63 protein-coding genes (1 of these 63 running past the window's edge) are annotated in these 55,388 nt (G+C 48.3%); 40 read left to right on the top strand and 23 right to left on the bottom strand.

The window, feature by feature from the left end:
- A protein-coding gene (locus tag AC5JLB_RS23205; protein WP_495876196.1) for an aminotransferase class IV crosses the window boundary here: on the bottom strand, positions 1-772 show its 5' portion. The gene continues 41 nt to the left of window position 1, outside the view; 772 of the gene's 813 nt are visible here — the first part of the coding sequence; its start codon is at positions 770-772; the stop codon falls past the left edge of the window.
- A 64-nt stretch (positions 773-836) separates the two neighbouring features.
- Between AC5JLB_RS23205 and AC5JLB_RS23200 the strand changes: the two genes are divergently transcribed.
- The 3 genes from AC5JLB_RS23200 (at position 837) to AC5JLB_RS23190 (ending at position 2,552) form a co-directional block, all read left to right on the top strand.
- The gene (locus AC5JLB_RS23200) at positions 837-1,841 is read left to right on the top strand and encodes a tetratricopeptide repeat protein (protein WP_495876195.1); all 1,005 of its coding nucleotides are present in this window, start codon (positions 837-839) and stop codon (positions 1,839-1,841) included.
- Between the two features lie 223 nt (positions 1,842-2,064).
- Positions 2,065-2,289, top strand: coding sequence for a hypothetical protein (locus AC5JLB_RS23195; protein ID WP_495876194.1), 225 nt, complete (start codon positions 2,065-2,067; stop codon positions 2,287-2,289).
- Positions 2,286-2,552, top strand: coding sequence for a Txe/YoeB family addiction module toxin (locus AC5JLB_RS23190; RefSeq protein ID WP_495876193.1), 267 nt, complete (start codon positions 2,286-2,288; stop codon positions 2,550-2,552). The genes AC5JLB_RS23195 and AC5JLB_RS23190 overlap by 4 nt, the downstream gene beginning before the upstream one ends.
- A 188-nt stretch (positions 2,553-2,740) precedes the next feature.
- Here AC5JLB_RS23190 and AC5JLB_RS23185 read toward each other — a convergent pair whose 3' ends face one another.
- The 3 genes from AC5JLB_RS23185 to AC5JLB_RS23175 all read right to left on the bottom strand — a co-directional run bounded on the left by AC5JLB_RS23185 (position 2,741) and on the right by AC5JLB_RS23175 (position 5,075).
- Entirely contained in the window at positions 2,741-3,328 is a 588-nt protein-coding gene (locus tag AC5JLB_RS23185) for an HdeD family acid-resistance protein (protein ID WP_495876192.1), read from the bottom strand.
- A 120-nt stretch (positions 3,329-3,448) separates the two neighbouring features.
- Entirely contained in the window at positions 3,449-4,537 is a 1,089-nt protein-coding gene (locus AC5JLB_RS23180) for a SpoIID/LytB domain-containing protein (RefSeq protein WP_495876191.1), read from the bottom strand.
- A 55-nt stretch (positions 4,538-4,592) separates the two neighbouring features.
- Positions 4,593-5,075 carry a hypothetical protein gene (locus tag AC5JLB_RS23175; RefSeq protein ID WP_495876190.1) on the bottom strand — a complete coding sequence of 161 codons (483 nt, stop codon included), beginning with the start codon at positions 5,073-5,075 and terminating at the stop codon, positions 4,593-4,595.
- Positions 5,076-5,243: 168 nt separating this feature from the next.
- On the opposite strand from AC5JLB_RS23175, the gene AC5JLB_RS23170 reads away from it, so the two are divergent.
- Complete coding sequence (locus AC5JLB_RS23170) at positions 5,244-5,663, top strand: BlaI/MecI/CopY family transcriptional regulator (protein ID WP_495876189.1); 420 nt, start codon at positions 5,244-5,246, stop codon at positions 5,661-5,663.
- Complete coding sequence (locus AC5JLB_RS23165; RefSeq protein ID WP_495876188.1) at positions 5,663-6,505, top strand: M56 family metallopeptidase; 843 nt, start codon at positions 5,663-5,665, stop codon at positions 6,503-6,505. Before AC5JLB_RS23170 ends, AC5JLB_RS23165 begins: the two co-directional genes overlap by 1 nt.
- Before the next feature lie 114 nt (positions 6,506-6,619).
- Here AC5JLB_RS23165 and AC5JLB_RS23160 read toward each other — a convergent pair whose 3' ends face one another.
- The gene (locus tag AC5JLB_RS23160) at positions 6,620-6,883 is read right to left on the bottom strand and encodes a GlsB/YeaQ/YmgE family stress response membrane protein (RefSeq protein WP_495876187.1); all 264 of its coding nucleotides are present in this window, start codon (positions 6,881-6,883) and stop codon (positions 6,620-6,622) included.
- Between the two features lie 441 nt (positions 6,884-7,324).
- On the opposite strand from AC5JLB_RS23160, the gene AC5JLB_RS23155 reads away from it, so the two are divergent.
- Complete coding sequence (locus AC5JLB_RS23155) at positions 7,325-9,778, top strand: ATP-dependent Clp protease ATP-binding subunit (RefSeq protein WP_495876186.1); 2,454 nt, start codon at positions 7,325-7,327, stop codon at positions 9,776-9,778.
- Positions 9,779-9,880: 102 nt separating this feature from the next.
- Here the strand turns inward: AC5JLB_RS23155 and AC5JLB_RS23150 are convergent, their stop codons facing one another.
- The 6 genes from AC5JLB_RS23150 to cpdA form a co-directional block, all read right to left on the bottom strand.
- Positions 9,881-10,396: a hypothetical protein gene (locus tag AC5JLB_RS23150; RefSeq protein ID WP_495876185.1), complete on the bottom strand. Its 516-nt coding sequence runs from the start codon at positions 10,394-10,396 to the stop codon at positions 9,881-9,883.
- A gap of 43 nt (positions 10,397-10,439) precedes the next feature.
- Complete coding sequence (locus AC5JLB_RS23145; protein ID WP_495876184.1) at positions 10,440-10,877, bottom strand: hypothetical protein; 438 nt, start codon at positions 10,875-10,877, stop codon at positions 10,440-10,442.
- A gap of 340 nt (positions 10,878-11,217) precedes the next feature.
- The gene (locus AC5JLB_RS23140; protein WP_495876183.1) at positions 11,218-11,706 is read right to left on the bottom strand and encodes a thiol-disulfide oxidoreductase DCC family protein; all 489 of its coding nucleotides are present in this window, start codon (positions 11,704-11,706) and stop codon (positions 11,218-11,220) included.
- Between the two features lie 111 nt (positions 11,707-11,817).
- Positions 11,818-12,687, bottom strand: a complete 870-nt coding sequence (locus tag AC5JLB_RS23135; RefSeq protein WP_495876182.1) for a class I SAM-dependent methyltransferase — start codon at positions 12,685-12,687, stop codon at positions 11,818-11,820.
- Positions 12,688-12,802: 115 nt separating this feature from the next.
- On the bottom strand, positions 12,803-13,900 hold the full coding sequence (locus tag AC5JLB_RS23130) for a T6SS phospholipase effector Tle1-like catalytic domain-containing protein (protein ID WP_495876181.1): 1,098 nt from the start codon (positions 13,898-13,900) through the stop codon (positions 12,803-12,805).
- Between the two features lie 307 nt (positions 13,901-14,207).
- Positions 14,208-15,005 (bottom strand): 3',5'-cyclic-AMP phosphodiesterase, encoded by a 798-nt coding sequence (cpdA, locus tag AC5JLB_RS23125; protein WP_495876180.1) that lies wholly within the window; start codon positions 15,003-15,005, stop codon positions 14,208-14,210.
- Positions 15,006-16,005: 1,000 nt separating this feature from the next.
- On the opposite strand from cpdA, the gene AC5JLB_RS23120 reads away from it, so the two are divergent.
- From AC5JLB_RS23120 to AC5JLB_RS23070, 11 genes are all read left to right on the top strand, one after another.
- Positions 16,006-16,317, top strand: a complete 312-nt coding sequence (locus tag AC5JLB_RS23120; RefSeq protein WP_495876179.1) for a hypothetical protein — start codon at positions 16,006-16,008, stop codon at positions 16,315-16,317.
- A 60-nt stretch (positions 16,318-16,377) separates the two neighbouring features.
- A complete protein-coding gene (thiD, locus tag AC5JLB_RS23115) occupies positions 16,378-17,202 on the top strand; it encodes a bifunctional hydroxymethylpyrimidine kinase/phosphomethylpyrimidine kinase (protein ID WP_495876178.1) in 825 nt (274 codons plus the stop codon).
- Between the two features lie 425 nt (positions 17,203-17,627).
- A complete protein-coding gene (metK, locus tag AC5JLB_RS23110; protein ID WP_495876177.1) occupies positions 17,628-18,884 on the top strand; it encodes a methionine adenosyltransferase in 1,257 nt (418 codons plus the stop codon).
- 250 nt (positions 18,885-19,134) lie between these two features.
- Positions 19,135-20,214 (top strand): glycosyltransferase family 9 protein, encoded by a 1,080-nt coding sequence (locus AC5JLB_RS23105; protein WP_495876176.1) that lies wholly within the window; start codon positions 19,135-19,137, stop codon positions 20,212-20,214.
- Positions 20,204-20,692: a glycosyltransferase family 9 protein gene (locus AC5JLB_RS23100; RefSeq protein WP_495876175.1), complete on the top strand. Its 489-nt coding sequence runs from the start codon at positions 20,204-20,206 to the stop codon at positions 20,690-20,692. The genes AC5JLB_RS23105 and AC5JLB_RS23100 overlap by 11 nt, the downstream gene beginning before the upstream one ends.
- Positions 20,689-21,933 carry a PucR family transcriptional regulator gene (locus AC5JLB_RS23095; RefSeq protein WP_495876174.1) on the top strand — a complete coding sequence of 415 codons (1,245 nt, stop codon included), beginning with the start codon at positions 20,689-20,691 and terminating at the stop codon, positions 21,931-21,933. Before AC5JLB_RS23100 ends, AC5JLB_RS23095 begins: the two co-directional genes overlap by 4 nt.
- Positions 21,934-22,084: 151 nt before the next feature.
- Positions 22,085-23,071 (top strand): glycosyltransferase, encoded by a 987-nt coding sequence (locus AC5JLB_RS23090; RefSeq protein ID WP_495876173.1) that lies wholly within the window; start codon positions 22,085-22,087, stop codon positions 23,069-23,071.
- Entirely contained in the window at positions 23,071-24,987 is a 1,917-nt protein-coding gene (locus AC5JLB_RS23085; RefSeq protein ID WP_495876172.1) for a glycosyltransferase, read from the top strand. Before AC5JLB_RS23090 ends, AC5JLB_RS23085 begins: the two co-directional genes overlap by 1 nt.
- Positions 24,988-24,999: 12 nt before the next feature.
- Positions 25,000-25,725 (top strand): SDR family oxidoreductase, encoded by a 726-nt coding sequence (locus tag AC5JLB_RS23080; protein WP_495876171.1) that lies wholly within the window; start codon positions 25,000-25,002, stop codon positions 25,723-25,725.
- A gap of 203 nt (positions 25,726-25,928) precedes the next feature.
- A complete protein-coding gene (locus AC5JLB_RS23075; protein WP_495876170.1) occupies positions 25,929-26,201 on the top strand; it encodes a hypothetical protein in 273 nt (90 codons plus the stop codon).
- Between the two features lie 21 nt (positions 26,202-26,222).
- Positions 26,223-26,786 (top strand): GNAT family N-acetyltransferase, encoded by a 564-nt coding sequence (locus AC5JLB_RS23070; RefSeq protein WP_495876169.1) that lies wholly within the window; start codon positions 26,223-26,225, stop codon positions 26,784-26,786.
- Between the two features lie 45 nt (positions 26,787-26,831).
- Here AC5JLB_RS23070 and metH read toward each other — a convergent pair whose 3' ends face one another.
- The 3 genes from metH to AC5JLB_RS23055 form a co-directional block, all read right to left on the bottom strand.
- Entirely contained in the window at positions 26,832-30,440 is a 3,609-nt protein-coding gene (gene metH / locus AC5JLB_RS23065; protein WP_495876168.1) for a methionine synthase, read from the bottom strand.
- Between the two features lie 252 nt (positions 30,441-30,692).
- On the bottom strand, positions 30,693-31,133 hold the full coding sequence (locus AC5JLB_RS23060) for a GNAT family N-acetyltransferase (protein WP_495876167.1): 441 nt from the start codon (positions 31,131-31,133) through the stop codon (positions 30,693-30,695).
- Between the two features lie 88 nt (positions 31,134-31,221).
- Positions 31,222-31,344 carry a hypothetical protein gene (locus AC5JLB_RS23055; protein ID WP_495876166.1) on the bottom strand — a complete coding sequence of 41 codons (123 nt, stop codon included), beginning with the start codon at positions 31,342-31,344 and terminating at the stop codon, positions 31,222-31,224.
- Between the two features lie 205 nt (positions 31,345-31,549).
- Between AC5JLB_RS23055 and AC5JLB_RS23050 the strand changes: the two genes are divergently transcribed.
- From AC5JLB_RS23050 to AC5JLB_RS23040, 3 genes are read left to right on the top strand one after another with little or no spacing between them, the layout of a single operon-like run.
- Positions 31,550-31,762, top strand: a complete 213-nt coding sequence (locus tag AC5JLB_RS23050; RefSeq protein ID WP_495876165.1) for a helix-turn-helix domain-containing protein — start codon at positions 31,550-31,552, stop codon at positions 31,760-31,762.
- Positions 31,763-31,797: 35 nt separating this feature from the next.
- On the top strand, positions 31,798-32,100 hold the full coding sequence (locus AC5JLB_RS23045; RefSeq protein WP_495876164.1) for a hypothetical protein: 303 nt from the start codon (positions 31,798-31,800) through the stop codon (positions 32,098-32,100).
- Positions 32,097-32,312, top strand: a complete 216-nt coding sequence (locus AC5JLB_RS23040; RefSeq protein ID WP_495876163.1) for a DUF2283 domain-containing protein — start codon at positions 32,097-32,099, stop codon at positions 32,310-32,312. Before AC5JLB_RS23045 ends, AC5JLB_RS23040 begins: the two co-directional genes overlap by 4 nt.
- Before the next feature lie 44 nt (positions 32,313-32,356).
- Here the strand turns inward: AC5JLB_RS23040 and AC5JLB_RS23035 are convergent, their stop codons facing one another.
- Positions 32,357-32,548, bottom strand: a complete 192-nt coding sequence (locus tag AC5JLB_RS23035; RefSeq protein WP_495876162.1) for a PIN domain-containing protein — start codon at positions 32,546-32,548, stop codon at positions 32,357-32,359.
- Positions 32,545-32,784: an antitoxin family protein gene (locus AC5JLB_RS23030; RefSeq protein WP_495876161.1), complete on the bottom strand. Its 240-nt coding sequence runs from the start codon at positions 32,782-32,784 to the stop codon at positions 32,545-32,547. Before AC5JLB_RS23030 ends, AC5JLB_RS23035 begins: the two co-directional genes overlap by 4 nt.
- A gap of 502 nt (positions 32,785-33,286) precedes the next feature.
- On the opposite strand from AC5JLB_RS23030, the gene AC5JLB_RS23025 reads away from it, so the two are divergent.
- On the top strand, positions 33,287-33,460 hold the full coding sequence (locus AC5JLB_RS23025) for a PCP reductase family protein (RefSeq protein WP_495696891.1): 174 nt from the start codon (positions 33,287-33,289) through the stop codon (positions 33,458-33,460).
- A 16-nt stretch (positions 33,461-33,476) separates the two neighbouring features.
- Here AC5JLB_RS23025 and AC5JLB_RS23020 read toward each other — a convergent pair whose 3' ends face one another.
- Positions 33,477-33,872, bottom strand: coding sequence for a hypothetical protein (locus AC5JLB_RS23020; protein WP_495876160.1), 396 nt, complete (start codon positions 33,870-33,872; stop codon positions 33,477-33,479).
- A gap of 186 nt (positions 33,873-34,058) precedes the next feature.
- Between AC5JLB_RS23020 and AC5JLB_RS23015 the strand changes: the two genes are divergently transcribed.
- From AC5JLB_RS23015 to AC5JLB_RS23005, 3 genes are all read left to right on the top strand, one after another.
- Positions 34,059-34,550 (top strand): hypothetical protein, encoded by a 492-nt coding sequence (locus AC5JLB_RS23015; RefSeq protein ID WP_495876159.1) that lies wholly within the window; start codon positions 34,059-34,061, stop codon positions 34,548-34,550.
- 134 nt (positions 34,551-34,684) lie between these two features.
- A complete protein-coding gene (trxB, locus tag AC5JLB_RS23010; RefSeq protein WP_495876158.1) occupies positions 34,685-36,049 on the top strand; it encodes a thioredoxin-disulfide reductase in 1,365 nt (454 codons plus the stop codon).
- 118 nt (positions 36,050-36,167) lie between these two features.
- The gene (locus tag AC5JLB_RS23005) at positions 36,168-37,040 is read left to right on the top strand and encodes an ABC transporter permease (protein ID WP_495876157.1); all 873 of its coding nucleotides are present in this window, start codon (positions 36,168-36,170) and stop codon (positions 37,038-37,040) included.
- Here the strand turns inward: AC5JLB_RS23005 and AC5JLB_RS23000 are convergent.
- On the bottom strand, positions 37,037-37,354 hold the full coding sequence (locus AC5JLB_RS23000; protein WP_495876156.1) for a DUF3067 family protein: 318 nt from the start codon (positions 37,352-37,354) through the stop codon (positions 37,037-37,039). The genes AC5JLB_RS23005 and AC5JLB_RS23000 overlap by 4 nt on opposite strands.
- Positions 37,355-37,622: 268 nt before the next feature.
- Here AC5JLB_RS23000 and petC point away from each other — a divergent pair, with 268 nt between their 5' ends.
- The 6 genes from petC (at position 37,623) to AC5JLB_RS22970 (ending at position 41,651) form a co-directional block, all read left to right on the top strand.
- Positions 37,623-38,165, top strand: coding sequence for a cytochrome b6-f complex iron-sulfur subunit (gene petC, locus AC5JLB_RS22995; RefSeq protein ID WP_495876155.1), 543 nt, complete (start codon positions 37,623-37,625; stop codon positions 38,163-38,165).
- Positions 38,166-38,223: 58 nt separating this feature from the next.
- Entirely contained in the window at positions 38,224-39,180 is a 957-nt protein-coding gene (gene petA / locus AC5JLB_RS22990; protein ID WP_495876154.1) for a cytochrome f, read from the top strand.
- 105 nt (positions 39,181-39,285) lie between these two features.
- The gene (locus tag AC5JLB_RS22985) at positions 39,286-39,477 is read left to right on the top strand and encodes a DUF433 domain-containing protein (protein WP_495876153.1); all 192 of its coding nucleotides are present in this window, start codon (positions 39,286-39,288) and stop codon (positions 39,475-39,477) included.
- A 128-nt stretch (positions 39,478-39,605) separates the two neighbouring features.
- Complete coding sequence (locus AC5JLB_RS22980) at positions 39,606-40,808, top strand: hypothetical protein (protein WP_495876152.1); 1,203 nt, start codon at positions 39,606-39,608, stop codon at positions 40,806-40,808.
- 199 nt (positions 40,809-41,007) lie between these two features.
- A complete protein-coding gene (locus AC5JLB_RS22975) occupies positions 41,008-41,226 on the top strand; it encodes a hypothetical protein (protein ID WP_495876151.1) in 219 nt (72 codons plus the stop codon).
- Between the two features lie 200 nt (positions 41,227-41,426).
- Positions 41,427-41,651 (top strand): type II toxin-antitoxin system VapC family toxin, encoded by a 225-nt coding sequence (locus tag AC5JLB_RS22970; RefSeq protein WP_495876150.1) that lies wholly within the window; start codon positions 41,427-41,429, stop codon positions 41,649-41,651.
- Here AC5JLB_RS22970 and AC5JLB_RS22965 read toward each other — a convergent pair.
- On the bottom strand, positions 41,648-42,082 hold the full coding sequence (locus AC5JLB_RS22965; protein WP_495876149.1) for an SRPBCC family protein: 435 nt from the start codon (positions 42,080-42,082) through the stop codon (positions 41,648-41,650). The two genes, AC5JLB_RS22970 and AC5JLB_RS22965, sit on opposite strands and share 4 nt — an antisense overlap.
- 198 nt (positions 42,083-42,280) lie before the next feature.
- On the opposite strand from AC5JLB_RS22965, the gene AC5JLB_RS22960 reads away from it, so the two are divergent.
- Positions 42,281-43,672 carry a malic enzyme-like NAD(P)-binding protein gene (locus AC5JLB_RS22960; protein WP_495876148.1) on the top strand — a complete coding sequence of 464 codons (1,392 nt, stop codon included), beginning with the start codon at positions 42,281-42,283 and terminating at the stop codon, positions 43,670-43,672.
- Positions 43,673-43,745: 73 nt separating this feature from the next.
- Here AC5JLB_RS22960 and AC5JLB_RS22955 read toward each other — a convergent pair whose 3' ends face one another.
- Positions 43,746-44,687, bottom strand: coding sequence for a peptidoglycan-binding domain-containing protein (locus AC5JLB_RS22955; RefSeq protein WP_495876147.1), 942 nt, complete (start codon positions 44,685-44,687; stop codon positions 43,746-43,748).
- Positions 44,688-44,781: 94 nt separating this feature from the next.
- On the opposite strand from AC5JLB_RS22955, the gene radC reads away from it, so the two are divergent.
- Positions 44,782-45,513, top strand: coding sequence for a RadC family protein (gene radC / locus AC5JLB_RS22950; RefSeq protein WP_495876146.1), 732 nt, complete (start codon positions 44,782-44,784; stop codon positions 45,511-45,513).
- Here radC and AC5JLB_RS22945 read toward each other — a convergent pair whose 3' ends face one another.
- A complete protein-coding gene (locus AC5JLB_RS22945) occupies positions 45,514-46,170 on the bottom strand; it encodes a hypothetical protein (protein ID WP_495876145.1) in 657 nt (218 codons plus the stop codon). It lies immediately after the preceding gene.
- Between the two features lie 76 nt (positions 46,171-46,246).
- Entirely contained in the window at positions 46,247-47,176 is a 930-nt protein-coding gene (locus AC5JLB_RS22940) for a class I SAM-dependent methyltransferase (protein ID WP_495876144.1), read from the bottom strand.
- Between the two features lie 206 nt (positions 47,177-47,382).
- Between AC5JLB_RS22940 and lexA the strand changes: the two genes are divergently transcribed.
- From lexA to AC5JLB_RS22900, 8 genes are all read left to right on the top strand, one after another.
- Positions 47,383-48,003, top strand: a complete 621-nt coding sequence (lexA, locus tag AC5JLB_RS22935) for a transcriptional repressor LexA (protein ID WP_495876143.1) — start codon at positions 47,383-47,385, stop codon at positions 48,001-48,003.
- A gap of 239 nt (positions 48,004-48,242) precedes the next feature.
- Positions 48,243-48,884: an SAM-dependent methyltransferase gene (locus tag AC5JLB_RS22930; RefSeq protein WP_495876142.1), complete on the top strand. Its 642-nt coding sequence runs from the start codon at positions 48,243-48,245 to the stop codon at positions 48,882-48,884.
- Positions 48,885-49,088: 204 nt separating this feature from the next.
- Positions 49,089-49,745 (top strand): fasciclin domain-containing protein, encoded by a 657-nt coding sequence (locus tag AC5JLB_RS22925; RefSeq protein WP_495876141.1) that lies wholly within the window; start codon positions 49,089-49,091, stop codon positions 49,743-49,745.
- Positions 49,746-49,931: 186 nt separating this feature from the next.
- Entirely contained in the window at positions 49,932-51,305 is a 1,374-nt protein-coding gene (locus AC5JLB_RS22920; RefSeq protein WP_495876140.1) for an APC family permease, read from the top strand.
- A 188-nt stretch (positions 51,306-51,493) separates the two neighbouring features.
- On the top strand, positions 51,494-52,747 hold the full coding sequence (locus AC5JLB_RS22915; RefSeq protein ID WP_495876139.1) for an AmpG family muropeptide MFS transporter: 1,254 nt from the start codon (positions 51,494-51,496) through the stop codon (positions 52,745-52,747).
- A gap of 98 nt (positions 52,748-52,845) precedes the next feature.
- Positions 52,846-53,085 (top strand): DUF8624 family small hydrophobic protein, encoded by a 240-nt coding sequence (locus AC5JLB_RS22910; RefSeq protein WP_495876138.1) that lies wholly within the window; start codon positions 52,846-52,848, stop codon positions 53,083-53,085.
- 106 nt (positions 53,086-53,191) lie between these two features.
- Complete coding sequence (locus AC5JLB_RS22905; protein WP_495876137.1) at positions 53,192-53,611, top strand: GNAT family N-acetyltransferase; 420 nt, start codon at positions 53,192-53,194, stop codon at positions 53,609-53,611.
- A gap of 128 nt (positions 53,612-53,739) precedes the next feature.
- Positions 53,740-54,498 carry a HEAT repeat domain-containing protein gene (locus tag AC5JLB_RS22900; RefSeq protein WP_495876136.1) on the top strand — a complete coding sequence of 253 codons (759 nt, stop codon included), beginning with the start codon at positions 53,740-53,742 and terminating at the stop codon, positions 54,496-54,498.
- On the opposite strand, the gene AC5JLB_RS22895 is transcribed toward AC5JLB_RS22900, so the two are convergent.
- Entirely contained in the window at positions 54,495-55,049 is a 555-nt protein-coding gene (locus tag AC5JLB_RS22895) for a hypothetical protein (protein WP_495876135.1), read from the bottom strand. The two genes, AC5JLB_RS22900 and AC5JLB_RS22895, sit on opposite strands and share 4 nt — an antisense overlap.
- Positions 55,050-55,388 lie beyond the last annotated feature (339 nt).

The raw sequence follows: 55,388 nt of genomic DNA, 5'->3' as shown, positions 1-55,388 counted from the left end.
ATTTCTGAATTCCAAAGTGTCTTGCATCGTAGGACAGAGTAGTATCGTGGCTCAGAACAGTGTGAATTGGAATGACTTCCACCACGCAGTTCGTGTAGGCGATCGCATCAAATTGTTCTACAAGCGCGGCATTCCAACGGAGTTCAGTGACTTCTTCATTGTGCCATCTCAGCTCAGCGATGAGCCGCGATCGCAGTAATCCGGGCAAAATCTCGCTCTCTAGAGGTGGTGTCCACCAGTGCCCGTCTTTCCAACCCCAAAGACTGCCTGTACTGGTTTCTAGCCACTCGCCTGCAAGATTGGTGAGAATGGCTTCTTGAGCGTTCGATCGCTCAGCTGCTTGCTTGACAAGCCACGGCGCGAGGTAGTTTCCGGTTTTATGAGAGGGCAGCGTGCGCCCGAGATTTTGAGTCACTAAAGCTGTGATGCCATTTTCTTGTCGCTGCATCAGATCGGGCGGCAAAGGTCGCCCAGTAATCCATTCTCGCCCGTCTGGAAACACTGTGATTCGGAGGACGGGATAGCGCTGCATTATCCACTCGACGCCGTGGCGTAGTCGGCTCCAATCGGGTTGCTGCCAATAGAAGGTTTCAATTGATGTTTTGAGGCGATCGCAGTGTCCCGTCCAATGCGTCAAGGGATGATCTAACGTGCCATACACTCGCATCGTGGTAAACACCGTCGCCCCGTAGAGCAGTCCCGGATCGGTGATTGAAAGTTCTATCGTGTCTTTGGCAATTGCCTTTCCGTCGTACCAAAATTCAATTTCCATCGAGATTTGTTGTGAATTCTCAAGGCTGTAGACTAAACCATACGTCGTTCATTCCCATTTGAGTATGAGCAAGTCAGGTCAGCACCTCGGCTGGGTCAAAAAAGCTGAAACCTTTGCCGAGTGGAAGCAGTATAAGCAGGCGATCGCAGCGTTTGACAAGGCTATCAAGCTAAAGCCCAACTATGTGGAAGCTTGGATGGGCAAGGGTCGAGCGTTGATGGATTTGGAGGATCTGGATGCGGCGATCGCGGTGTTCAAAAAAGTGATCAAACTAGAACCCAAAAATTTCGATGCGTGGCTGATGATCTCGATGGCGCTCGAAGATTCTGAGCGTCCCGCAGAAGCGCTGGCGTGGTTTGATGAAATGGTAGAGCAACTGCCAGACAATCCCGGAAGCTGGTTCTTTCGGGGAATGCACCTGACGCGACAAAATCGCCACGAAGAATCGCTGGAATCGTTGGGCAAATCAGTTGAGATGAACCCGAATCCAATGGTATTGATGGCGCGGAGTATTACCTTGCAGCGACTGGAGCGCTATGAAGAGGCACTATCCGATGTCGATCGAGTGCTGACGATGGGCGATGCCTTTGTTGCGTGGCTCGATCGGGCAAAGCTGTTAGAAAAACTAGGGCGTAATGATGAAGCGCTGGAATCCTATGATGAGGCAATTCGCAGCGATCGCGGCAACCTGGAACTGTGGCAAGAGAAGATCTTGTTTATGGAAAAGATCGATCGCCAAGACGACGCATTGGAGTTAGTCAATAAGCTGGCAGAAATCCTACCAGAACGATGGAATATGTGGTGGATGTTGGCAGAAGCCCTGAAGCGACGAGCACGATACGACGATGCGATCGCAGCTTACAGTCGTGCCCTCGAACTTGAACCCGAAGAGGCAGAAATTTTCTACGGATTGGCAACCTGTTATGCCGCGCAAGGAAATAGCGAACAGGCAATGGGCAATTTACAGAGCGCGATTTCAATAGATTCCGATTACCAAGAAACTGCTAAAACAGAGCCAGCTTTTGACTCGTTAAGAGATTTAGAAGAGTTCAAGGCACTGGCTCATTGATATTTCAGTTGCTGTATGTAGTCGCTATTGTCGATCGCGATTAATCAGACCCAACCCGCGATCGCGCTTTCTTTAGAGTTGCGCTCTGCGCTAATCACACGTGAGGGATGAACGCGATCGTTGAAGTTTCTGGGAAAGTGAAAAGCAATGAGGGCGCAGTCTTCGGAAAACGTCTAACATTGGATTAGCAAACCCAGGATTTTCACTGACGACAAAAGGAGCTATGCAAACCGTTTATCGTTTGAACGCCAACGAACTCGACGAAAATTTTTTAGCAGGGCTGAAAGCAACCTTTAAGGATCAGGAGATCGAGATTGTTGTGTACGGCGTAGATGAAACGGCTCATCTCATGGGTTCGGCTCCGAACCGTACTCGACTGCTGCAAGCGGTTGAAAATGTTAAGCAGCGATCCAACCTGATCGAAGTCAATCTAGATGAACTGGAGTGAAACGTAGAGTTGTTTTTGAAACAAGCGCTTTTGAAGACTTCACTGAATGGGCGCAACTCGACAAAAAGCTTCATAAGAAAATTGTGGAACTGCTGAAAGACATCGATCGCTCTCCATTTGCAGGTTTAGGAAAGCCAGAACCCCTCAAGCACAACTTAAGCGGCTTCTGGTCACGGCGGATTAGCGATGAGCATCGTTTGATATACACCGTAACAGACGATGAAATTATCGTCGCTGCCTGCAAATATCACTATGAAGCCTAGCGCGATCGCCTGACCTTGTAGGTTAGTTAAGGTCGTCGATCTGTCGCCTCAATCAACCCTAAACCGAAAGCGCGATCGCAATTGCGATCGCGGGTTCATTAGAGTTGCGCTCTGCGCTAATCACACATGAAGGAGGAACGCGATCACGAGATATATCTGCTAAAGCAGATCGCGTTCTGTCTACCCTGTTATGAAGCTGAAGGGGCTTGATCCGGTTGATTTGACTGATTTGACGCCGTAGTAGCCGTTGGTGGCTTGAGGGCAAGAAGCGATCGCGAGATGCCAGAGAATAAAATACTTGCGCCGACTAAGGTTCCAAGTAGCCAAGGGGCATCGGACGGAAACTGAAGCCAAACCAGCGCACCGAGGCCTAGCGTCACGAGGCCATCGACGAGAATCCACGTCCAGTTAGGCTGCGATTTTAGGCGGAATGCCAAGATGATATTGAATACTCCTTCTGTCAGAAGGAAGCTACCAAGTAATAGCGTCAGCGTTAGAACGCCAGTCAGCGGTTGGAAGAACAGCGATGCACCAGTTGCGATATAGAGCGCACCAATCAAAAGCTTCCAAACAAAACCCTCTTCACGGGTCTGGAATGCATAAACAATCTTTGTTACACCTGAAGAAAACAGAATCAAAGAAATCCAGGTTTCAACAACTAGCGAAGAAAAAGTAGGGGCAGCAATTCCTATTACACCAAACACAATTAAAAGCAGGCCTGACCAAAATGACGCATGAAATTTATTTGAACCTTTTGGTTCCGTAGCAGCTGTCATAAACGTTTCCTTCTTAAACCAGTACGATATAAGACTAGAAAATCGCTTTAGACCTGAGCAGTTCCTTAGGGTAGAACCTTTTAGGGCTGATAGCCCCGTCATGAGAAGGAGATGCTGATGCTACTCGTAATCTTGCTCGATTTTGGCAACTCCAGTTTTAGGATAATAAGTCGCCAAAATTTGCAGATAGCTGTATCCCTGCTCTGCCAGATTTAACGCTCCTAATTGGCTCATGCCTCTGCCTTTGAATGCCTCGACCACAATACTGTCGGAGGCCGCATAGAGAGACTCGACAATTCCGCCTTTATAGCTGACAAATTCCCCTGAGGTTTCGTCAACGGCTCGACTCGTGCGATCGTCCTCTCGCTCTGTGCCGCTATAGACCTGGTAGTACTCATCAGATCCCATCTGATAGAGGCTATTCACAGGTTTAAAGTAATAGGTCAAGGCATACGATCGCGCGGCGACTGCTTGGGCTTTCAGGGCTTGAGCATTCCAACTCGGTGACACTTCACTCGCGACAACACTATGGAGATAGCGCCGCAAATCAATGTAGTTGACCACCCAAACGCGGCTACTTTGAACAGCAAGAACAAACCGTCCTCGATAGGGTTTATCACCCAAATAGAGGAGACCGCCAGAGGCAGGCTCAACGACTACAATGCTGGGTAATTGAGTGCTTCCTACGGTTAGCGTATCGCCGTTAGCTCCAACCGGATAAGCAGTATTCGCGGCGAGTTGCTGGAGCTTTTTGCCTTGCGAATTAGTAATCGTTGCCCCGTTAGACGCCGCGATCGCGGCAGAAGGAACCCCCATTGCGATCGCAACATGCATCTGAATCAAACTATCTATAGTTCCAGCCGATGCAGCATATGCCACCTTTGACCGCGCATTGATTGCAGCTTGCTCCTTGGTGTATTTAGACGGATCAACAGGTGTTGGCGATGCTTTTTTAGACGGCTGAGGAGACGTTTTGGCTTGAGGCGATGCTTGAGGCGTCGGAGGAAGTGGCAGCGGAGATGGCGATGTGACGGGTGAGGGCGAGAGCGCAGCAGGAGACGAGACGGGCGTAGGTGGAACTGTTTCAGGGAAGCGATGATTGACGTAGGCACCCGTTAGCGGAATCAAGCCCAACACTGGCAATAAAAGCCAGGGGCGTTGCTGCAACCATTTGACAATATCTTTTTTGACAATTTTTTTGAGGCTCATTCTATCGTCCGTCACTCACCTTTAACGGATTTTACCTATCATGACATGCTATTCGCTAGTGTCCTGCACCAGCCGGAAAAACAATAAATCGCTGTGTCGCTTCGATGCGCTTACCGTTGTGAAATAGCTCCTCGTGACGGTTGGTGTTGAGCACCACAGTCACGCTGTGAGGACCTGTCGGTAGTTTGTCTAAGTAGTACCAAGCCCCATACAGCCGAGTTAGTTTTTTACCATCCACGTAGAGGTGAGCGTGACCTTCATTCACGGTGTTGGTCTGGTTGACCTGCTCTGGAGCAAACCTGAAATTTTCTGCCTTGACCTGCACATTCCAGCCTCCCATTGGGTCGGGAGCAACCTCCAAATCAACGGCTGGAAGCGCTGTTCCAGCTGGAATTTCTAGCTTACCGTGGGCATGAGTAGGGGTCGAATGTTGAGGGTGAGAGGGGTTTTGGGAATGCATCTCGTCGGCTTTGACTCCGCTAGAAATCAGGATGCTAAGAACTGCGCTAATCGCACTGCCAAAAATTCTGTGGTTCATTACTTGAGTTAAATCGACGGATGACTTCTCTATACTGTCGCTCCTGAATTTTGTTCGTCAAACGACACTCTGTAGAACTTCTCAAGACGTGTTTATGGCGATCCTTTGGAGCTTGGCAACGCCAATCGCTTTCCTCTACTCTAGAAACAGCTTGTTTTTATCATTGCTATGGCTCCTCTCCCCGAACACCGCCCAAAACATCTCTCCCTCGGCCCGCTTGAGGCTGAAATTCTGAACATTGTTTGGGAACTCGAAGCGGTCACTGTGAAAGATGTCCACGATCGCATCTTGAATGATCCCGATCGCGAGTTGGCCTATACGTCAGTAACAACCGTTCTGAATCGCTTGACGGCGAAGGGTTGGCTACTGTGCGACAAACAAAATCGCTCCTTTACCTGGAAAGCTCGAATTTCTCAGGCAGAAGCAAGAGCCTTGCACGCCTATGAACAGCTAAACCAGTTTCTCGCGGTGGGCAATGCCGATGTTGTAGCAGCCTTTGCCGATAGTTTGGATCAAGCCAGCGTCGAACAACTCGACGCGATCGCGCAACGCCTTAAAGCCGTCCGCCAAGCCAGAGAGGAGAAGTAATGCATCTAGTCTTATTGATCGTGACGTTAAGTGTTGCCCTCTCCGTTCGCCTGACGTGGAATCCTACCGCTGACGGCTGGAGCCAGCGATGGAATCGGACGCTGGGAGCGTTTTTGTTTTCGCCGTTGCTGGTTGGAGTCAGCGCGATCGCCATTCTGTGGATGGGACCGAAAGGACAGATGGTGCGCTGGTGGGAAGGCTGGGGCAGCTATGGCGTCGCGATCGGCTTTTTGGGACTTGGTTTGGTGTTGGCGATCCAATTAGGCAGTGACGCCCTGCGATCGACTCGTCGCGTCCAACAGTTGCCCCGGCAAGACATCGGTGGAACTGCCGCTCGATTGCTGGATCAGTCCGCGCCTTTTGTCGCTCAAATCGGCTTTTGGAACCCAGAGTTAGTGATTAGCCAGGGACTACTAGAAACGCTTGAGCCACACCATTTAGAAGTTGTCTTGAGACATGAAGAAGCCCACGCCTATTACCGAGATACGTTCTGGTTCTTTTGGTTAGGCTGGTTGCGTCGGTTAACCGCTTGGTTGCCACAGACCAATGCGCTGTGGCAAGAATTATTGATGCTGAGAGAATTGCGTGCAGATCGGTGGGCAGCACAGCAGGGTGATCCATTACTGTTGGCAGAAGCGCTGCTGTCTGTTGTGAGTGCCTCTCAAATGGAGTCTGATCAATTATGTGCGGCGTTTAGCAGTGCGGTTGTCAAGAACCGTTTAGCTGAGCGAATCGATGCCTTGCTTGATCCCTTAGAACCGCTTCCTGAAACCAATCCAAGAGCTTGGTTGTGGTTGTTGCTTGTGGTCTTGCCTCTCGCGGTCGTGCCCTTTCATGTGTGATACGATTTGCCTCAATAACTCGTACTGAGCCGCACAGACACGATCGAAAATTATAGAATCAAACTTTTTTAGGGATTGGCTTTCGCCAATCCGTATCCAATTTAATGGCATTAATTAAACGGAGCGCGTGACCAAGCCCCATAGGAAAATTGCGACCATTGCACCCAAAATGGCAACAACCAGACCGGGCACACCGGGTAACGTGTTCAGCGCGATCGTGCCTGTAACCAAAAGCGTGACAATGCTTCCGCCCAAGAATGCACCCACGATACCAAGCAGCATGGTGTTAACGATTCCGCCGCCTTGGTCTCCAGGATAAAGTAGCTTCGCGATCGCGCCTGCTACGATGCCTAAAATTGCCCAAGCAATAATATTCATAGTTCAGTCTCCCAGTTTAGTTAGCGATTTGCTCAACTGTGGATAACCTGATCGATCAGCCATACAATCTGTGAGCAAGCCTGATTGTCGGTCGTAGTATATAATGTGGTCTTATTATTTTCAAGCAATCATCAAACTACTGTAATGATTCCGTCTTCTACGCGATAAATTCAGGGATTCGAGTAGCATTCTTTACACGAATGCGGTGACGTTAAACCTAATTTGTTCTCTGCTTCGGCTTTCTCTACCTTCCACCCCATCCCGCTTCTCGGTTACGTTTCCCGCCTTTTCTCAGACGGTTTTCCTCCCTAGTTGCTCCCGCTTCCACTCATTAAAGTGAATACATAACTACAAAAAAGTTTACGAGTGAGACTCACTCTAGACTCCTTCGTCTGACTCGGCAATTTGCTCAGCAGACATAGCATAGTGGAGAACGTCCCAATGTTTGAATACTTCACAGACCAAGCGATCGCTACCGTCATGTACGCCCAAGAAGAAGCACGCCGACTGCGGCAAAATTCTGTGGGTACAGAAGCGGTCTTGCTTGGATTACTGAAACAAACGGATACGGTTGCGGCGTCGATTCTGAAAGAATTTGGTGTAACGCTCGACATTGCCCGTGCCGAAGTTGAAAAAATTGTAGGTCGAGGGACCGGATCGACACTGGCCGAACTTCCCTTCACGCCGAAAGGCAAGCAAGTTCTCGAACAGGCGCTTCAAGCGGCTCGCCTTTCAGGAGAGCGATATGTACGTCCGCGTCATCTATTAGCGGCATTAGCGCAAGACAATCAAGGGGTTGCAGCCAAGGTGTTGACGACGCTAGGGGTAGATCTAGCTGCCCTGCACACTCAAATGATGCAGTCTGCTTCAGAGCCAGAACCTGCTGTGGTTGGTGGTGGTAGTGCTGCTCAGCGCTCTCAACGGATGCCCACGCTAGACGAGTTTGGTACAGATTTAACTCGAATGGCATCAGAGGGCAAGCTTGACCCAGTCGTCGGTCGCGCTAAGGAAATCGAGCGAGTGGTGCAAATTCTAGGTCGCCGCTCGAAGAATAATCCGGTGTTAGTCGGTGAACCAGGAGTTGGTAAAACCGCGATCGCAGAAGGATTAGCTCAGCGCATTTACGCTCAGGATGTGCCCGATTTGCTCTATGACAAGCAAGTGATTCAGCTTGATATGGGTAGTTTGCTGGCAGGCACTCGCTTCCGGGGCGACTTTGAGGAGCGCATGAAGAACATCCTTGAAGAAGTGCAGCAGTCCGGTAATGTGATTCTGGTGATCGACGAGATTCATACCCTTGTTGGTGCAGGCGGCAATGAAGGCGGCATGGATGCAGCAAACTTGCTTAAACCTGCGTTGGCACGTGGAGCGCTTCAGTGCCTTGGTGCGACCACGCTCGATGAGTATCGTCAGCACATTGAGCGCGACGCGGCTCTAGAGCGACGCTTCCAGCCAGTAATGGTGGGTGAACCGACCGTTGAAGAGACGATCGAGATTCTGAAAGGACTGCGCGATCGCTACGAGCAACATCACCAACTCACAATTAGCAATGCAGCGGTTGAGGCAGCGGCCATTCTTGCCGATCGCTACATTACCGACCGATTTATGCCTGACAAAGCGATTGACCTGATCGACGAAGCAGGCTCTATGGTTCGGTTAAGAAACACCAATCCTGCAATTAAGGTCTTGAAGAAGCAGTTGCAGCAAGTCACGAAAGACAAGCAAGCGGCGGTGACGGCTCAAGACTTTGACAAAGCAGGGCAACTCCGCGATCAAGAACTGGCATTAGAAGCTCAGCTTTCGAGTGGTCAAACTCCATCCACCGCATCTGGCATAACGCCAGTTGTGAGCGAAGAAGACATCGCGCAAGTGGTTGCGGCTTGGACAGGAGTTCCGGTGAGCAAGCTGACCGAGTCTGAGTCTGCAATGTTGCTGCACTTAGATCAGCGCTTGCATCAGCGCGTGATCGGACAGGATGAAGCCGTGGTTGCGGTGGCACGCTCGATCAAGCGATCGCGAGTGGGCTTAAGCAATCCAAATCGCCCGATCGCCAGCTTTATCTTCTCTGGCCCGACTGGAGTGGGTAAGACCGAGCTTGCCAAAGCTTTGGCTGAAGCGGTGTTTGGTTCCGACTCGGCTATGATTCGTCTTGACATGTCTGAGTTTATGGAGTCGCACACCGTTTCCAAGCTGATCGGTTCGCCTCCTGGCTACATCGGCTATGACGAAGGCGGTCAGCTAACCGAAGCCGTTCGTCGCAATCCCTACACAGTGCTGCTCTTCGACGAAATCGAGAAGGCTCACCCTGATGTGTTTAACATGTTGCTGCAATTGCTTGAAGACGGGCGTTTGACCGATTCCAAAGGTCGAACTGTTAGCTTCAAGAATACCTTACTGATCATGACCTCGAACTTAGGCTCGAAGGTGATTGAGAAGGGAGGCGCAGGTTTGGGCTTCGAGATGTCGTCCGAGTCGTCTGAAGCGGCAGCATACGGTCGGATTCGCAATCAGGTGAACGATGAACTGAAGAATTACTTCCGTCCAGAGTTTCTCAACCGGATTGACGAGACTATCGTTTTCCATCAGTTGAACCGCGATGAAGTGACGCAGATTGCAGATCTCATGATTGCAGAAGCTGCCCAACGGATTGCAGAGCAAGGCATTACCTTACAAGTGAGCGATCGCTTCAAAGAGCGGGTCGCATCCGAAGGGTACAATCCGAGTTATGGAGCGCGTCCGTTGCGTCGTGCGATCGCTCGTCTACTCGAAGATAGCCTGGCAGAAGCCTTCCTCGCAGGTCGCATTCAAGCTGGAGACACGGCGATCGTTGAGGTGGATGAGGATGGTCAAATCCAAGTCAGACGCGAGCAGCCCAAAGTTGCAATGGCAGTTTAAGTGGCTATTCGATACGACAGGTGAGTAAGACAAAGCCGCCCTCTTGAATATCAAGAGGGCGGCTTTGCTGTTTAGACAATCATTAGATTGGCGCTTGTGATTTTATTTGTGACCTAACCACTTTGCGGCAACCGCGCCCATCGCGGCACCAACAACAGGATTGCTCAGAAACTTCACAAGGGCAGGCTGATCCGCTAAGACCTCATGGAAGATATCAGGATGATTGTGATAAGCAAAGCCCGCTAACTTGCCGACATCATCTGCTGACATCCGACTGCCGTGATGCGTGGATAGCCCTAGCTGTTTTGCTAGATCTTGCTCACTCAAGCCCCGCTTTTTGAACTGCTTGAGAAATTCGTGGGCAACATCACCTCGCTCATTTGGTTTGATTTGAGCGATCGCACGCTGCAGTTCAGGTTCCATCTCCGCAGAAGAGACGCGATCGTGGTGGAACGCTCGGCTAAACAAGTTCCGCCGCTCATCTCGCGAAGACCGTTGAGCAAAGTCATCAAAGTTATCATAATTTTCTAAAGAACCAGATTCATCTGGCAGAGATTCTGTATTCCCGCCAGCCAGATCGTTCATGATCTGATGCTTGTACTGATCACTACTAGCCATTGTTTTATTCTCCTAATTTTTACAAATGCTTTAAAGCTTATTACTAGCTAGGTTGCTGATACTGAATTTGCTTAGATTGAGTATCATACCGAGCCGTCAGAATCAATTTTTTATCAGGTGCATATACTAATACCGACAAATCTTGATTCGGAAAGTTCTTATGAAATCCCTGCATCAAAGATTGAGTCAAAGGCTTAACATCGCTAGGGCGAACTTGAGGTGAAATAACAACTCCTAACTTGTTGTTATCGCGCACATAAGCATCTTTTAATAATCCTTTAGACGTTTGCACAGCCCAGCTTCCAAAGTCTTGACCTGTGGCAGTATTTCCTCTTGCAATCGAACCATAATCGCTGCTAGCAACTGGAGATTTCGTTTGAGGTTCACGAGCAACCGCAGAACTGCACGCTGTCGTAACGGTGAGAATTAGAACTAATGCCAAAGCCGCTAGAATCTTTCGGCTTCGCTGAAAAAAGCTCATAAGCTACCTCCTAAAGACAATGAGTTAAAGAACAAATTTTCAACCAGAAAGGAAACGTCGATTCGGCGCAATTAATGTTGAGTATAGAATTGCAGCAATTGATACAACTTTGCTTTCTGTTCGAGCATAGGAAAGCACAGTTTTGTGATCATCCCTCACTAGGAATAAATAATTCTGTTTATTTCTTTTTGAGTAGTTCGATCCAATCAAAAGAGAGACCAAGTTTTGGCATCCGAAGCGTTAAACAAAGAAGCGACTTTTTGAACACTAAAAACACAATACTTAATCTACTTTTGTTAAACGCTTTAAACGTTAGAGAGGCAAACTCACAACGTTTAGATTATTCAATTCGACAGCGCCCTTCTTGCTTACATTCAAGCCGCTGCTGCCGATCAGCAACAACGATCTCAAGACTCGGACGACACGTGAGCGGAAGTCGCCAATCTGCCCAAAGCTCGTAGAGTTTATCCACAATTAAACCAATTACGGGCAATTTAGTAGCTGCATAGATCCAGCCCATTCCTAAAATGTCATAAACGCGGCGAAAAACTTCTACATTTTTGACTACTGTTCCGTCTGCAAGCACAGCATGGATTCTTCCCATCGCTGTTTCAAAATCGATTCCACCATTTGCTTCAGGAGTGTAATCATCGTCTGCAATATCAACAAATTCTACTCGCCCTCGACCCGCATCTCGTTTTCTTAGAAAATTGACTTCTCGCATACATAAGGGGCACTGTCCGTCATACAGAAGTTTAATTTGCCAAGATGGAGCATTGAGCGACTGCCCAGTAGCAGAATTGGAAGGCTGAGAAGTTGGTAGCGTCATATTGGCAGGTAGGGTTGGGATTCTTCTATTGTAAGAAAAGGTTAAGTAATAGGTAGAACCGTGAAGACGCACTTAGGGCTAGTCGCAGATCCGAAGGAATCACACCCATACCTAAATTTTCTTCATCACCTGAACCGCCGAAAAATACTTGGTCTGAACAGCTTCGCCGCATTCTCGCTCTAGCACACTCCTCAGTCCCGCAAATAAATCTGCTCGGTTCTGTGGCTCCAGCGCGATGTAAGGCGACAACGTACTCAAAAGCGCTAAATAATCGTCAACCTCATAAGCGATCTCACAGGGCATCAATTCAACGATTGACTCACCGAACAAACTAGATGAAATTGCAGCCTCTCCAAACGCGCTAATATTCGATTCGTGCGTTTTTTTGTCCTCATACTTGGCAAGCGACGGAGCGTGAAGCTGATATACCTCTTCTAAGGCTTGGTAAACGTCATAGCTGGGTTGGGGTGGAAAATTCCACAGCAAGATTAGGGACCCATTGTTTTGCAGGGCTGCTGCGGTTTTGGAGTAGCGAGTTTCAGCCGAAACCCAATGCAGCGACGACGCAGCGAGGATAGCGTTAAATCGCTCAGGCTCTAACGTCCATTCCTCAAACATACAGTTCTGAATCTCGACTTGTGGATACGCTGCACAATTCTGCCGAGCAAATTGACAAGCCTCTTTGCTTGGTTCGAGGCAAAGCATTGAGAAGCCCAATTGAGCAAATTCGACTGTTGCAATTCCAGGACCGCAGCCGATCTCAAGCAGGGCTGCTGCGGAAGGAAGTTGAGCCAGCTCGACAGCGCGATCGATAATTTCTCTTGGATAACGGGGTCGCGTTCGATTGTAAGCTTCTGCCGCACCACTGTACCAATCTTTTCGTCGCTCTACTGGGTACTCAGTCGACCAAGGATGAACGTCTTCAAGCTTTTTCATGCCTAACCTATAGGAGATTTGAGCCGATCGTAAGAGATCGGCCACGATTCGGCATCCATCTCAAATTTGCATAACCGTTAATCCAAATCTTGTACCCGTCTTAATTGACAACCCATTGAATTGACAACACATAAGAGTTGAAGTTGACGCAAGATTGAGGTTAGCCCTTGGCTGAAGCGACCTCAACCGCTTCAACAAATCCATCAAACCACTGCTGATGCGGTATCAATGGTTCTGGACGGTAAAGCGGTTTCGCCGCCAGCTTCCAGCGTCGCTTTGCGCTGAGGTGAATGTTGTTGTCAAAGAAGTGTTGATCGAACTTCGTGAGGGGATCACCTGGATCAAGCAACTGGCGATGGAGTGTGCCAGCCAGCTTGAAAATGCCACTAATCTCAGAGTCAAACGCGATCGCATAATTAGGCTTTATGCCTCCTTTTACCAACGTCGGGTTAAACTCTAGTCCTAACCCGACCCGATTGGTTTCTTCCATCATCCACTGCAACGCTCCGTCTGATAATCCGTGATTGGCGTCGCTACCTCCTCCGACGCAGCCATGAACGCCCGGAAACCAAACCTGCCGTATGTTGGTAGTCGCACCCTCACTAAGCTGCATTCGAGTCACGTCAAACACCTTCCGACGCTCATCAATCGCGACAGCGTGAAATGCATTTTGAATGCGTCGATTCAGGCGCGTGTCGTGAAACTTATACTTTGCATTGAGCCAATTATCAATCGGGAGGAACGGGATCTGATCCGGAACGCCGAGTTCACCGACGGTATCCCAACAGCCCAGAAGCGTGATCGGGACATTCTCGCCGTAGTCGCTACGGAACTGTTTAGCGATCTGATCGTTTGGAGCAATCTCGCGATCGCGGTATATCTCGTATGCTCGCGGAATGTGACATATGTTCTGGCGTTTGGGCAACCCAGAGCAGTAGATTAACCCTGCTAAACTCCGAACCGTATAAGCTCCTCGGCTATACCCAAACAGATAGATCTCGTCGCCCTCCATGTAGTTGAGAGAGAGAAATCGGTAGGCTTTTTGAATGGTTTGATCAATTCCCCAACCAAATGCACCGCCTGTTAGCTTCTCAAAGGGTGAGTCTCCCGTCCCCAAGCCTTCGCTGTAGTAGACCACTTGAGGGACTCCATCTTGAGCAATAGACTTGATGGCTTGAGCGATTTTAACAACATTGGTTGGATAGGGACTAGAGAGTTGCTGCCAAGTTCCATCACAACAAACAACTAGACGTTTCATACACGATTCTCCTCATAGAGCACGACTAGAGGTATCTTTTAAGACTTGTAAAAGCACCTTGCAGATTTTAGACGAGAATGACAAGGCTGAGCCAAAATTTGTACCAAAGTTAGCTGAACGTTCATTAATAATCTCTAATTCGTTTCTAGCACAGTCTATCTTTGGTTCACGTTTTGTTCTCATTTCTATACTTGCTCTCATTTCTGCAACTTTTGCAGTTCTTAACCTAGATTCATTACTTGTCTAAATCTACTGCTCACATTGGGGCGCAATCAATTTCACTAAACTTCGAGTCTTAATCGCTAAATCAGTATCCTGTTGCCGCTAAATCGAGCGTATGAGCATAATGAATGCGCTGCACTCTAGTTGTCCAGATTCCATTCGGATATAAATTGAACACTCGAAACCCCGGATCCTGATGCCCTAAGGCAAACTCTACGCTTTTGGGTTCAAACTGAATGCAGGTTGAAGGCGTTCCCAAATAAAACACTGATCCACGTTGACGCTGAACCTCTTGATGAACGTGTCCAAATACCACGAGTTTTACTTGGGGATAGCGATCGATGAGGTCAAAAAAATCTGAAGCGTTTTGCAACCGGCTGCCATCGATCCAGCTAGACTCTACTTCTAGTGGCGGATGATGCATCGAAATTAAGGTTGGAACGTTGGAGCATTGCTGCAACTGCTGCTCTAACCAATCCAAACTGTTAGGTGACAGCACTCCATGAACACAGCCCGGATCTTGAGAATTGAGCAAAATGAACTGCCATCCGCCCGCTTGAAACGATTTTTCTGGACGGAATACAGGATGCGTTAGCGATCGCTCCATGTTCTCCAGACAGTCATGATTTCCAGGCAACCAGTAGAGCGGAATTTGCAGCGAACTAAAGTGTTTTTGAAGATGCTGATACGACGCGGCCGTACCGTCTTGCGATAAATCGCCTGTCAGCAGAAATAGATCAGGCAACGGACTAAGCTGACGCAAGTGCTGAAGTAATGCTTCTAGCGATCGCAGGGTTGAGAAACCGAGGAGATGCTGATTTGTCTCGGCAAACAGGTGTGTGTCGCTAATTTGGACGATTTTCAAGGAAGGGGCATTAGTCATACGATCTGACCTAGAGCGTAGTACAAGGTGGGGTTCTATCCGATAGGTTATTAATGGGCAAACTGTTCTGAAACTAGCTGAAGATACACTTCATTCCTTGGACTTCATCACTCCGAGTGGTAAAACGTGCATCGGAATCAATACTACTAATCTATAAGATTCAGTCAAAAGAGATCAGCGATCTACTCGCTATGTTGCTGTGATCTTGGTCACGTTTTAGAAATGATTAGTGCTTCGCTAAACTAGGGATGAGAGCAAGTGTTGATACAGAAATGCGAGTTCGATAGTTCCAGGTAATGGTAGTAGAAGTCAATTTAGCGATCTCTGTTGTATGCTCTTCCATAGATCAAACATGTATAGCTTACATTATCTTTAGTGGGAAAATTGGGAGTACTTAGTGGTTCCTTGGCCCATCCACTAAGACTAATAGGTGACAGCACCAGCTGACAGATGATGAACTAACGGTAGGGGCAGAAAGCTTTAGCTTTTAGACAGATTTGATCAATATCTTGGTGAGTATCATTGCTTCTATAGCTAAAAACCAGCGAGGAAGTTGCCTTAGCTACCGTTTGGTCAGCAATAAAGGTTAAATTAGTCCACCAACTTGTACTAAGTAGATAGACTTCTCAACTTGTTGTAGATAGATTATGAGTTGTAGATAGACCTTGACGATTTGACACGCATTAAACATCGGTTAGAGATGCTAATTTCGCTAGGGCTGTTGCATGAGTAACATGAAACGAGTTGACTAAAATTTCGTAAGTTAAATGTGGAAATTCAACTTTCTATAGCTTTCTTCATCTCCGTAATATTGTTAAGTTTTTCTGAAAATCAAATCGTAAAAGGGCACTAAAACGGGGATTTCAACCATTCGTTCTGTAAAGTGCCCGTAGATTTGCTTATTTAATTTTATCAGAATAAATAAAGATACCGAATTCTACAGTGTGGATTGCTTAGGAGATCTAGTTCAATCTGTGCAACACACGGTGAGTTTAATCCTATGAAAATTCAACTAACAACTCAAGACTTAGCCTTGCTTGAAGACCTCCGACTTTACCGTTTGCGCCACCGCTTCACCAAAAGCCTAGGACTTTGTAACCTGCATCTCAAAAGCGATACCCTCATCGTTCACTGTCCAGAACCCTGGGTCGTCGATCGCTTGCTTAGTGACTTGGAGCGACTCCTTAAAGCCATTTGGATTATTGCTGGCATCAAGTATGTCTCCATTTGCTACGCCGAGGAAGAAATTCATCGTGCCAAAACCCGTTCAATTCGCCAACGCAACCTTTCCCAATCAGTCAAGAGTCGCTAACTCACAGGAATGGGCATAGCAGCCTAGGATGGGAATAGACCACCTTTGAACCGCGATGCTATGACTTCGACTAGTCTTTCTTCAATTCCGGTTGCCCTCACGATCGCAGGGTCTGATAGCGGTGGAGGTGCAGGAATTCAGGCAGATCTACGCACATTCGCCTTTCATTTAGTCCATGGAACCAGTGCAATCACTTGCATTACGGCTCAAAATACGGTGAGCGTGACCCGCGTTGATGCGATACCCGCTGCTTCTGTTGTAGCGCAGATGCAGGCAGTGACCGACGACATCGGTGTGCAGGCAGCGAAAACAGGAATGCTGCTGAATGAAGAAATTATTGCCGTGGTCGCTCAGCAACTCTCCTCTCACCCGATTCCAAACTTAGTCGTCGATCCGGTTATGGTATCGCGAACAGGCGCACTGTTAATTGATGACGCCGCGATCGCAGCCCTAAAAGCACAACTGCTTCCCCTAGCGACGATTTTGACCCCCAACCGCTACGAAGCTCAAATTCTATCGGGTCTGGACATTTCAACATTAGACGATATGCGTCTCGCCGCAGAGTGCATCCACCAGCTAGGCAGCAAAGCCGTTTTAATCAAAGGTGGCGGCATGAGTGGTGCACTGCGCGGGGTAGATGTTTGGTTTGACGGGGTTCATATGCACACCATAGCAACACAAACCGTAGACACAACGAACACTCACGGAACGGGTTGCACACTAGCAGCTGCGATCGCGGCAAATCTTGCACTCGGAAAGGATTTGCTGAGCGCAACCAAACAGGCAAAAGACTACGTGACGACTGCCCTTCGCTATTCTCTCTCCATTGGCAAGGGTCAAGGTCCTGTCGGACATTTCTTTCCGCTTTTACAGAACCAGAGTTAACTCTACTTTTCTGGTGCGTATTTTTTGGCTCAACAATCAAAGCGTGAGCGGGAATTAGCTTTCAAGAGCTTCGTAGAAAAAGCGTGAGCGGGAATTAGCTTTCAAGAGCTTCGTAGAAAACGACTCGGATTAAAGAGTATATAAAGATAAAGCTCATCAAATAGTCAGTTCCTCCGTGTAATTGCTAGGATTCCACACATAGATGGATTCTCTATACAACGCCTGCTTGAACCGATACTCTCAGGTTTCGGAATTTTTTCGACAGGCGTAAACTCCTGCTGACTTAGCTACATGTACCTCAAGGGGCATAAATTGACGGCGAGCCGTCGATCTCGCCTCTCCACAGAAGCTGAGTGATATAATTTCCGCAACTATACCGATTCAGACTGTCCCACAAACCCTTAGCGAGAAAGAGGAGACTGCTCTTGTCCCGTCGATATTTCTTCACTTCCGAATCTGTCACTGAAGGTCATCCTGATAAGATTTGCGATCAGATCTCTGACACCATTTTAGATGCCCTCCTTACCCAAGATCCCGCTAGTCGGGTTGCGGCTGAAGTGGTTGTCAACACTGGTTTAGTGCTGATTACAGGCGAAATTACCTCAAATGCACAGGTTAACTACATTGAGTTAGCACGTCAAAAGATTGCAGAAATTGGCTACACTGGCGCAGAAAATGGGTTTTCATCCAATAGCTGCGCGGTTTTGGTGGCGCTAGATGCTCAATCGCCTGACATTGCTCAAGGAGTAGACACCGCTCAAGAAAGCCGCGAACAGCTCAGCCAAGAAGCGTTAGATGCGATCGGAGCGGGCGATCAAGGCATCATGTTTGGATTTGCGTGCAACGAGACGCCTGAATTCATGCCGTTGCCGATTTGCCTAGCACACCGCGTTTCTCGCAAGCTAGCCGCTGTGCGCAAGACAGGTCAATTGCCTTATCTGCGTCCCGATGGCAAAACTCAAGTAACGATCGCTTACGAAGACGATCGCCCCGTGGGAATCGACACGATCCTAATCTCGACGCAGCACACAGCCACGATCGGAGACATTTCTGATGAAGCGGCTGTGCAAGCCAAGATTCAGGAAGACCTGTGGGAACTAGTCGTTCAACCTTGCTTTGCTGATCTTGACATCCACCCTGATGAGAACACACGCTTTTTGGTTAATCCAACGGGCAAGTTCGTGATCGGCGGACCTCAAGGCGATTCAGGTTTAACGGGTCGAAAGATCATTGTTGATACTTACGGCGGCTACTCTCGTCATGGAGGCGGCGCGTTTTCAGGCAAAGACCCCACAAAAGTTGATCGCAGTGCAGCTTATGCCGCCCGGCATGTGGCAAAGAACATTGTAGCGGCTGGCTTGGCGGATAAGTGCGAAGTGCAGTTGAGCTACGCGATCGGGGTCGCGCGTCCAGTCAGCATCATGATCGAAACCTTTGGCACAGGCAAGATCAGTGATGAGCGCTTGCTTGAATTGGTCAAAGAACATTTCGAGTTGCGCCCTGCTGGGATCATTCAGACCTTTGGGTTGAGAAAAGTGCCCAGTGAGCGAGGCGGACGTTTCTATCAGGATGTCGCGGCCTACGGTCACTTCGGACGCCCAGATCTAGAACTCCCTTGGGAACTGACAGACAAAGCAGATACGCTCAAGCAAGCGGCGCTCTCGGTGTCAGCAGTGGGTTAAGTCTCCGACTTCACGCGGATGAGACTGCTGAAGCAAGCCATTTTGCGCTAGTTGTGGACATCTAATCGGACTGGAAATCCCTTGCAAGAAGAAATTTTTCTTGCAAGGGATTTCTGTTTCTACACTCGAAAGCAATCTCTCTCTTAAAGGGGACGAAAGCGATTGCACAGACCTTTTACTCTGTGATGCAATGAAAAACTGCACAGAGAGGATTCTCATTGAGCGCATTGCACTCAAGGATAAAAGCAGCGTGACCGACAATCAACTTCTTTTGGCTCAGCAGAATGGTTCTGCTTTGAAGCGCTGTAATCTACAATTACGGCGGATAGCTGTTGTTAGAGCATTACCAGGACTAGGAGATTTCTTGTGTGCGATCCCTGCTCTAAGGGCATTGCGGACAGCGTTTCCTCAGGCCTACATTACCCTGATTGGACTACCTGTAGCGCGGAGTTGGGCAGAGCGGTTTGAAGCGTATATTGATGAGTTTGTTGAGCTTCCAGGGTATCCTGGCCTACCAGAGCAAGAGGTGGATGCTGAACGGCTAGAGAAATTTTTAGCAGAGATGCGCTGCGGCGGAGCGTCGCAAGGCGAATCACAACCGTTCGATCTAGCCCTCCAGATGCACGGAAGCGGCGTAATCACAAATTCACTCACTTTAGAGTTAGGAGCCGCACAATCCGCCGGATTTTACTTAATGGGGCACTCGTGTCCTGATCCAGCGTTCTTTTTGCCTTACGAAGAATCTGAGTCAGAAATTCGCCGATATTTGCGACTTCTCGAATTCTTAGGCATTCCTGCCCTAGATGAGAGGCTAGAATTTCCACTCAAGCCCTGCGATCGCGAGGCGCTCACCCAGATCGAAGCAAAGTACGAGTTGGGCGACAATTATGTCTGTATCCATGCAGGCGCGAGTGTGCCGTCTCGATGCTGGCAGGGATCGCAGTTTGCGGCAGTGGGGGATGCCATCGCACAACTGGGATATTCAGTCGTGTTGACAGGATCAGCGGCGGAGCGAGAATTAGCGAGTGCGATCGCCCAAACAATGCAGGCTCCAGCCTTGAATTTAGCTGGGCAAACAAGTTTAGGCGCGTTAGCAGCACTGTTGAGCCAGGCAAAACTGCTGATTTGTAACGATACAGGTGTTTCTCATTTAGGAGCCGCTGTTAGCGTTCCTAGTGCGGTGATCTTTAGCGCGTCTGATCCTCGGCGCTGGGCACCACTCGATCAAACGCGGCATCGATCGCTGTCGCATTCGTCCGGCGTGCGTGTGGCGTGCGTGTTAGAGCAAGTTCGCGATCTGCTACATCAGGAGTCGATTTATGCTGCATGAAGAGTGGACGACCGTAAAAAGAATTCTGGTGATTCAAGCAGGGGCAAGGGGTGACGTAGCAGCAGGCGCGGCGATCGAGAGCTTGGCAGAGCCAATCGCGCGGCTACAGCACGCTGCTCCCCAAGCAGATATTGTGCTACTCTGTGCGCCTACAGTAAGTCAGACAGCGTTGGCTTTACCAGATGTTGCTGAGATTCTCATTCATCCTGCGGCGTCAGAGCAGGAGTTGTCTGATTCGACTAAAGCATTGGACTTAACGAACGTGCTGCGATCGGAGAACTTTGATGTTGCCATTGTTTTTTCTGATGGTCAAACGTCTCCCCATCCGTTCGCTTACATGTGTTACCTCGCAGGAATTCCGATCCGAATTGGGCAGTCGCAAGAGTTTGGAGGAGGAGTCTTAACCGATTGGGTGAAGCAAAGAGACGCGGCTGATCATCCTATTGAATTGCTCAATGCGATTGGAATAGGAGCATGAGTAAGGAGGCGGCATCGGGAGAATTTAAGCGAGTTGCAAAAGCCGTGACGCAACGTGTGCAGGAATTGTTGGGTGTGCAAGCATTTGTCATTGATGATCCGGCAATTTTGACCTGCTCCGATCGTGAGTGTGCCAATGTACCCTTGTATCATTCTGCCTTGCGAATTCCTTTTCATGTCGATCAGCAACCGGGAGAAATTGTCATTCCCGATTTGGTCACGTCCGAGTTGATTTCGCCTCGTCTAGCACGGGTGTTAGTGGAGCTAGTGATTGGTCAAGCAACTGCGATCGCACGATTGCCTAATCAGCATGATCTCAAAAACAAATTTATTCATGATTTGCTGAGAAGCTCCTGTCAGGAAGAAACGGAAGTTCTGCGAGAGGCACAGATTTTAGGACTCGACTTTTCGCGTCCGCGAGCAGTGATTCTGATCGATGCTGCCGATTATCTTCTACCCTCTCCGTCCGATGCTCCGCAAACATTAGATTTTCAGGCTCAACAGCGTGTTCAATTCATTATCGGTAGCATTGTGAATTTCTTTCACCTACCGAGCGATACCATTTGTGCTTACATTGGCGGTAGTGAAATAGCCGTCTTGAAAGCAAGTAGCACTCAGGATTTAGAGGCGTGGACAGATCAGAAAGATTTGACCGGCAACCCGTCTTGGGCAAACCTTGCGGCTCTGAAGCGGGCTAGTTCGGCGCTGTTAGAGCGGCTCCGCTCTGACACAAGTGCCAATTTAAGTGTTGGCATCGGGCGATATCATCCCGGTATTCGGGGATTGGCGCGATCGTATCAGGATGCGCGGGCGGCGTTATCACTGGGGCATCATTTTTCGGGCCAAAATCAGGTTTATTGTTTAGATGATTTGGGCGTTGCTGCGTTTGTTGGAATTGCCGACGAAGCTACAAAAATTGATTTGGCAAAACATCTTTTAAGTCCCTTAGATCAAGATCCTGAATTGATCGATACGCTACGCATCTTTTTCGATGAAAACTGTTATCCATCTTTCACCGCCAATCGACTTTCAATTCATCGCAATACCCTAAGTTATCGACTTGATAAAATTACATCCCTCACAGGGCTGAATCCTCGCCAGTTTGATGCCGCGATTCAAATTCGCTTGGCATTGTTGCTGCGATCGCTCTCGCCTGATTATGATTCGTTGGGCAAATGCACAAACCTAGAATCCATAAAATCGCGACATGTTAGGCAAATGCCCAATGCAATTTGTAGCTGAATTTTGCACGATAAATATAGATCAAAGTTACTTATCAACGCACTTGATCTGAGACGATTCATTTCTCTGCAATAGAGGAATTTTTCAATAGAGAACGTTCTCAACCTTCAATCTAGTTGTGCAAACTCGCTACTACAGGAATTCTTAATTCATGAAGCCCCTGAGGATTCTGACTTGGCATGTTCATGGGAGTTATCTCTACTATTTGGTGCAGTCGCCCCATCAGTTTTTCTTGCCCGTTAAGCCTGGTTATCCTGAGGGTTATGGTGGGAAATTAGGCGGCTTTGCTTGGGGCGATAATGTGCATAACGTATCTGCTGAAGACGTTCAAAATTTGGAGTTTGACTGCATTCTATTTCAGTCACAAAAGAACTATCTCACGGATCAATACGAGATTCTTTCAGAACAGCAGCGTCAGCTACCATGCATCTATTTAGAACACGATCCGCCTCGCGATCGCCCGACCGACACAGATCACATCGTGAATGATCCTAATGTTCTATTAGTCCATGTGACTCACTTTAATCAATTGATGTGGAATAGTGGACGCACGCCAACCTCTGTGATCGAGCATGGTGTAATTGTTCCAGAGCAGGTTCATTATTCGGGCGATCTGGATCGCGGTGTTGTTGTGGTAAATGGGCTAAAATCTCGTGGGCGGCGATTAGGAGCGGATGTGTTTGAGCAGGCGCGATCGCACGTCCCGTTAGATTTAGTTGGAATGCAGTCGGAAACGCTGAATGGATTGGGTGAGATCTCGCACGAAGCATTACCCCAATTTATGGTGCAGTATCGATTCTTTTTCAATCCAATTCGCTATACCAGTTTAGGACTTGCCATTTGTGAAGCGATGATGCTCGGAATGCCAATTGTGGGATTGGCGACAACAGAATTAGCAACAGTGATTGAAAATGGAGTGTCAGGCTACGTTGATACGAATGTCGATCGTTTAATTGAAGCCATGCGATCGCTGATCAACAATCCGAAAGAAGCCGCGCATCTCAGTCAAGGCGCTCGTCGCGTTGCCCAAGAACGGTTTCATATCGAGCGCTTTACCCGCGATTGGAATACGGCGTTTGCTTACGTTACGGATACGCCGAGTCCTTATTCTCCCGCTCTCGTAGGAGGCAAGATCTGATGAAACGCATTGCTCTCATTAGTGAACACGCATCGCCGTTTGGTGTGCTTGGCGGCGTCGATAGCGGCGGACAAAATGTATACGTGGGTCAAATTGCTAAGCATTTAGCCCAACGAGGGTACGAAGTTGATATTTTTACACGCTGCGATCGCGCCCTGCTGCCAGAGGTAGCGCAGTGGATTGAAGGCGTTCGACTGATTCATGTCCCGGTAGGCCCTGCGACCGAAGTTCGCAAAGAAGATTTGTTGCCCTACATGGCAGCTTTTACGAAGTACGTGCTTAACGTTTGCCAAACCGTTCAGTACGATCTAATTCACGCAAATTTTTGGATGTCGGGATTGGTTGCCGCCGAGATTAAGCGCAAATTAAACATTCCTTTTGTCATTACCTTTCATGCGTTGGGGCGAGTCCGCCGGTTTCATCAAGGAACTGCCGATGACTTTCCAGATGAGCGATTTGAGATTGAAGATCAACTCGTGCAAGCTGCCGATCGCATTATTGCCGAATGCCCACAAGATGAAGCGGATTTGATTCAGCTTTACAATGCTGATCCCCGCAAAATCACGATTATTCCTTGTGGTTTCGATCCGACGGAGTTTTGGTGTCTCAATAAAGCCTTAGCTCGCGTGGCGTTGGGCATACTGCCCGATGAACGAATTGTGCTGCAACTGGGTCGGATGGTTCCTCGAAAAGGGGTTGATACGGCGATCGAGGGGTTTGCTCGATTTTGTCAAACATCATCGACTCCAGCCCGATTAATCGTGGTTGGCGGCGAAGAACATGATGCTGATTCAAGAATTGCGAAAGAGGTCAACCGCTTAGCGGAAATCGCGGATCACCGTGGAATTCGCGATCGCGTTCAGTTTGTGGGACGAAAAGGGCGAGAAGTCCTCCGCTATTACTACAGCGCGGCAGATGTATTCATTACAACACCTTGGTACGAGCCGTTTGGGATTACGCCCCTCGAAGCGATGGCGTGTGGAACGCCTGTGATCGGCTCGAACGTCGGTGGAATCAAGTTCTCAGTGGTGGATGGTGAAACCGGATATTTAGTGCCGCCCAATCAACCCGACGCGATCGCACACCGTCTCACCCATCTCTACGATCATCCGAACCTGTTAGCCACGTTAAGTCGTCAAGCTATTGCACGAGCAAAGGAGCATTTCACTTGGCAACGTGTGACGGATGCTGTTGCAACGCTATATCAATCTGTTTTAATCAGTAGCGCACCCACACAAGATGCCTTTGCGGTGATCGAACAGGGATTCACTAAGGCGATAGACTCATTGCACATCGCACGACACTCACTACAATCTGAGATTATTGAAGCGGCAACGCTAGTGAAAGATTGTTTTGCTCAAGGCGGCAAGGTTTTAATTTGCGGTAATGGAGGCAGTGCGGCAGATGCTCAACACTGCGCGGCTGAGTTTGTCGGGCGATTCAAGCTCGAAAATCGTCCGGGACTCCCTGCGATCGCGCTCACCGCAGATAGCGCTATCCTCACGGCTTGGTCAAACGATGTCGGGTTTGGCCAAGTGTTTGCCCGTCAAGTCGAAGCCTTAGCCCAACCGCCCGATGTGCTGATTGGGATTAGCACTAGCGGACGATCGAAGAATTTGATCCGAGCTTTTGAGGTAGCGCGCGATCGCAACATTCGCTGTATCGGCATTTTAGGCGGCGATGGCGGTACGGCGCGATCGCGCTGCGATCTGTCGATTGTTGTTCCGGCCACCGATGCCCAACACGTCCAAGAAGTGCAGATGGTTGTCATTCATTTGCTCTGTGAACTGGTTGAGGCGTGGATCATGGCAGGACAAACAGAACCCTTGACCCAACGTCAAGAGACGAAAGGACAGCGCTTAACTGGAGACCGCAGAATGCAGAAGGTTAACCTTCCGCTTACCGTGAATTATTAATAGGAGTGAGTTATGACTGATTTAGCTGGAAAAGTTGCGTTGGTGACAGGAGGCGCTCAGGGCCTAGGTGAAGCGATTTGTCGTGCTTTGGCAGCCGCTGGAGTCGTTGTTTTAGTGGCAGATGTGCGCGAAGAAATCGCGGAGAAAGTTGCCTCAGAAATTGGGTCTGAAGGGGGTAAAGCGATCGCGCTTCGCTTAGATGTTAGAGATGAAGACCAAATTTCATCCAGCGTTGCACAAGCCATTGAACAACACGGTCATCTAGACATTCTCATTAACAATGCTGGAACTGATCTCACGGTTCCGATTGAAGAACTTGGTATTGATGACTGGGATCGTGTTTTATCGGTCAACTTACGTGCGCCATTTATTTTGTCAAAAGCAGTCATTCCTCACATGAAGGAACGGCAAACCGGGCACATTGTGAATGTGGCTTCGACGGCTTCAAAACGGACGTGGGCAAATGCTAGCGCCTATCACGCCAGTAAATGGGGACTGGTTGGATTTAGCCACGCTCTGCACGTCGAGGCGCGTCCTCACAAGGTTAAGGTAACGGCTGTGATTGCAGGCGGTATGCAAACGCCGTTTATTTTAGATCGCTTTCCCGATACCCCGTTAGAGAAACTTCAAGATCCTAAAAATGTTGCAGACACCATTCGCTACATTTTGACTCAACCTCCTGAAACGGTAATTCCTGAAGTGATGGTGATTCCAATGCAAGAGTCATCTTGGCCTTAATCACTTGGCCTCAATCCCTGTGTCGGCAACGGATTTGATAATGGATGCAGCGGATGAATTGAACTGTCTGTTACATCTGCTACCGAATCCGCTGCGAATTTGGTTATTACGATGGGTGCAATCTTTGAACGATCAGTGCCAAGCGCCATTCAGACGGAACTGCATCTCGCTATTCTAGAAAGGTGAACTGATAGAAAAATGACATGTTTCAAGTGATCACCCGCGACGTTTGCAAAGAGTTTGAGCGGTGGACTGACGCCCTCGATGCTGCAAAAGCACTAATTCCCAACTGCAAATGGTTTCAGGAAATTCGCATTGTTGAAGACCAGAATGTAGTTTGGGTGTACACGCGATCACACAAATACCCGCAATTTGTGGGAGCCGGAACCTACAATCGTTTAGCCCGCCGATTTGTGCTGGAGACGCTCGAAGAAGATCCGACTGAAGCGCCGGAGCCTGAGGAACCTTCTAGTTAAGATACGTCAGTCAGGATTATTATGCTCAGTTGCCCAGTCGATCAAGACGTTGTTCTAAAGCTGCTTCAGCCTCATCATAGCAAAGCGATATTTGCAGTCATCGATCAAAATCGCCAACATCTCCAAACGTGGATGCCTTGGGTTGATAATAGTCAATCTTCAGAGGATACGCGCAAGTTTATTGAATCATCCCTTCAGCGTTTAGCTGAAGCAAAGGGACTTGTGTGTGGAATTTGGTTTCATGATACTGTAATCGGCAGCATTGACTTAACCATTAACAAAATGAATCGCTGGGGCGAAATTGGTTACTGGCTGTCGCCAGATCATCAGGGTAGGGGAGTAATGACGAAATCCTGTCGCTGCATGATGGCGTATGCGTTTGAGGAGTTGAAGCTAAACCGTGTGGTGATTCAGGCGGCAGTCGAAAATCATCGAAGTCGCGCGATCGCAGAACGGCTAGATTTTGTGCAAGAGGGAATTGCACGACAATTGGTTTGGGCACGCGATCGCTATCTCGATCTCGTTACCTACAGTCTGCTTGCTGACGAGTGGAAATTGGCGGCTGAGCACAAAGAAGCCCAGTAAAACGCTAACGTCTTTCCCTGAGCTTGCTGGCATGTTCATGATCGTTTAGGCACTGAAGTATTTGGCAACGGGATGATAGACGATCAGTGCCGTCGTTGATTGTTCTGGATGAAGCTGTTCACTCTCGTCCATCGTCATCCCAATTCGCTCTGTTCCAAGCAACTCCAGCTGCTTGAACTGATCGCTAACCGTCGGACACGCCGGATAGCCAAAGCTATAGCGCGACCCTTGATAGCGCTGCGCCAGCATATCGCGAATGTTATCAGGCTCTTGGTCACCAAAGCCCAACTCGCGACGAATCCGAGCGTGAGACCACTCGGCCAGGGCTTCCGCCATTTGTACCGCCATCCCGTGGAAGTAGAGGTACTCCGTATAGTTATTCGCTTTAAATAACTCTTGAGCCACTTCCGTCGCAATGTGTCCCATCGTCACCGCTTGCAGGGGAAACACATCAAATTGGTTTTGCTCAATCGGGCGGAAGAAGTCGGCAATGCACAAGCGACGCATCGATTTCTGACGTGGGAAGTTCCATGTGACAACTGGAGTAGCCGTTTTGGGCGTCAGTCCGTTCTCGATTACAACCGGATCGTAAACGTGAACGGAGTTGCCTTCTGCAACGCAAGGGAAATAGCCATAAATGAGCTGCGGATGTAATAGCGCTTCAGATTGAATGCGGGTCTTCCAACGCTCCAGAACGGGATAGACCTTTTCAGCAAGGAACGCATCGTAGTCTTCGCGAGATTGCTCTTTTGGTTTGCGGAACTGCCACTGTCCAGCAATTAGAGCTTGCAGATCGAGATACCAGAAGAGTTCTTCCAGAGAAAGGTCTTCGGGGTTGAGAATTTTGGTTCCCCAAAAGGGCGGAGTAGGACGCTCGATGTTGACCTCAACTGCTTCCGAACGACGTCTGTCAATCACTTCCGGTTCAAACGGTTTTTCTTGAGAATCGCCATTTAATTCGCGTTCCGCTTCTGCGATCGCGTTCCGTCCTTTCTGGTTATACTTCGCGTAGTCTTCCAAAAATCCTTCTTGATCTTTCCACTTGCCGTCCGATTTTGCGGGCATGAGGCGATCCATAAAGGTCAAATCTGCAAACGCATCTCTGCCATAAATCACTTGCCCTTCGTAAGCATTCTGGCAATCTTCGTAAACAAATTTAGGAGTAAGCGCTGCGCCTCCTAAAATCACCGGAACCGAAATTCCACGCTCGTTAAAAATCTCCAGGTTCTCTTTCATGAATGCTGTAGATTTCACGAGTAATCCACTCATGGCAATGCAATCAGGCTGATGCTCGTTGTAAGCGTCAATGATTTTATCAACAGGTTGTTTGATGCCTAAGTTAATAACTTTGTATCCATTATTGGTCAGAATAATGTCAACCAAATTCTTACCAATATCGTGAACATCGCCTTTAACAGTCGCGATCAAAAACTTACCTTTACCGCTATCACTCCCTTCTGTCTTCTCCATCAACGGTTCGAGAAAGGCAACCGCAGACTTCATGGTTTCTGCTGACTGCAACACAAACGGCAATTGCATTTGTCCTGAACCGAAGAGTTCGCCCACAACCTTCATGCCGTCGAGCAAGAACGTATTGATGATGGTTAGGGGTGGATGTTGTTCTAACGCCAGCTTCAACGCATCTTCTAGACCAATGCGTTCACCATCGATAATGTGTTGCTTCAGGCGTTCTTCAACTGGTAAATCAGCGAGAGAACTGCTGGAGCGAGCATCTTTGGCACTAACCCCCTCAAACAGCTTTGTCAGTTCTGTGAGCGGATCGTAAACGCAAATATCGCCGTCAAATTCGCGACGATCGTAGATCAAGTCCGTACACACTTTTTGGTGCTGCGGATCGATTTTTGAGAGCGGCAAAATCTTAGCGGCAGATACGATCGCGCCATCCATTCCGACTAACGTTGCTTCGTGGAGGAACATCGAATTCAGCGTAATGCGGGCGGCGGGACTCAGACCAAAAGAAACGTTGGAGACGCCCAACATAAAATGCACTCCGGGCAAGCTTTCATGAATCATTTTGATCGATTCGATCGTTGCCTTAGCGTTCTCGCGGTCTTCCTCAATTCCCGTAGAAATCGGCAGTGCTAACGTGTCAAAGAAAATTTCGTGAGGCGGAATGCCATACTCTAGAGCATCGCGATAGGCTCGTTGGGCAATTTGGAATTTTCTCTGAGCCGTTCGCGCCATGCCCTCTTCATCGATTGTCCCAACAACGATTCCAGCTCCATATTCTTTTGCCAGTTCCAACACTTTGAAGAAACGCTCGTCGCCGTCTTCGTAGTTCGTCGAGTTAAGGATGCATTTGCCGCCTGCGACTTTCAAACCCGCTTCCATCTTTGTCCACTCGGTCGAGTCGAGCATGAGCGGCAGCGTAATGTTGGTGACAAGCCGCGACACGAGTTCTTTCATATCGCGTTCGCCGTCACGCCCAACATAATCGACGTTGACATCGAGCACGTGAGCGCCTTCTTTGACCTGAGACTTTGCGATCGCAATCAGCCCATCCCAATCATCCACGTTCAGAAGCTCTCTCACTTTCTTGGAGCCACTCGCATTCAGCCGCTCGCCCACGATTAGAAACGAGTTATCTTGCTCGTAGGGTTGAGCAGTGTAAATTGAGGCGGCAGAAGGCGTATAGCTTAGGGCTGGACGGGGATCTTCTGTAACAACTTTCGCGCGAATCGGTCGCTCTTTCGGGGTCATCGTGCTGGCAAGCTCTGCCAAGGCTTGAATGTGCGATGGACGAGTGCCGCAGCAGCCGCCGATCACTTGCACGCCCCAATCTTCGACAAATTTATGTAATGCCATTTGAAGCTCGGTGGCGGTGAGCTTGTAGTGAGCATGACCGCCAACGTTTTCGGGCAAGCCTGCGTTAGGAATGCAGGAAACCACAAATGGCGCGTTTTCGGTCAGATATTTGATGTGTTCTGCCATGCGATCGGGGCCTGTCGCACAGTTTAAGCCCAAAATATCGATCGGGTATGGCTCCAGAATCGCTAGTACGCCACTAATATCCGTTCCGACTAGCATCGTGCCCTGGACTTCCATTGTCACTGATACCATGAGCGGACGCCGCTCACCCTTCTTTTCGAATACCGCTTCCACCGCATTCAGCGCAGCTTTGATTTGCAGCACATCCTGACAGGTTTCAATGATGAAGAGATCGACGCCGCCATCAAATAAGCCTTCTGCCTGAATGGTGAAAGCGTCTTTGAGGCTGTCATAGGTGATGTGTCCTAGGGTCGGAAGCTTAGTTCCAGGACCGATGGAACCTGCGACAAATCGGGGCTTCTCTGGCGTTGAAAATTCAGCCGTACATTTCTTGGCAAGTTCGGCGGCCTGTTTGCTGAGGTCATAGGCCATGTCCTGCAAGCCGTATTCTGCTAAGACCAACGGACTGCTGCCAAACGTATCGGTTTCGATGACATCTGCGCCTGCGGCTAAAAAGTCCCGGTGAACTTTTGCGATCGCGTCCGGTTTGGTATGAATCAAATATTCATTACAGCCTTCGTACTCTGCGCCGCCAAAGTCATCCGCCGTTAGGTTTTGTGACTGAATGTTAGTTCCCATTGCGCCATCGAACACGATGACGGGACGATCGGGACTGTGGAGACGTTGTAAGAAGGAACTGTTCATAGGGCGTTTGGCGATAGGGAGGTTACGGATCTTCTAATAAAGGTTAGATTAATTTTTATTGTGCTGAATCCGCGAAAGTACGAAAAGCAGCCACTGTGACAATTCACAGTAGCTACATACAACTTTTGCACATCTAATTTTTTTTTGCAGGTGATGTCTTCCAAACAGTACTATTCACTCGGCGCAAATAAACTCTCTAACTTAACTAACTATCCCTGTAAATCGACGTGCAACGGGATTATTATGCCACCGCTACAACGGTAACGAATAGTGATAAAACTCCTCATCCTTGCAATATCCAAGCGATTCATAAAGAGATTGAGCAGTAATGTTGGAAATTTGCGTTGCTAAAATGATTCGGATGGCTTCTGTTTCTCTTGCAAAGTCCTCTGCTGCACTCAATAACAGCTTTGCAACGCCCTTCTTTCGCCAAGCTCGCTCCACAAATAAATCGTTCAGAATCCAAATACGCTTCATCGACACTGAGGAAAAACTGGGGTAAAGCTGCGTAAACCCAATCGTGCGCCCGTCATTGGTTACCACAAATATAGTCGAGTCGCCTTTTTGGAAACGCTCTTGAATAAATTCTCTAGCAGCTTCAAGATCTGAAGATGACTTGTAGAAAACGCGATATTGGTCAAACAACTTCGACACTTCTTCAAGATGCTCAAAACGAGCTTGAAAGACTTCCATCCGTTATCCTCAAAGGCCACCATTCAAATTTAACGTTGATTGCACTGCTCTAACGGATTGCCCACCCACGACTCGTGGCATAACTCGGTTACTCGTGGGATGGATCAAAGACGATCGTGTAGGTGTGGTCAGTCACCAAACGGTTGAGGACTTTGAGATGTTCTTCGGCATAGGTACGACGACGGCATCTAGCAACGACGGTTCGTTGCATATTTGGCAGTAGACAAACAATTCACCACGGATGCAGATGAGCGCCATAACTGGTTCCGCCCGCTTCATTCGGCAGATCTCTTGATATCATGTTGCTTGTTCCTTTGATGAGAAGGGATAGCGTCGCGCTTCGAGTGTTCCAGGCTAAAGCGCGATCGCTTTTAAGGACATTTCTATTAAATGACTAGTATTAGTCATTGTCAAGCATGGGATTGGTGAGGCTGCGAATTCGGGAGCTTGCCGATGCGCGAGGATGGACAATTAAAGACGTTTCTGAGCACTCAGGCGTGGTTTACAGCACTCTGAGAACTTATGCACGATCAACAGGAATGGCAACTGTGGATGTAACAGCGTTAATTAAGTTGGCGAGGGTGTTTGATGTCGCGATCGAAGACTTGATCGAAGTAGTCGAAGAATGAAGCGATGAGGATTCTAAAGCCTGACAAGCAAAGTAATGCAAACACTACTAGACTTTCAAAATCGGGCAATTCGATTAAGCGACGAACGACAGCAGCATATTTTAGAACATCCAGAAATGGAGGGGTTGGAAGCTGAGATCAGACGAACTCTCAGCAAACCTGAAATCGTAAGACGATCCAAAAGTGATGTGACTGTCATTCTGTACTATCGCTACTACACAGATACCCTGGTCGGAGAGAAATGGCTCTGTGTAGTCGTTAAACTTTTATTAGATGATGCCTTCGTCTTAACTGCCTATCTAACGGATAAACCCAAGCAAGGAGAATCATTACTATGAGCCAACACATCAAAATCTGGTTTGATCCAGAGGGCGACTTTTTAGAGGTTGTATTTTATGATAGACCCGGCTATATGCAGGAAACCAACAATGATGCTGTTATGGAGCGCGTAGATGAAGACGGCAACCTTCTAGGATTTTCGATTCTTGGTGTAAGTCAATTAGATAAAGCAACACCTCTCATCGCTGAACTCACTGCTAAAGCATCCTGAGTTCCTCGGTTAGTGCCAGAATGGAACTGCTTACACACAATCGCTCAAATGCGGTTAATCTGAGCCGTTGCTGCTTTCGACTTCAAACCTCTCAAGATTTCGTAGCGAGTAATAATTGAAAACGTAAACTTCCTATTTTCAACCAGGTACTGTCGAGCGTTGAGAAGAACATTAGGATTTTGACGTAGAATCGCGGACAGCGTATCCGTATCCAAAACAGCCTGCCCAGTCGTCATTCAGATCGCTCGTCAAAACTTTTTTGGCGATCATGAGCAATTTGTTCAATCTCATCGACCTCCTCAGTGGACAGCCCTTGGTAAACTTGAGCGGACAACTGAAGTATGTCATCCGGAGCAAGGGTTGCATTGACTTCGATCACAATCCGCACCTGTTGTCCTTCTTCAATTTGAGGACGTTTTAGAGGGCGAAACACACCATTTTCATAAATTGCGTCTAGTATCTGTTGCGTCATGTTCTTCGTAGAGAAGTTCTTATTTGATACTATGCGATCGCACTTCTGCTGAACGGGAATTACACCGTACCTGCGCCATGATTGCATTAACGTCAATTGAAGACCTCGTAACAAAATCTATAACCGCTTACCCGAAATCCATAAATGCTTATCCATTCATAATCTTTGTTTAAAGAGAATTTATAGATGCTTAAACAAAAATTATGAATGGATACTCAAAATCTACAACTGAGTACTCGAAATTAATAAACGAGTACTCGAAATCTATAAGTGAGTACCCAAAATCTATAAATAAGAAGTCATTTGTTAGAAACGCTTACCCGAAACTTACTAACGTTGGAACGTTTGCAGATTTTGCTCAAACATTTGCTTTCACTGCTTAAATAGTTAGTGATCACGATTTTTCCAATAGTCACCATATCGCTACAGTCTGCGATATGGTGACTATCCCACTCACGGATCTACGCTGGTAAACTAAACCTAACAAGGAATGAGAATACTTATGAGCGGATCAATCGAGTGGACACCCGAAGCAGAAGCAAAACTAAAAGAAATCCCGTTTTTTGTTCGTCCGGCGGCGCGTAAAAAAATTGAGAAGTTTGCTCAAGAAACCGGAGCTAGCCAAATCACGGTCGAGATTTACGACCAGGCAAAACAAAAGTTTGGCAACTCGTAAATCTCTCCGTTAAGCGCTATCTGAACCAGCAAACTGAATTGCCATATTTGTAAGTTTGCCAGCACGACAAAGCAGGCGCTCCATTGTCTCGAAGTCGCTTTGCTTCATCCAATGGCAATCGCTTCAGTGTTTTACGATCGCGGGTATAGTTAAAGGCTTTGTTGCCATCTAGCGAAAGCTTATCGTTCTCCCAAGCTAGATTCGTCACGACCTTATCTTGCCAGGTGAGCACTGCCCGTCCTGTACCCCCCGTTCCCCAGCCCGCGACATGAGAACAGGTCTGCTTAAGTTCTACTCGGTCACCTCTGAAGAAATAACACGGCACAGATTTTTCAGGAAGTGATCCTGCGATCGCAGGCAATGTAGCTAGAAATGAAAAGCCAAGAGGCAACAAAACTAGAAGATTTTTCACGGCGGTTGACGAAATTCAGGATGGTCTAATGAGTGCTACTTCGCCCCCAAAGCAACTTCCGGATTGGCGCGATCATTCAGAAATAGGATCTACTTCATCTCGTTAAATTACTTTTGTTTCATTTGGGACTCTCATTCACCTCAGATTTAGCATAGAAATCTAAAGTGATTCTGGGCGAATGGATTTATGAATCAACTAGATAATCTTTCACAAGGCTTACAAACCCTTCGAGGAGAAGCCATCAATGCGCTTGGCATTCCTAGCCAAGCTGTAGAACAACTGAGTAATGCGGTTGTCACTCGCTCTCAGGTTGCTGCTACCTCTGCCCTCCAAAATTGGTTAGACGTTCATCCGATCGCAGCTTGGATGCTACACCATCCGGTCTGGACACTAGGACTCGTGGGATTAGTCATTGTGCTGATGTTTGGATTGCTGGGTGCGATCGCGCGTCTGACCGAAAATCTGTGGCTCTCGCTCTTACAAACCCCAATCAAATTGAGTCAGTGGATCTTAAGAAAAAGCCCACGGATGGTTAAATCCGTGTTTGCAGGACAACGCCAACAGCCCGACCCGCAGCAGCAGCTTCTAGAAGCGGTTGAGCAGCTAGAGAACCTCAGAAAAGAACAAGACAAAGTGCTAGAGCAGATTAAAAGCTTGCTTCCTAAATCAGTCTCCTAATTAAAATCGGCATTCTCATTCATTGTGACTCGCCCCGTGTAGCCTCAAGTCGAATGGTCAAGTCTTAACATTTTGCATCAATCGCGCTTCTTGCGCTATACTACTCGTAGTCGTTATGAGTTCATATAAGTCTTATGGAGAATTCAACCGTAGAAAATTTAGTAATCATTGGTTCTGGTCCGGCGGGCTACACGGCAGCAATTTATGCCGCACGTGCAAATCTGAAGCCTGTAGTATTTGAAGGCTTTCAGGCAGGAGGGCTTCCGGGCGGTCAGCTAATGACAACAACTGAGGTTGAGAACTTTCCAGGCTTTCCTCAAGGCATCACTGGACCGCAACTGATGGATCAAATGAAGGCTCAGGCAGAACGGTGGGGAGCCGAGCTTCATACCGAAGATGTGACCTTTGTCGATTTTAGCCAACGTCCGTTTACGATTCGGTCTGACGATCGCGAAGTCAAGGCACACAGCGTTGTGATTGCCACAGGTGCAACCGCCAAGCGACTCGGATTGCCCGATGAAGCCAACTTCTGGAGCCGAGGCATTTCTGCTTGCGCAATTTGCGACGGTGCGACGCCACTCTTCCGGGGTGCGCCGTTGGTCATTATTGGCGGCGGTGACACAGCAGCAGAAGAAGCGCTGTATCTTACCAAGTACGGCGATCGCGTCAATATGCTCGTCCGAGGTGACAAGCTGCGCGCGAGTAAAGCGATGCAAGATCGCGTCTTAAACAATCCAAAGATCACGGTTCACTGGAATACCGAAGCCGTTGATGTGGTGGGTGGAACTCAACACATGACAGGTGTGAAAGTTAAAAATCGTCAGACTGGCGAAGAGAGCGTGATCGAGGCGAAAGGATTGTTCTATGCGATCGGGCACACGCCAAATACGTCTCTGTTCAAAGGTCAGCTTGAGCTAGACGACGTAGGTTATATCGTCACGAAGCCCGGATCGGTTGAGACCAATATTGAAGGCGTCTTCGCGGCAGGCGACGTACAGGATCACGAATTCCGTCAAGCGATTACGGCGGCTGGCACAGGATGCATGTCTGCGATGTTGGCAGAACGCTGGTTGTCGTTCAACGGCTTAGCGCAAGAGTTCCACCAAACTCAAGCGGAAGCGGCGAACGAAGAGAAGACGGCTCACAAGGCAGAAGAGTTTTCTACAGAAGTCGATCCAGCACAAACGAAGCATGTAGGCAGTTACGCCTTGCGCAAACTCTACCATGACAGCGATCGCTTGATCATGGTTAAGTATGTCTCTCCGAGTTGCGGCCCCTGCCATACGCTGAAGCCAATTCTTAATAAAGTGGTGGATGAGTTTGACGGCAAGATTTACTTTATCGAGATCGACATTGAGGAAGATCCAGATATTGCAGAATCAGCAGGCATTTCGGGAACTCCGACGATCCAGTTCTTTAAGCACAAAGATAAGGTTGCGGAAGTCAAAGGCGTGAAGCAGAAGAGTCAGTATCGCGAGTTGATCGAAAGCCATCTGTAATGGCAATAGATTAAATAACGGATATAGCGGATGAGTACCTCAAGGTTACTCATCCGCTATTTTTTGATGGGTTGCGAACCAGGATTTATGATGATGAGCGAACTGTTTGCCTCGTCTTATGACTTCGATTCGTCTGCCCCGGTTGTCTCGTGCTGTCGAACGCCCGTCGCTCTCTCGCCAAATGATGCGAATTGGCGCGGCGATCACGATCGCGTTTATTGCGATCGCGCTTCTCGCTCCCCTGTTTCAAGCGATCGGATGGCTGCAAAATCCTACCGAATTTCTTGATAACCCGCCTCACCAAGCGCCCTCTCTAGCTCATTGGTTTGGCACAAGCAGTCTCGGTTACGATGTCTTCTCTCGCACGCTGTTTGGCACGCAGGCAGCGCTTCAGGTCGTCTTGTTGGCAACAGGTCTCAGTCTCATCATTGGCGTTCCGCTAGGGATGCTCAGCGGCTATTTGGGCGGCAGGCTCGACCGCATTCTAATTTTCTTTATGGATACGATTTACACGCTACCGGGACTCCTGCTGTCGGTGACGCTGGCATTTGTGGTTGGACGAGGAGTTTTTAATGCCGCGATCGCGCTCAGCATTGCCTATGTTCCTCAGTACTATCGGGTCGTTCGGAATCAAACGGTCAGCGTTAAAACAGAACTGTTTATTGAAGCGGCTCAAGCGATGGGAGCGTCTACTTGGCGCGTTCTTTCTCGCTATTTGTTTTTAAATGTGATTCAAAGTGTTCCGGTGTTGTTCACGCTCAATGCAGCAGATGCTGTGCTGACTCTAGGCGGACTTGGATTTCTCGGATTGGGATTGCCAGATGAAGTACCGGAATGGGGACATGACCTCAATCAAGCCTTGGACGCGCTCTCCACGGGCGGAATTTGGTGGACAGCCGTTTTTCCAGGACTAGCCATGACCCTGATGGTGATCGGACTCTCCTTGTTTGGCGAAGGATTGAATGAACTGACCGAGCGAAAAATTCGTTAAAACTCCTCTAATAGCCATTCAGACGCGCGATCGCCGAGATCAATCGGAATATTCACTGCTTTTCCGAGCCGAGGCTTTTCGCGCGTTGTTTCAATGAAGGTTTGCACTTGCGCGATCGCATTCCAAGCCGCTAAATAGCTTGTCACTTGATCAAGATGCTCTAGATATTCCGATTCAGTCAGCGGAAACGAGCGTTGCTCCTGATAGCGCCACATTACTTGCACAAACAGTTTGCCCATCGCACGGCGCACCTGAATATCGTAGGAAAACCCCCACTTGTTAATCAAAAGTTGGCGTAGGTCTTGTCCGGTCATGGCACGTTAGCCCGTAAAAATCTTTAACATTTCGTATTAAATTTCGGCTCCGCCGCTTAGCTATGATGCTAGTGTCAAGAAATGTAATAATACATCTAAGAAAAACTACAAATTGGCTGTTCTAAAGGCTTTTCAGCGCTTTGCTTTAGATAAAAAGTTTAGAGATCGCCGTTGTAGTACCCCGTACTAGATCTAAACACAGAGCTTTGACAAAAGTTCTGCGCTTAAATCTTTTTTCACTTCGTTCCGCAATCCCTAGAGAGTAGTCATGGCTCAACTTACTGGACCCGCAGATGATGTACCCAACATGGGTCGTCGCCAATTCATGAACTTCCTGATGTTCGGCTCCGAGGCACTAGTAGCGGCTGGAGCCTTGTATCCGGTAATCAAATATTTTATTCCGCCTTCGTCAGGTGGAGGTTCCGCAGGCGTCACAGCAAAAGATGCCCTCGGTAATGATATTTTAGTCAGCGAGTATCTCACCAGCCACCCCGCCGGAGATCGTTCGCTCGCGCAAGGGCTAAAGGGCGACCCGACCTACATTGTGGTGGAAGGAGATCAGGCGATCGCGAGCTATGGCATCAACGCGGTGTGTACTCACCTCGGTTGTGTTGTGCCCTGGAACGCCAGCGAAAACAAATTCATGTGCCCTTGCCACGGCTCCCAGTACGACAACACCGGAAAAGTGGTGCGCGGTCCGGCTCCGCTCTCGCTGGCGCTTGCTCACGCTGAGGTTGCTGACAACAAAATCAGCTTTACCCCTTGGGAAGAAACGGACTTCCGCACAGGCGAAGATCCGTGGTGGACTTAATCACACCCTTTCGACCGTTCTGCCTTTATTTATTCCGAGCGAGAGTAATTTGCTAGAGATGAGAACAAACCTGATTAAATTGACAAAGCGGGTCGGAATTGCCTTGGCAACCGTCGCGATCTTACTGTCGGGGAGCTTGGTTTTGCCGCGATCGGCAGCCGCTTATCCGATTTTTGCTCAACAGCAGTACGAAAATCCCCGTGAGGCCACGGGTCGGATTGCTTGTGCGAACTGTCACTTAGGCGCAAAGCCTACCGAGGTCGAAGTGCCTCAGTCGGTTCTACCTGACACCGTGTTTGAAGCGGTTGTTAAGATTCCCTATGACACCAGCGTTCAGCAAGTTCAGGGAGATGGCAGTACAGGTCCGCTCAACGTTGGCGCACTGCTGATGTTACCGGAGGGATTCCAGTTAGCGCCCGAAGAGCGCTTGCCTGAGGAAATGCGAGAGAAACTAGCTGAGCTATTTATTCAGCCCTACAGCGAAGCGCATCCGAACTGGCTCGTGGTCGGTCCGGTTCCAGGCGAGCAGTATCAAGAGATTGGCTTCCCGATTCTGTCTCCTGATCCAAACACCGATCGCTCATTACACTTTGGGAAGTACTCGGTTCACGTCGGTGGAAACCGGGGTCGTGGACAGGTCTATCCGACTGGTGACAAGAGCAATAACGCGGTATTCAATGCGTCCGCTGCTGGAACAATCTCGGCGATCGCGAAAGGCGACGATGGCGGTTATACGGTCAGCATCAATACTGACAAGGGCGTTGTCGAAGACACGATTCCGCCTGGTCCTGAGCTGATCGTGGCTCAAGGCGATGAAGTCAAGGCAGGTGATGCGTTGACTAGTAACCCCAACGTAGGTGGTTTCGGTCAAATCGATGCTGAAATTGTGTTGCAAAATCCGAGCCGCATTAAGGGTCTGCTGGCGTTCTTTGCGATCGTCACCATCACCCAAATCATGTTGGTATTGAAGAAGAAGCAAGTCGAGCGCGTCCAAGCCGCCGAAATGAATTTCTAAACCTTCTTAAGTCTCTTTTGTGTAGGGTTGGGCGAACGTCCAGCCCTTTTTTGTGGCATAAAATAATGGTACATATAACTGGCTTCGACTAAGGAGTAGTAATTTATGGATCGAGAACAGATTGTTTCGTGCAACCCGCATGTGATGAATGGGGAATTAGTTTTTTCGGGAACGCGGGTTCCTGCGAAGATTCTCATCCAACATTTAACAGCAGGAGATTCTCTAGATATTTTTCTAGATGACTTTCCTAGTGTTACTCGTGATCAGGCAGTAGCTTTTTTAGAAGTGGCTTTTTAAGAGACGGACATTCAAAGTTTTGACTGTAATTAAGATCTCAGGCAAGTGCTGATGAACTTACGTAGTTGAGTATCTACAAATTTTTGGGAAATCTCATGAGGTAGGTTCTAACTGTTGAGGCAGTGGGTATGGCATTTGCAGATGACATCGCTAAAGTTGCAGAACAAGTCCGAAAAAGAGCTGAAGCTGTCTCAGGCGAAGAAGCAACTAAATGGGGACTGATTGCGCCGTTCTTCGGTACACTCGGCTATGATGTCTTTGATCCTACTGAAGTCATCCCTGAGTATGTAGCAGATTTTGCCATTAGAAAGTCAGGACAGTTTGAGAAAGTAGACTACGCCATATCCATTAGTAATGCAATTGTCATGCTGGTTGAGGCGAAAGCCCGTGACAAGAAACCCGAAGCTCATGATGGTCAGTTAAAGAGATATTTCAATGGATTGCGCTCAGCAAAAGTTGCCATTGTTACAAATGGCATTGAGTACCTTTTCTTCACAGATTTACGTCATGAGAACATGATGGATGAAGAACCTTTCTTCAGATTCAACGTTCTTGATTATGACCAGAAGCAAATTGAAAACCTGAAGTTTTTCCACCGAGATAACTTCGATTCCCTCGTCATTAAACGACATGCTGAAGAGATGGTTTATCTCAGCGGAATGGCACAACTAGTAGACAGTCTTCTTCGCTCTCCATCTGATGAATTCATTCGCTTTTTAGTTTCTCAACTTGGCAACATTGGCTCTAGGTACGCAATAGAAAGTAGAATTTCCAGTAAAGTAATCGAAAAGTTTCGACCGATTGTAAAGAAGTCTCTTCAGGGAAGTCTAGTTGACCTGATGACGCAATCCATTAGTAAAGAAATGGGTCAGTCTAGTGAAGTTTCCTCATCGGTTAACTTAGAAGCAATTGAAGAAATTCAGGATGAGCCGGAACAAGACTCAGAAGACATTAAAGTGGAAACAACTGCTGAAGAACTTGAAGCGTTTGAAAAAGTCAGGTCTATTGCAGCACAGTCTAAAACCTATAGCTTAGAAGTCAAGTACAAAGATGTCTTATCATATTTTGGACTAAATATCGGTAAGACAAATTGGTGGTTCTTGAGGCTATATCTGTCGCCTAAGAAAAAGAGTTTTGTAACTCGGTTGTCTATCAATGAAGTTAGAGAACTCGCGCCAGGTTTTGAAGTTCAAGAAATGTCAGCTTCGTTTGGAGATGCAGCATCAAGGGTAGTAATTTCCTCAGTTAGTGACTTAGACAAGCTCAGTAACTTAATCTTGAAGTGCTATGAAGCCGAAGCATCTAAGCACATATTTAGGAAAGTAGCGTAGTTCATTCAAAAGTATAGCTCTACGAAGTAGTTCAACCAGTGTGCTGCCTAGGAGCGGAGGCACACCGATTACCCGCGCGAATATAATTGCCTGCGAGCTTTTGTTTGTGGGAGATTCACCAGTCGCTACTAATGATTGAAACAGTTGCTCAGATAGAATGAAGTGGTGTAAGGTCAGTAGTTCTTTAAAGAGGAGAGTCATGCTGGATGAAGTAACGCTCGAACGTCGGTTAGCAACTCTTGAGCAAGAGGTCGCTGACCTTAAACACAAGTCCGAGCATAGCTCTGCCTCTGGCACTTGGCTCGACAAACTCGTTGGATCAATCTCTGATGAATCTGCTTTTCTTGAAGCTTTGGAATATGGGCGCTCTTTCCGCCAGGCTGATAGACCAACCGATGATGCTAGTGGACAAGCGTGAGATTTTTGCTCGACACTGACCACATTAGTTTTCTACAGCGACGTTCAGGCTCAGAATTCATAAACCTAACCGCTCGAATCGCTCAATACTCACCAGCAGACTTTGCTTTGTCCGTTGTCAGTTTTCATGAGTAAGTCCTTGGTGCTCATAGCTTTATCAATCGTGCCCGTACACCTGCTGATGTAATTCGCGGATACACGTTGCTGCTGGAAACCCTTCAAGGCTTTTCAACGGCTCCTGTTCTAGCGTTTGATGCGGAAGCAACTGTGTTCTTTAACGAGCTGCGAATACAACGAGTTCGCGTATCAACAATGGATTTGAGAATTGCCGCGACAGCGCGATCTCGCAACTTAGTGCTTTTGAGCCGGAATCTGAGAGACTTTGAGAAAGTGCCAAGATTAGTGACAGAGGATTGGACGATTTAAAGCTTTTCCGCATATTGCTTGAGTTCCCATGCCATGCGGCGCATTCCTTTTTGCTCATCTTGACGAATAAAGGGAACAAAAAATTTGCTGAGCGCTCCAGAAAACGTTTCCTGATAAATGAATTGGCTGTGATCGCGATCTAGATCTTGGAGCTGCCAAATATACTCGTGCCGAAATCCTGGAATCGATGACATCCACTTGAGACACGCCTCTGGCTGCACCAGCGTCACAATCGGACGAAACTGAATTTCCTCTTCACCCGGAACTCGCAGCAGCGAAAGCGAGATTTCTCGTCCTGGAGCAATCGTTTGATGAGGATTGCAGTCATACAGGAAAGTGTTCCAATACTTCCATTTTTCTTTCTGAATTAAAATTTGCCAAACCCGCGATCGCGGAGCATTGATGTCGATTTCGGTGTAAAGACTTGGCATAAATTCGTGTGTCTGAGTACAGTTCTCTCAAATTGAATTCCCTAAAATAAGTCGCGGCAACTAGTTTGTTATTGAACGATACTTTTGTAAATTCTTCCAAGGACAAACTAGAATTCATCTCAGAATCGTTGAGAAGTTTTAACACTCATTCGCAATTTTCCCGTAAAATCGAGACCTCGGAATTCAACGTGCAAGTTTATGGCAGCCCTCACCCCCAACTCTAGTTTTAGTCTGACAATTCGCTTCCAAGTTCCCAATCGTCCTGGGATGCTGGCGAGCGTGATTCAGGCGATTTCGTCGCAAGGCGGCAACATGGGACAAATCGACTTGATTGAGCAGACGCGAGCCATCTCTATGAGAGATGTTACAGTCGATGCCGCCAGCACAGAACATGCAGAAACGATTGTACAAGCGGTGAAAGCGCTACCTGACATTAAGGTGTTGGATATTTACGATCGCACCTTCACACTGCACAAAGGCGGAAAAATTAGCGTTCACAGCAAAATTCCGCTGAGAGGACAAGCTGATTTGGCAATGGCCTATACGCCGGGTGTAGGTCGGATTTGCCGCGCGATCGCAGACGAACCAGAGCGGGTGTACGAACTGACGATCAAGCACAACACCATTGCGATCGTAACGGATGGTAGCGCTGTTCTGGGAATGGGCAATCTTGGAGCCGAAGCCTCGATGCCTGTGATGGAAGGCAAAGCAATGCTGTTCAAGGAGTTTGGCGGATTGGATGCCTTTCCAATTTGTTTGGCAACTCAAAGCACTGATGAAATTGTCGAAACGGTGAAACGGATTGCGCCTGTGTTTGGCGGCGTCAACCTAGAAGATATTGCCGCGCCGCGCTGTTTTGAAATCGAAGAACGGCTACAACGAGAACTCAATATTCCAATCTTCCATGACGATCAGCACGGAACCGCGATCGTTACGCTTGCCGCTCTCACCAATGCGCTAAAACTCGTCGAGAAGTCGATTTTTGATGCCCGGATTGTGATTAACGGTGCGGGGGCAGCCGGAGTTGCGATCGCCAAACTGCTGCAAAAAGATGGTGCCGCCAGCATTATCATGTGCGATTCCAGAGGCATTCTCTCGAAGAGCCGCACCGACTTAAACCCTCAAAAGCTCGCGTTTGCAATTGAACAAAGCGGCACGCTTGCCGATGCAATGCGAGGAGCAGATGTTTTCCTTGGCGTCAGCGCTCCGGGTGTAGTGACGCCCGAAATGGTGCGATCGATGGCAGCCGATCCGATTGTGTTTGCGATGGCAAATCCGATTCCTGAGATTCAGCCCGAATATGTGCGAGATGATGTGGCAGTCATGGCGACCGGACGGAGCGACTATCCCAATCAGATCAACAATGTGCTGGCGTTCCCCGGCATCTTCCGAGGAGCATTAGACTGCCGAGCGTCTACCTTAACAACGAATATGTATTTGCAGGCAGCGTTAGCGATTGCGTCTCTCGTCACCCCCGACGAATTAACCCGTGAACACATTATTCCATCGGTGTTCGATGGACGGGTTGCAACAGCAGTGGCAGCAGCAGTTCAGAGAGCGGCGCGTGAAGACGGGGTCGCGCACGCGTAGAAATCAAATAGATTCAGGTGGCAACGGATAGCTGATCAGGTTGGTATAAACGCTTCATCCGTTGCCTCTGCCCTTATCTGCTTACCCTTCGCGCCTCTGCATCAATGCGACTCCGTAAGACGAGCGTTGCTGCACCATTGACAGGCAAGCCGTATCTGCTCTGAAACTCTCGCACCGCTGCTTGAGTTGGAGCATCATAGAACTGAGTAATGGGCAAATTACTTCGCAGAACAATTCTGAGACTATTTCTTAGGTTTCTGACTAAGGTTGCCATAATTTCTTGAGTGCGCTGATCGGGCCGTCCAGTTGGCGGCAAATTGTAGAGAGACTGAATATCTTGAATCGCTCGAACCACAGAAACGTCAGTTAGGGGCTGTTGCGGATTCACGTCATAGCCAAACCCTAGCAGCAGCGATCGCAGTTGTCCTTCAGTGTAAATTCCCAGCGATGAATTTGAAGAACCAGACGAACCACTCGTCGAACCACTCGTCGAACCACTCGATGAACCGCTCGACGAACCTGGTTGACCCGGACGAGGTAGCGCATCGTTCAGAATGTCATTGATGCGCTGGCGAGTTTCTAGCGTTGCTATTCCTGTAACAGGTAGCTTATTTTGCTGCTGAAACAATCGCACCGCCGCCTCAGTCTGCCGTCCATAAAACTGACTTCCTGGAAGCGGAACTTCTAATTTCACCACTCGGTTGAGATCGGTTTGTAGTTTTTTCATCAGATCCGCCGCTAGGTCTTGCGTCGGCAGATTCAGCGTTCCATCCACTGGCAGGCGATATTGCACCTGAAAATCTCGAATCGATTGCTGCACGGACGGACTCGAAAAAGGCGTCGTTAGCGGGACAGGATAGCCTAGACCATTCAATACAGAAATAAACTGATCTGGCGTGTAGTCTTGAGTCCGGGCTGCCCAAGCAGTTTGATGAATCGCGATCGGCTCCGCTAAGCTCCAAAAGAGCGCACCCCCTAGCAGTGCCGTTACAGCATTTGTTTTTCCGTTCCACATACTCACACTCTTGTTATTGCTCGAATTGGTCGATGTACTCCCAGATTCATTTTGCGGGATTACTGTAAAAATAGGCGCTTCCTTCTATGCTTTCATGACTTATTCTCTAAGAATTGCTGATATTCCCGAAAGCGAACGACCCCGCGAGCGACTAATCGCTCAAGGTGCAAAAACTCTCTCTACGGCTGAGCTAATTGCAATTTTACTGGGAACGGGTCAAGGACCTGGAAAACTTTCGGCAGTGGGGTTGGGACAATATATTTTGCAAGAGTTAAGTCAGCATCAGCGCGATCCGTTGGGGGTGTTGCGCGATGTCAATATTCAAGAATTAACGAAAGTTCCGGGCGTTGGTCCAGCAAAAGCAACGACAATTTTGGCAGCGATCGAGCTTGGCAAGCGGGTATATCAGTCCCGCCCACCCGAAAAGACGGTAATTGACGATCCGCAAGTTGCCGCCGCTGCTCTCAGTGGTGAGTTGATGTGGCAAGCTCAAGAACGGTTTGCGGTGCTGTTACTCGACGTAAAAAATAAGCTGATTGGGACGCAGGTAATTACGATCGGTACAGCGACCGAAACTCTGGCACATCCTAGAGAGATTTTTCGAGAAATTATTCGTCAGGGGGCAACGCGAGCGATCGTGGCTCATAATCATCCATCTGGGAATGTTGAACCTAGCGCAGAAGACCTTTCTCTCACTCGCCAACTACTAGAAGGTTCGCGATTTCTGGGGATTCCACTCCTAGATCATCTCATTCTGGGTAACGGAAATCATCTCAGTTTGCGACAAACCACCTCACTGTGGGAAGAAACACCCCAAGGGGCTTAGTTACTGAATTGAGGGTAACTCGCGTGTTCTAATAACTTGTCGAGTTTGAATATTTATTTCAGTCACAAAGTTTTTGTCATTCAAACTATAAAAAATTTGTAAGGTAGTAGCTCCTTTTCGGTGGGTTCCTAGAATGCGATCGACTTGTGAGATGACTTCGGTGTAGCTCTTCCCGGCGACATCAGACATCGCGATCGTCTTGCGATCAAGTTCCGTCAGTTGCTTGTCACTACTTGTATCTTCTTTAACAACTGCATACCAAAGCCCCTCTACTTTGATCAAATCGCCATTTCTGTACTGCCCCAGTTTCTCATGTTGTAGAAAGAGCCAATCGTTTTTTGGTACTAGTCGATGTGCTGAAAGATCAGTCCTATTGAAGAATAAATAGTTGTGAACATAGGTAGAGCTTGAACCAGACGACGACGAAGAGAATTGATATCGCTCGTCTTGAACGGTATTGACGGTGGCTAGGAGAAATGGACTGCCACTGAGCAACTCAAAATTGCCTAGCACCATTTTTTTGACAGGTTGCGAGTTTGCAATAGATTCCTGTTGCTTTTGACAAGCGGTGTACAAAACGCTTAAGGCAATTAGCCCCATAAAGAAGACGAATGCGCTAGCAGATCGAATTGACCGAAAGAAGCAAAATTTGTTCATGGTTGCTAAGGCGCAAAGACTTTAGGCAGTAGCTCATCAACTACAGCTTTCCCAAGAACAGTTCCAGCAAGGTCAGCTATTTCACCTGCGCCACGATCGTTCGATGTCTCGGCGTATTGCAAGTCATGGTTGGTTGAGCAAAGCCAGCCTCAACGATCGCACTCTCAATATCCAGCGCAAAATATTCGTCCAAATAAGGCTCTGTACTCTTCAACAGGGTCAGAATGTAGGGCGGCATCTTCGCATAAATTTCAGATTTTGGATTCATATCCATGATGGCCAGATGACCACCCGGACGCAGGAGACGTTTGGCTTCTTGAAGAATTGCGATCGCAGCCTCTCTTGGCAATTCATGAAATACCAGCGACGCTGATACCAAATCAAACGAGGCGCTTGGCAATCCGGTTGATTCTGCTGCCGCATGCACCCAAGTCGGATCAGAGGATTCTGGCTCAGCCCGACGCTGAGTGCGGTACTGGGCAACCGCTAGAAAATAAGGCGATAAGTCAACACCCGTGATCTTGGCATTGGGGAAGACATCTTGCAACGCGAACGTACTCATGCCAACACTACAGCCCAAATCGACAATCTCGCTAGGCGCTTCAGCCAGTCGGACTTTAAGCGCATCGTTATAGCTTTGTCGCAAGCGCGAATCGCCTTCAATCCCACCATCCTTCCAAATGCGAGCATGAACCGCATGGGCTGCCACTTCGACTTCAGTCGCAGGTTCCCAACCCATGTTGCCTTCGGTGTAGGCATGAAACGAACACAAATAATAGTTTGGATACGCTAAATCGGGATTGTTGACTTGGTTGAATTCTGTTGACCAATCGCGATCGCGTAATGCTGCCGCCCGATCGCGCCACGCCACCCCGATCGATTCTGCTCGCTTGATCATCATCTGCCGCGCTCGATATTTCGCCAGATTGAAGATCGGCTTAATGGCCAGAATGCTGTTGACAGCACGAGAGGCAAGTCTTGGTTTAGAAGCAGGCGCAACCGTCATAGTGGAAAATTAAAATGGTTTGGTCAATACCATTCATTATTGCAGGCAAAAGTCACTAAATTTAACGCTCTTGGATCTCGACAAATGGGTCAAATAGCGATACAAATGTCCTTGAGAACATATCAACTAATTAGCTGCATCGCTAAGCATTTTTGGTATAATACAGGTGTTCTAGTTCTCATTTCCACTTACTTATTTGTCGCTTTATGGAACCCCTCACCGACGCCCAACAACAGCTATACGATTGGCTAGTTGAATACATTCGTGACCATCAGCACTCACCCTCGATCCGGCAGATGATGACCGCGATGAATCTCAAGTCTCCGGCTCCGGTGCAGAGTCGTCTCGAGCATTTACGCAACAAGGGTTACATTGAGTGGACGGAGGGGCAAGCCCGCACCATTCGGATTCTAAACCCAATGCCAAAAGGAATCCCAATTCAAGGTGCGATCGCGGCAACGAGCCTAGTCGAGACGTTTCCTGATTTAGAAGTTGAATACTTAGACTTATCTACGCTGCTGCTTAAGCCCCAGCACTTTGCGTTAAAAGTTCGGGGACACAGCATGATCGAAGCATTAATTGACGATGGTGACATCGTGATTTTAGAACCTGCTAACGATCCCAAAACGATTAAAAACGGCATGATCGTAGCGGCACATCATCAGGGCAAAACAACGCTGAAATACCTTGAGCGTAAAGGAAACAAAGTACTTCTAAAACCCGGAAATCCGAATCGCGAACTCTATCCTATGACAGAGGTTCCAGCGTCTGAAGTCGATATTCAGGGCGTTTTAATTGGCGTTTGGCGCGGATACGGCAAGCTGTAACATCACCTCATATCACGGCTACAGTCTGGCGTAGGAATTTTTTCCTACGCCATTTTTAATGAGTCTAGGCTGAAGTAGCACTTTAGGATGACCTAATGGTGAATTAGATTGTGTAAATTACGCCCATAGACAGAAATGCTTCACGAATTCCGTTTTGTCATTTCTATGTCACATTTGCATTCGATCCTGAACAGTAGAACATCGATGAATTGTCGTTTACCCTGTTTGGATATTGCCCTATGAGCGCTTCACGATTTGTTCACAAGTTGCCCAAGCGATCGCTAAAAGGTCTGATTGCCGGACTTAGTGTATTTGGTTTAATGGCAACAGGCTGCACCCGCGATCGCACGTTACAAGCAGACGCCCAATCCACCCCAACTCAAACCGCTTCTGCTACGCCCGAAGTCCAAAAAGATGTTCCGTATGTTCCCACTCCGCAAGAAGTAGTCGATGAAATGCTGCAAGTGGCGAATGTAGGTCCGAATGACGTGATCTATGACCTCGGTAGCGGCGATGGGCGCATTGTCATCACCGCCGCACAGCGATTTGGCACTCGCGGAGTAGGAGTTGATATTGATCCAGAACGGGTCGCAGAAGCTAAGGCAAACGCCCAGAAAGCAGGAGTGAGCGATCGCGTAGAATTTCGGCAGCAAGATCTGTTCCAAACAAACTTGCAAGAGGCGAGTGTCGTCACACTTTACCTTCTACCAGAGGTCAATCTGAGGCTACGTCCCAAACTTTTGCAACTCAAGCCCGGAACACGAATTGTTTCTCACGCGTTTGACATGGGCGACTGGAAGCCCGAACAAGTCCGCCAAGTGAATGGGCGCACCGTTTACTACTGGACTGTTCCTAAAACTATTCCTGAAAATTTACGATGATCACATCCACACCACAAAGTTCTCACTCAACTACTCAAACATGAGAATTTTGTGGTGCAGTTTTGTAACTTAAGACAGACGCATTAGTTCTTCTTTTACGATTCTATTGCTGTTGCAAAACTTAATTATCTGAATGTGCGGATGAATTGTCAAAAATGATTTTCAACCGTGCTCAAAACTTTTTGAAATTTAGGAAACCAGGTAATGAATTGTTCTGATCGTGTTAATTCAGCTAAATCTTTTCGTATCCTTGTTGCAAACGCATCCAAGGGCATCGTAGCTAGTTTTGTTTTGCTACCTGTTATTGCCGCATGTAATTCTCCCTCAGCACAGACACCCCAAGCAGGACAACCTGCTCCAGAATCTCCAGTAGCAGTACAGCCTGAAACAGGCGCAGCAACCCCTTCCGCCCCAACTACGGGGAGGGCTCAAACGGGGGGTGATATTGTAGAAGTGGCAGCAACGAATCCATCTCTTAGCACCTTTACCTCCATCGTCAGTGAAGCCGAACTCGGTGATGCGTTAGACGGTAATGGACCTTTTACAGTGTTTGCCCCCTCAAATGAAGCCTTTAATGCAATTCCGGCTCAAACTCGCCAGCGTCTTTTGCAACCCGAAAATCGTCAGGTGTTGCGTCAGATTTTGAATAATCATGTAGTCCAGGGACAGCAATTAACAGCGACACAAATTCAACCCGGATCAGTGCAAACCGTGGCAGGAAATTCCGTTAATATTCAGGTACCGCAACCCAATCAAGTCAAGGTTGGAACTGCAACGGTGACGCAGCCCGATCTTATAGCAAGTAACGGTGTAATTCATGTAATTGATTCAGTCATTCTGCCTCCGGATCTCAATTTGTAAATTGTGCGTTGCCTGAGTTAGTTCAACTACTTAAACATTAGGGGCGTTCTGATGCGTTTGATTCGCTCCCAATGGCGTTCTCCGATTTGCCTAGAATTCAAAAATTTGCGAGTGCATTACTGTCAGGCACTTGTTAGCGCGATCGCGGCGCAATCTCCCGAATTGTGATTGATTGAGGTTTCATTTGTGAGTAAATTTGAAGCGACTGGTTTAACAGAGGGAACTTTAACGGCTCAAGCCGCTGCACCCAAACCCACGCTTAGGTTAGCAGACGCGATCGCGCTGATTGTCGGAATCGTGATTGGAGCAGGCATTTTTGAAACGCCGAGTCTTGTCGCTGACAATGCAGACAGTGCAGCAATGCTGCTGTTGGCATGGTTAGCCGGTGGAGCCGTCTCGCTGACTGGAGCGTTGTGCTACGCCGAACTTTCAACCACCTATCCGCATGTTGGCGGAAACTATCATTTTCTTAAACGAGCATTCGGACGGAACCTCGCATTCTTGTTTGCTTGGGCACGGATGGCCGTCATTCAGACCGGATCGATCGCACTATTGGCCTTCATTTTTGGCGATTATGCATCCCAACTTTGGCGGCTTGGTTCGGGTTCATCATCCATTTATGCCGCCATCGTCATTATTCTCTTCAGCGTTCTCAACATCGTAGGATTGCATCAAGGCAAAACGATGCAGAATGCATTGGTGCTGATCACGGTGCTGGGGTTAGTTTTAGTGATCGGGGTTGGATTGCTTCTGCCCGCCGCCCCCGCCGCTTCATCAACAGTAGCGCCTTCTAACGGAACCTTAGGATCTGCGATGCTCTTTGTCTTACTGTCCTATGGGGGATGGAATGAAGCTGCCTACATTTCCGCCGAAATTCGGGATGGACGGCGGAACATTGTGCGATCGTTGCTTTGGAGTTTAGGGATTATCACGGCTCTTTACTTGTTGATTAATTTAGCGTATCTGCGCGGCCTGGGACTTGAAGGCATGGCGCAATCGCAAGCGGTAGGAGCCGAACTAATGCGACGGGCATTTGGAGAACCAGGGGCAGTCTTGATGAGTCTGATCGTGATCATTTGCGCCTTGAGTTCTCTAAATGCAACGATCTTCACAGGGGCACGAACAAATTATGCCTTGGGTCAAGACATTTTTCTCTTTCGGTCTCTCGGTCGCTGGCAGTCTTCTGGAAGTACACCGACCACAGCATTAGTGGTGCAAGGCGCGGTCGCGCTCATTCTGGTGGGATTGGGAACCATTACTCGCAATGGTTTTGAAACGATGGTAGATTACACCGCTCCTGTGTTCTGGTTTTTCTTCCTGCTAAGCGGTATTTCGCTGATTGTATTGCGATTTCAGGAGCCGCACCAACTCCGCCCCTTTCGGGTTCCCTATTACCCCATTACGCCTATCGTTTTCTGCGGGGTTTGTGCTTATTTGCTCTACTCCAGTGTGGTGTATACCGGGGTCGGTGCGATCGTCGGAATTGTAGTGGTAGCCATTGGTGTTCCATTGCTCTACTGGAACTGCAAACTCCAGAAAAGAGCGAGCAGAAGTCGATGATGCAAAAGAATTCCATCCTTTCAAGGTAGCTAATACAACCTTTAAAACTCCTGCTATGCTGTGCAATGACTAAGCAAATGCTCGAGCTAACTCTTCTGAATTGTTAACAGCCTTCCGATGTCAGCAAGGGGAACGCCGTCTCTAAAAAATTAGTCGCATCCCTTGTTCCATCGCATCCGCTACCCACCGTGGAAACCATTCAATCGTTAATTAAGGTCTTCCAGAGCCGCAAAATGTCGGCACTGCTGTTTATCGGATTTTCGTCTGGGCTGCCATTTTTGCTAACCAGTAGAACGCTGCAAGCTTGGATGACGGTCGAAGGCGTCAAGCTGAGTACGATTGGACTGTTTAGCCTCGTGGCTCTGCCTTACTCTCTCAAGTTTCTGTGGGCACCCTTACTTGATCGCTTTATTCCTCCCTTTCTCGGTCGTCGCCGGGGGTGGCTACTGCTGACTCAATTTGCCTTGCTTATTGCAATTGCGGCAATGTCGCTGCACAGACCTCAGCAGTCGCTCCAGTTTCTTGCCATCAACGCGATCGTCATTGCCTTTTTTAGCGCCACTCAAGATGTCGCTGCCGATGCCTACCGTACCGATGTTTTGGAGAAACCTGAACTGGGTGCAGGAGCAGCAATTTTCGTCACAGGATACCGGATTGCGCTGTTGATGACAGGCGCGATCGCATTCTTTCTAGCCGACCGAATGCCCTGGCAAACCGTCTATCTACTGCTGTCGTTGCTGATTGGAGTCGGTATGGTTGCGTCCTTGTTCGCACCCGAACCAGAGCATCAAGCAGCCCCCCCTCCCACTTTGAGCGAAGCCGTTGTTCAGCCCCTCCTCGACTTTTTTCAGCGCTTAGGACGGCTACGTGGCATTCTGATTTTGGGATTTATTGTTCTGTATAAGTTTGGCGACTCCTTGCTCGGCAACATGGCGATTCCGTTTTTGCTCAAGACGGGTTTCACGCAAACAGATATTGGTGCGATTCAAGGTGGTATGGGCATTTTAGCGACAATCGTTGGAACCCTAATCGGGGGGGCGGTGTTTAGCCGAATTGGGGTCAATCGATCGCTATGGATTTTTGGCGGACTACAGGCATTGAGCAACGTCGCCTATCTAATATTGGCGCAGCTTGGGCAAAACTATCCGTTCATGGTTGTCGCAATTAACGTAGAGAACTTTTGCACGGGATTAGGGAACGCCGCTTTTCTGGCGTTTTTGATGAGCCTCTGTAATCAACGCTTTTCGGCAACTCAGTTTGCTCTGCTGTCAAGCTTGATGGCAGTGAGCCGAGATATTTTGGTAGCAAAAGCAGGGGAACTCGCTGAAGCAACCGGATGGACAATGTTTTTCTTCATAACGATCTTGGCGGCAATTCCTGGTTTGCTATTGCTGCCTGTGTTTGCTCCGTGGAATGAGGAAGTGGTAGTAGAGAAAGGATGAAAGATAAAGATGCGTATTAGGATAAGTAAAGAGAGTGAACTTCATTAATCTTGAAACAACTCTCAGAAAATTATCCTTTTCTCACCCTCGCTTCAGCCATGCTTTTCTTTCGCCAAAATATTGCTCCGCTTCTAGTCGTGTTGGTCTTTGTGGTGGCGCTCATTGCTGTGAGTGCGCGTATCTTCTTGCCGGGTGACATGGCAGCCCCTGCCCCGATCGAAGAAGTGACACCAGCGCAAGGCAAGGCGGCTATGTCTCGTCCGGATACAGTAGCAGGGCTGCCTCCTGCCCTCTCTACCTTAATCACCGGACTGCCCGAAGACCCAGCTCAGCTATAAGCAAGTCGTGACTGATTTACTACCACCAGGATATTGTTTACAACCCAGTTCTGCAACAGAGCGATCTTGGGGAGCTTGGCGGAACCAATCACTACTCGTAAGGTTCATGCAGCACACTTACGAAGAGCTTTATCCCGGTGGCACGTTTTCTCACTTGGCCAACACAGTTGAACAATACTGCTCTTCAGAAACGCCGATTTGGTGGGTTTTGGCAGAAGGTCAAGGAGGAGCTACCTTGCTGTCGGGTCAGGCTCACCCTAAACCGATTGGATGTTTGTGGCTGGGGAACGCGATCGATCAGGCAACCGGAGAGCGTCAGGCTCACGTCTTTTTGCTGTATGTCTCGCCTAACCATCGACATCAAGGCATTGGATCGGCGCTGATGCATCAAGCAGAAACGTGGGCAAAATCCAGCGGCGCTCGGCAGATCGGACTACAGGTATTCGAGACAAATCAGCCTGCACTAAACTTATATCGCTCACGTGGGTATCAAACTAAATCGCTCTGGCTGGCTAAACCGCTATAGTTCAGCCTTGGCAGTTGAGCGGTTTAGTAAAACTAATTTTGTCTATTAAATAAATTTAGTGTTTTTATTTTTTAAGTCCTCTGCCATTAACGCTATCTCGACTTCCCTCGGTGCTGTAAAGTGACTATATGTATAGTGATGATGATTTGTCAGTCCTCGATATCGACGCAGAGCTAGAGGATCCATTGGATCAGATTGCGCCGATTGAAGATGATGCTCTTCCTAAGCCTGATCCAGAGGAGATGTTACTCCTTTTAACGGCAACGGATGTGCAGCAACGGATGCTGGCGACCAGAGCTTTCTGTGAACTTCAAGACGAGCGGGCGATTCCCCATCTGATCGCGCTATTAGCTGATCCCTGCGCGTTGGTGCGCGTGAGCGCGGCGTATGCGCTGGGCAGAAATCCCAGTCCTGATGCTGTCGAACCTCTGATGACACGGTATCACCAGGATTGGAATGGCTACGTTCGCAAGGGCGTGGTGTGGGCGCTCGGAAATTGCCGCGATCGCAGGTCGCTCAAAACCTTGACTGAAGCTTTAAAGACAGATATTTCGGCAGTTAGACTGTGGGCTGCGAGTTCTCTCGCTCAAATGTCGGTGCTGGGATATGAGGTGGTTGTAACCGCCGTACCGCCCTTAATCGAGGGGTTGCGACGCGACGCGATCGCGGCTATCCGAAGTAACTGTGCTTGGGCATTAGGAGAACTGTGTCGAGAATTACCCTCTAATGTCATCTACGCCACTGCGATCGATGCGCTGATCGAATCGTTTGCTGAAGATGAAGATATTAGTGTTCGAGAAGATGCAAAAGCATCAATGCTGAAAGTGGGAGATGCACGCGGATTACAAGTGATTGAAGAGCTAGAACAAGAAGGCTTTTTAGGCTAACGACAAGCTAATCCTGTATAAGGATTCACCGGAATTGGGCTAGGAATTGGGCTTCCGTAAATTGCCGTGCTGCATTGCGATGTGCCCTTGTAAAAACCGCCGTTATAAAAACCATTCGGGCCAATGATCACGTTGCGAGTTCTGGCGTTGGGCCTCACAATTATTGTAGAAGACGGGTAGGGTGATGTAGAAAACGGGTAGGGCGATGAGAAGCGAGAAGGATAGCGTACCGCTCGTCGGTAGGTTGAAAAAGATTGCCCTGGTAAAGATAGGTAGTAGCGATCAGTAATCGGGCGTTGAATGATTACAGTTCTTCCATAAGAATTAACGCGCGGAAGATGTCTAGAGTGCGGCGCAGTATTGTATGTGGACGAGCCGAGAGGATACCCAAATTGGGCGTGTGCCGCCGTTGCAGAAGATAAGACTAGGGGCACAATCATTGCGATAGGGAATTTTGAAGAAGCTGCGATCGCCTGAAGCTTGGCGAAGCCGTGTTCTCCAAAGTTGCGCATTGCGCTAATCGTAGCAATCCAAGAAAGAGATTTCAGCATAACGCTACCAGTCCTTTTGAACAGCAGATTTAGATACTCAAACAATATCAAAACTCTGAAAACCGTTTAGGCAGAAAAGATCAAAACTAAATATTTTAGAGGGAACAAGAGTTCAACCAATCCATACATCCCTATATCTATTCTACGTCCATTCACACAAACAGAGACGGCCTCTCCCCGGGGGAAAGGCCGTCTCTGCATTCAGCTAGAGCTAGGGAGCACTAGACCCGACTCGGGTCTAGTGCTCCCTCTCGTTCAACTACCCTTGGATAGCAGGAGCAGAGAGAGCCACAGGAGCGGTCTCCAATGCAGCCAAGTCAAGCGGGAAGTTGTGAGCAT

The organism is Myxacorys chilensis, assembly GCF_059505265.1.
This window is presented reverse-complemented; position numbering and strand designations above follow the sequence as displayed.

Coding starts and splice junctions, on each gene's coding strand:
- AC5JLB_RS23200 (WP_495876195.1), top strand. CDS start 837: ATGAGCAAGTCAGGTCAGCACCTCGGCTGGGTCAAAAAAGCTGAAACC.
- AC5JLB_RS23195 (WP_495876194.1), top strand. CDS start 2,065: ATGCAAACCGTTTATCGTTTGAACGCCAACGAACTCGACGAAAATTTT.
- AC5JLB_RS23185 (WP_495876192.1), bottom strand. CDS start 3,328: ATGACAGCTGCTACGGAACCAAAAGGTTCAAATAAATTTCATGCGTCA.
- AC5JLB_RS23180 (WP_495876191.1), bottom strand. CDS start 4,537: ATGAGCCTCAAAAAAATTGTCAAAAAAGATATTGTCAAATGGTTGCAG.
- AC5JLB_RS23175 (WP_495876190.1), bottom strand. CDS start 5,075: ATGAACCACAGAATTTTTGGCAGTGCGATTAGCGCAGTTCTTAGCATC.
- AC5JLB_RS23170 (WP_495876189.1), top strand. CDS start 5,244: ATGGCTCCTCTCCCCGAACACCGCCCAAAACATCTCTCCCTCGGCCCG.
- AC5JLB_RS23165 (WP_495876188.1), top strand. CDS start 5,663: ATGCATCTAGTCTTATTGATCGTGACGTTAAGTGTTGCCCTCTCCGTT.
- AC5JLB_RS23160 (WP_495876187.1), bottom strand. CDS start 6,883: ATGAATATTATTGCTTGGGCAATTTTAGGCATCGTAGCAGGCGCGATC.
- AC5JLB_RS23155 (WP_495876186.1), top strand. CDS start 7,325: ATGTTTGAATACTTCACAGACCAAGCGATCGCTACCGTCATGTACGCC.
- AC5JLB_RS23150 (WP_495876185.1), bottom strand. CDS start 10,396: ATGGCTAGTAGTGATCAGTACAAGCATCAGATCATGAACGATCTGGCT.
- AC5JLB_RS23145 (WP_495876184.1), bottom strand. CDS start 10,877: ATGAGCTTTTTTCAGCGAAGCCGAAAGATTCTAGCGGCTTTGGCATTA.
- AC5JLB_RS23140 (WP_495876183.1), bottom strand. CDS start 11,706: ATGACGCTACCAACTTCTCAGCCTTCCAATTCTGCTACTGGGCAGTCG.
- AC5JLB_RS23130 (WP_495876181.1), bottom strand. CDS start 13,900: ATGAAACGTCTAGTTGTTTGTTGTGATGGAACTTGGCAGCAACTCTCT.
- cpdA (WP_495876180.1), bottom strand. CDS start 15,005: ATGACTAATGCCCCTTCCTTGAAAATCGTCCAAATTAGCGACACACAC.
- AC5JLB_RS23120 (WP_495876179.1), top strand. CDS start 16,006: ATGAAAATTCAACTAACAACTCAAGACTTAGCCTTGCTTGAAGACCTC.
- thiD (WP_495876178.1), top strand. CDS start 16,378: ATGACTTCGACTAGTCTTTCTTCAATTCCGGTTGCCCTCACGATCGCA.
- AC5JLB_RS23100 (WP_495876175.1), top strand. CDS start 20,204: ATGCTGCATGAAGAGTGGACGACCGTAAAAAGAATTCTGGTGATTCAA.
- AC5JLB_RS23095 (WP_495876174.1), top strand. CDS start 20,689: ATGAGTAAGGAGGCGGCATCGGGAGAATTTAAGCGAGTTGCAAAAGCC.
- AC5JLB_RS23090 (WP_495876173.1), top strand. CDS start 22,085: ATGAAGCCCCTGAGGATTCTGACTTGGCATGTTCATGGGAGTTATCTC.
- AC5JLB_RS23085 (WP_495876172.1), top strand. CDS start 23,071: ATGAAACGCATTGCTCTCATTAGTGAACACGCATCGCCGTTTGGTGTG.
- AC5JLB_RS23080 (WP_495876171.1), top strand. CDS start 25,000: ATGACTGATTTAGCTGGAAAAGTTGCGTTGGTGACAGGAGGCGCTCAG.
- AC5JLB_RS23075 (WP_495876170.1), top strand. CDS start 25,929: ATGTTTCAAGTGATCACCCGCGACGTTTGCAAAGAGTTTGAGCGGTGG.
- AC5JLB_RS23070 (WP_495876169.1), top strand. CDS start 26,223: ATGCTCAGTTGCCCAGTCGATCAAGACGTTGTTCTAAAGCTGCTTCAG.
- metH (WP_495876168.1), bottom strand. CDS start 30,440: ATGAACAGTTCCTTCTTACAACGTCTCCACAGTCCCGATCGTCCCGTC.
- AC5JLB_RS23060 (WP_495876167.1), bottom strand. CDS start 31,133: ATGGAAGTCTTTCAAGCTCGTTTTGAGCATCTTGAAGAAGTGTCGAAG.
- AC5JLB_RS23055 (WP_495876166.1), bottom strand. CDS start 31,344: ATGCAACGAACCGTCGTTGCTAGATGCCGTCGTCGTACCTATGCCGAA.
- AC5JLB_RS23050 (WP_495876165.1), top strand. CDS start 31,550: ATGGGATTGGTGAGGCTGCGAATTCGGGAGCTTGCCGATGCGCGAGGA.
- AC5JLB_RS23045 (WP_495876164.1), top strand. CDS start 31,798: ATGCAAACACTACTAGACTTTCAAAATCGGGCAATTCGATTAAGCGAC.
- AC5JLB_RS23040 (WP_495876163.1), top strand. CDS start 32,097: ATGAGCCAACACATCAAAATCTGGTTTGATCCAGAGGGCGACTTTTTA.
- AC5JLB_RS23035 (WP_495876162.1), bottom strand. CDS start 32,548: ATGACGACTGGGCAGGCTGTTTTGGATACGGATACGCTGTCCGCGATT.
- AC5JLB_RS23030 (WP_495876161.1), bottom strand. CDS start 32,784: ATGACGCAACAGATACTAGACGCAATTTATGAAAATGGTGTGTTTCGC.
- AC5JLB_RS23025 (WP_495696891.1), top strand. CDS start 33,287: ATGAGCGGATCAATCGAGTGGACACCCGAAGCAGAAGCAAAACTAAAA.
- AC5JLB_RS23015 (WP_495876159.1), top strand. CDS start 34,059: ATGAATCAACTAGATAATCTTTCACAAGGCTTACAAACCCTTCGAGGA.
- trxB (WP_495876158.1), top strand. CDS start 34,685: ATGGAGAATTCAACCGTAGAAAATTTAGTAATCATTGGTTCTGGTCCG.
- AC5JLB_RS23005 (WP_495876157.1), top strand. CDS start 36,168: ATGACTTCGATTCGTCTGCCCCGGTTGTCTCGTGCTGTCGAACGCCCG.
- AC5JLB_RS23000 (WP_495876156.1), bottom strand. CDS start 37,354: ATGACCGGACAAGACCTACGCCAACTTTTGATTAACAAGTGGGGGTTT.
- petC (WP_495876155.1), top strand. CDS start 37,623: ATGGCTCAACTTACTGGACCCGCAGATGATGTACCCAACATGGGTCGT.
- petA (WP_495876154.1), top strand. CDS start 38,224: ATGAGAACAAACCTGATTAAATTGACAAAGCGGGTCGGAATTGCCTTG.
- AC5JLB_RS22985 (WP_495876153.1), top strand. CDS start 39,286: ATGGATCGAGAACAGATTGTTTCGTGCAACCCGCATGTGATGAATGGG.
- AC5JLB_RS22980 (WP_495876152.1), top strand. CDS start 39,606: ATGGCATTTGCAGATGACATCGCTAAAGTTGCAGAACAAGTCCGAAAA.
- AC5JLB_RS22975 (WP_495876151.1), top strand. CDS start 41,008: ATGCTGGATGAAGTAACGCTCGAACGTCGGTTAGCAACTCTTGAGCAA.
- AC5JLB_RS22965 (WP_495876149.1), bottom strand. CDS start 42,082: ATGCCAAGTCTTTACACCGAAATCGACATCAATGCTCCGCGATCGCGG.
- AC5JLB_RS22960 (WP_495876148.1), top strand. CDS start 42,281: ATGGCAGCCCTCACCCCCAACTCTAGTTTTAGTCTGACAATTCGCTTC.
- AC5JLB_RS22955 (WP_495876147.1), bottom strand. CDS start 44,687: ATGTGGAACGGAAAAACAAATGCTGTAACGGCACTGCTAGGGGGTGCG.
- radC (WP_495876146.1), top strand. CDS start 44,782: ATGACTTATTCTCTAAGAATTGCTGATATTCCCGAAAGCGAACGACCC.
- AC5JLB_RS22945 (WP_495876145.1), bottom strand. CDS start 46,170: ATGAACAAATTTTGCTTCTTTCGGTCAATTCGATCTGCTAGCGCATTC.
- AC5JLB_RS22940 (WP_495876144.1), bottom strand. CDS start 47,176: ATGACGGTTGCGCCTGCTTCTAAACCAAGACTTGCCTCTCGTGCTGTC.
- lexA (WP_495876143.1), top strand. CDS start 47,383: ATGGAACCCCTCACCGACGCCCAACAACAGCTATACGATTGGCTAGTT.
- AC5JLB_RS22930 (WP_495876142.1), top strand. CDS start 48,243: ATGAGCGCTTCACGATTTGTTCACAAGTTGCCCAAGCGATCGCTAAAA.
- AC5JLB_RS22925 (WP_495876141.1), top strand. CDS start 49,089: ATGAATTGTTCTGATCGTGTTAATTCAGCTAAATCTTTTCGTATCCTT.
- AC5JLB_RS22910 (WP_495876138.1), top strand. CDS start 52,846: ATGCTTTTCTTTCGCCAAAATATTGCTCCGCTTCTAGTCGTGTTGGTC.
- AC5JLB_RS22905 (WP_495876137.1), top strand. CDS start 53,192: ATGCAGCACACTTACGAAGAGCTTTATCCCGGTGGCACGTTTTCTCAC.
- AC5JLB_RS22900 (WP_495876136.1), top strand. CDS start 53,740: ATGTATAGTGATGATGATTTGTCAGTCCTCGATATCGACGCAGAGCTA.
- AC5JLB_RS22895 (WP_495876135.1), bottom strand. CDS start 55,049: ATGCTGAAATCTCTTTCTTGGATTGCTACGATTAGCGCAATGCGCAAC.